Source organism: Alteromonas mediterranea DE (genome assembly GCF_000020585.3).
GTDB classification, from domain to species: domain Bacteria; phylum Pseudomonadota; class Gammaproteobacteria; order Enterobacterales; family Alteromonadaceae; genus Alteromonas; species Alteromonas mediterranea.
Map to the genome: position 1 here is coordinate 1,438,971 of NC_011138.3, position 57,671 is coordinate 1,496,641.

49 protein-coding genes, 2 tRNA genes and 4 pseudogenes (1 of these 55 only partly in view) are annotated in these 57,671 nt (G+C 44.8%); 33 read left to right on the forward strand and 22 right to left on the reverse strand.

Features of this window, described 5'->3' with window-relative positions; all coding sequences use genetic code 11:
- Nucleotides 1–146: 146 nt before the first annotated feature.
- From MADE_RS06525 to MADE_RS21180, 7 genes are all read left to right on the forward strand, one after another.
- Entirely contained in the window at nucleotides 147–2,216 is a 2,070-nt protein-coding gene (locus tag MADE_RS06525; protein WP_023559575.1) for a putative bifunctional diguanylate cyclase/phosphodiesterase, read from the forward strand.
- A 302-nt stretch (nucleotides 2,217–2,518) separates the two neighbouring features.
- Nucleotides 2,519–2,800, forward strand: a complete 282-nt coding sequence (locus MADE_RS06530; protein WP_023559576.1) for an EF-hand domain-containing protein — start codon at nucleotides 2,519–2,521, stop codon at nucleotides 2,798–2,800.
- A 50-nt stretch (nucleotides 2,801–2,850) separates the two neighbouring features.
- Nucleotides 2,851–4,260, forward strand: a complete 1,410-nt coding sequence (locus tag MADE_RS06535; RefSeq protein WP_020743184.1) for a sensor histidine kinase — start codon at nucleotides 2,851–2,853, stop codon at nucleotides 4,258–4,260.
- 2 nt (nucleotides 4,261–4,262) lie between these two features.
- On the forward strand, nucleotides 4,263–4,847 hold the full coding sequence (locus MADE_RS06540; RefSeq protein ID WP_015066679.1) for a hypothetical protein: 585 nt from the start codon (nucleotides 4,263–4,265) through the stop codon (nucleotides 4,845–4,847).
- Nucleotides 4,844–6,184 carry a sigma 54-interacting transcriptional regulator gene (locus tag MADE_RS06545; protein WP_020743186.1) on the forward strand — a complete coding sequence of 447 codons (1,341 nt, stop codon included), beginning with the start codon at nucleotides 4,844–4,846 and terminating at the stop codon, nucleotides 6,182–6,184. Before MADE_RS06540 ends, MADE_RS06545 begins: the two co-directional genes overlap by 4 nt.
- Nucleotides 6,185–6,345: 161 nt before the next feature.
- Entirely contained in the window at nucleotides 6,346–6,528 is a 183-nt protein-coding gene (locus MADE_RS21095) for a flagellin N-terminal helical domain-containing protein (RefSeq protein WP_015066681.1), read from the forward strand.
- A complete protein-coding gene (locus MADE_RS21180; protein WP_080652888.1) occupies nucleotides 6,513–6,701 on the forward strand; it encodes a flagellin in 189 nt (62 codons plus the stop codon). The genes MADE_RS21095 and MADE_RS21180 overlap by 16 nt, the downstream gene beginning before the upstream one ends.
- Nucleotides 6,702–6,712: 11 nt before the next feature.
- Here MADE_RS21180 and MADE_RS06555 read toward each other — a convergent pair whose 3' ends face one another.
- Complete coding sequence (locus MADE_RS06555; protein WP_041912761.1) at nucleotides 6,713–7,195, reverse strand: GAF domain-containing protein; 483 nt, start codon at nucleotides 7,193–7,195, stop codon at nucleotides 6,713–6,715.
- A 78-nt stretch (nucleotides 7,196–7,273) separates the two neighbouring features.
- Nucleotides 7,274–8,155, reverse strand: coding sequence for a DUF72 domain-containing protein (locus MADE_RS06560; protein ID WP_232363104.1), 882 nt, complete (start codon nucleotides 8,153–8,155; stop codon nucleotides 7,274–7,276).
- Nucleotides 8,156–8,355: 200 nt separating this feature from the next.
- Here MADE_RS06560 and aspS point away from each other — a divergent pair, with 200 nt between their 5' ends.
- The 15 genes and pseudogenes from aspS to MADE_RS06630 all read left to right on the forward strand — a co-directional run bounded on the left by aspS (nucleotide 8,356) and on the right by MADE_RS06630 (nucleotide 19,848).
- Nucleotides 8,356–10,116, forward strand: a complete 1,761-nt coding sequence (aspS, locus tag MADE_RS06565; RefSeq protein WP_023559580.1) for an aspartate--tRNA ligase — start codon at nucleotides 8,356–8,358, stop codon at nucleotides 10,114–10,116.
- Nucleotides 10,117–10,119: 3 nt separating this feature from the next.
- A complete protein-coding gene (gene nudB, locus MADE_RS06570) occupies nucleotides 10,120–10,560 on the forward strand; it encodes a dihydroneopterin triphosphate diphosphatase (protein WP_015066686.1) in 441 nt (146 codons plus the stop codon).
- Nucleotides 10,560–11,078 carry a crossover junction endodeoxyribonuclease RuvC gene (gene ruvC, locus MADE_RS06575; RefSeq protein WP_014948862.1) on the forward strand — a complete coding sequence of 173 codons (519 nt, stop codon included), beginning with the start codon at nucleotides 10,560–10,562 and terminating at the stop codon, nucleotides 11,076–11,078. The genes nudB and ruvC overlap by 1 nt, the downstream gene beginning before the upstream one ends.
- Before the next feature lie 36 nt (nucleotides 11,079–11,114).
- The gene (gene ruvA / locus MADE_RS06580) at nucleotides 11,115–11,735 is read left to right on the forward strand and encodes a Holliday junction branch migration protein RuvA (RefSeq protein ID WP_023559581.1); all 621 of its coding nucleotides are present in this window, start codon (nucleotides 11,115–11,117) and stop codon (nucleotides 11,733–11,735) included.
- 68 nt (nucleotides 11,736–11,803) lie between these two features.
- Complete coding sequence (ruvB, locus tag MADE_RS06585) at nucleotides 11,804–12,808, forward strand: Holliday junction branch migration DNA helicase RuvB (protein ID WP_020745632.1); 1,005 nt, start codon at nucleotides 11,804–11,806, stop codon at nucleotides 12,806–12,808.
- A gap of 519 nt (nucleotides 12,809–13,327) precedes the next feature.
- Entirely contained in the window at nucleotides 13,328–13,726 is a 399-nt protein-coding gene (gene ybgC, locus MADE_RS06590; RefSeq protein WP_023559585.1) for a tol-pal system-associated acyl-CoA thioesterase, read from the forward strand.
- The gene (gene tolQ, locus MADE_RS06595; protein WP_015066690.1) at nucleotides 13,716–14,405 is read left to right on the forward strand and encodes a protein TolQ; all 690 of its coding nucleotides are present in this window, start codon (nucleotides 13,716–13,718) and stop codon (nucleotides 14,403–14,405) included. The genes ybgC and tolQ overlap by 11 nt, the downstream gene beginning before the upstream one ends.
- Before the next feature lie 29 nt (nucleotides 14,406–14,434).
- Entirely contained in the window at nucleotides 14,435–14,854 is a 420-nt protein-coding gene (gene tolR, locus MADE_RS06600; protein ID WP_020743189.1) for a protein TolR, read from the forward strand.
- A 7-nt stretch (nucleotides 14,855–14,861) separates the two neighbouring features.
- On the forward strand, nucleotides 14,862–15,743 hold the full coding sequence (gene tolA / locus MADE_RS06605) for a cell envelope integrity protein TolA (RefSeq protein ID WP_023559587.1): 882 nt from the start codon (nucleotides 14,862–14,864) through the stop codon (nucleotides 15,741–15,743).
- Nucleotides 15,744–15,747: 4 nt separating this feature from the next.
- Nucleotides 15,748–17,103 (forward strand): Tol-Pal system beta propeller repeat protein TolB, encoded by a 1,356-nt coding sequence (gene tolB / locus MADE_RS06610; RefSeq protein WP_015066693.1) that lies wholly within the window; start codon nucleotides 15,748–15,750, stop codon nucleotides 17,101–17,103.
- 40 nt (nucleotides 17,104–17,143) lie between these two features.
- Nucleotides 17,144–17,709 (forward strand): annotated as a pseudogene (gene pal, locus MADE_RS06615) (peptidoglycan-associated lipoprotein Pal).
- Nucleotides 17,709–18,218, forward strand: a pseudogene (locus tag MADE_RS19980) (YbgF trimerization domain-containing protein); the annotation flags it as partial. The pseudogenes pal and MADE_RS19980, both read left to right, overlap by 1 nt.
- A gap of 44 nt (nucleotides 18,219–18,262) precedes the next feature.
- Nucleotides 18,263–18,338, forward strand: a tRNA-Lys gene (locus MADE_RS06620).
- 242 nt (nucleotides 18,339–18,580) lie between these two features.
- Complete coding sequence (gene nadA / locus MADE_RS06625; RefSeq protein ID WP_015066697.1) at nucleotides 18,581–19,636, forward strand: quinolinate synthase NadA; 1,056 nt, start codon at nucleotides 18,581–18,583, stop codon at nucleotides 19,634–19,636.
- 121 nt (nucleotides 19,637–19,757) lie between these two features.
- Nucleotides 19,758–19,848: transfer RNA gene (locus MADE_RS06630), tRNA-Ser, on the forward strand.
- A 110-nt stretch (nucleotides 19,849–19,958) separates the two neighbouring features.
- Here the strand turns inward: MADE_RS06630 and MADE_RS06635 are convergent.
- Together MADE_RS06635 and MADE_RS06640 are read right to left on the reverse strand one after the other, a co-directional pair.
- Entirely contained in the window at nucleotides 19,959–20,393 is a 435-nt protein-coding gene (locus tag MADE_RS06635) for a hypothetical protein (protein ID WP_015066702.1), read from the reverse strand.
- A 191-nt stretch (nucleotides 20,394–20,584) separates the two neighbouring features.
- The gene (locus MADE_RS06640; protein ID WP_023559588.1) at nucleotides 20,585–21,721 is read right to left on the reverse strand and encodes a patatin-like phospholipase family protein; all 1,137 of its coding nucleotides are present in this window, start codon (nucleotides 21,719–21,721) and stop codon (nucleotides 20,585–20,587) included.
- Between the two features lie 363 nt (nucleotides 21,722–22,084).
- Here MADE_RS06640 and MADE_RS06645 point away from each other — a divergent pair, with 363 nt between their 5' ends.
- Together MADE_RS06645 and MADE_RS06650 are read left to right on the forward strand one after the other, a co-directional pair.
- Nucleotides 22,085–23,104 carry a 2-dehydropantoate 2-reductase gene (locus MADE_RS06645; RefSeq protein ID WP_015066704.1) on the forward strand — a complete coding sequence of 340 codons (1,020 nt, stop codon included), beginning with the start codon at nucleotides 22,085–22,087 and terminating at the stop codon, nucleotides 23,102–23,104.
- 203 nt (nucleotides 23,105–23,307) lie between these two features.
- Nucleotides 23,308–24,438: an OprO/OprP family phosphate-selective porin gene (locus tag MADE_RS06650; protein WP_015066705.1), complete on the forward strand. Its 1,131-nt coding sequence runs from the start codon at nucleotides 23,308–23,310 to the stop codon at nucleotides 24,436–24,438.
- Nucleotides 24,439–24,447: 9 nt separating this feature from the next.
- Here the strand turns inward: MADE_RS06650 and MADE_RS06655 are convergent, their stop codons facing one another.
- Nucleotides 24,448–26,991 (reverse strand): ATP-binding protein, encoded by a 2,544-nt coding sequence (locus MADE_RS06655; RefSeq protein WP_023559589.1) that lies wholly within the window; start codon nucleotides 26,989–26,991, stop codon nucleotides 24,448–24,450.
- 100 nt (nucleotides 26,992–27,091) lie between these two features.
- On the opposite strand from MADE_RS06655, the gene MADE_RS06660 reads away from it, so the two are divergent.
- Nucleotides 27,092–27,451 (forward strand): VOC family protein, encoded by a 360-nt coding sequence (locus tag MADE_RS06660; RefSeq protein WP_015066707.1) that lies wholly within the window; start codon nucleotides 27,092–27,094, stop codon nucleotides 27,449–27,451.
- 135 nt (nucleotides 27,452–27,586) lie between these two features.
- Here the strand turns inward: MADE_RS06660 and asd are convergent, their stop codons facing one another.
- The gene (gene asd / locus MADE_RS06665; protein WP_020743195.1) at nucleotides 27,587–28,711 is read right to left on the reverse strand and encodes an aspartate-semialdehyde dehydrogenase; all 1,125 of its coding nucleotides are present in this window, start codon (nucleotides 28,709–28,711) and stop codon (nucleotides 27,587–27,589) included.
- Nucleotides 28,712–29,151: 440 nt separating this feature from the next.
- Between asd and MADE_RS06670 the strand changes: the two genes are divergently transcribed.
- Together MADE_RS06670 and MADE_RS06675 are read left to right on the forward strand one after the other, a co-directional pair.
- Nucleotides 29,152–29,343, forward strand: coding sequence for a Rossmann-fold NAD(P)-binding domain-containing protein (locus tag MADE_RS06670; RefSeq protein ID WP_015066709.1), 192 nt, complete (start codon nucleotides 29,152–29,154; stop codon nucleotides 29,341–29,343).
- A 352-nt stretch (nucleotides 29,344–29,695) separates the two neighbouring features.
- A complete protein-coding gene (locus MADE_RS06675; RefSeq protein WP_015066710.1) occupies nucleotides 29,696–30,262 on the forward strand; it encodes a cytochrome b in 567 nt (188 codons plus the stop codon).
- A 151-nt stretch (nucleotides 30,263–30,413) separates the two neighbouring features.
- On the opposite strand, the gene MADE_RS06680 is transcribed toward MADE_RS06675, so the two are convergent.
- The 4 genes and pseudogenes from MADE_RS06680 to MADE_RS06695 form a co-directional block, all read right to left on the reverse strand.
- Entirely contained in the window at nucleotides 30,414–32,009 is a 1,596-nt protein-coding gene (locus MADE_RS06680) for a sensor domain-containing diguanylate cyclase (protein ID WP_023559591.1), read from the reverse strand.
- Nucleotides 32,002–32,445, reverse strand: a complete 444-nt coding sequence (locus MADE_RS06685; protein WP_015066712.1) for a type 2 periplasmic-binding domain-containing protein — start codon at nucleotides 32,443–32,445, stop codon at nucleotides 32,002–32,004. Before MADE_RS06685 ends, MADE_RS06680 begins: the two co-directional genes overlap by 8 nt.
- A 9-nt stretch (nucleotides 32,446–32,454) precedes the next feature.
- Nucleotides 32,455–33,699, reverse strand: coding sequence for a hypothetical protein (locus tag MADE_RS06690; RefSeq protein WP_041912851.1), 1,245 nt, complete (start codon nucleotides 33,697–33,699; stop codon nucleotides 32,455–32,457).
- A 173-nt stretch (nucleotides 33,700–33,872) separates the two neighbouring features.
- Nucleotides 33,873–34,786: pseudogene (locus MADE_RS06695) on the reverse strand (LysR family transcriptional regulator).
- Nucleotides 34,787–34,929: 143 nt separating this feature from the next.
- Between MADE_RS06695 and MADE_RS06700 the strand changes: the two are divergent.
- Nucleotides 34,930–35,427, forward strand: coding sequence for a M48 metallopeptidase family protein (locus MADE_RS06700; protein ID WP_023559595.1), 498 nt, complete (start codon nucleotides 34,930–34,932; stop codon nucleotides 35,425–35,427).
- Nucleotides 35,428–35,557: 130 nt separating this feature from the next.
- Nucleotides 35,558–35,977 carry a CBS domain-containing protein gene (locus tag MADE_RS06705; protein WP_015066716.1) on the forward strand — a complete coding sequence of 140 codons (420 nt, stop codon included), beginning with the start codon at nucleotides 35,558–35,560 and terminating at the stop codon, nucleotides 35,975–35,977.
- 103 nt (nucleotides 35,978–36,080) lie between these two features.
- On the opposite strand, the gene MADE_RS06710 is transcribed toward MADE_RS06705, so the two are convergent.
- Both MADE_RS06710 and MADE_RS06715 read right to left on the reverse strand, forming a co-directional pair.
- Nucleotides 36,081–39,122 carry an efflux RND transporter permease subunit gene (locus MADE_RS06710; RefSeq protein WP_023559596.1) on the reverse strand — a complete coding sequence of 1,014 codons (3,042 nt, stop codon included), beginning with the start codon at nucleotides 39,120–39,122 and terminating at the stop codon, nucleotides 36,081–36,083.
- A gap of 3 nt (nucleotides 39,123–39,125) precedes the next feature.
- On the reverse strand, nucleotides 39,126–40,265 hold the full coding sequence (locus tag MADE_RS06715; RefSeq protein WP_023559597.1) for an efflux RND transporter periplasmic adaptor subunit: 1,140 nt from the start codon (nucleotides 40,263–40,265) through the stop codon (nucleotides 39,126–39,128).
- A 138-nt stretch (nucleotides 40,266–40,403) separates the two neighbouring features.
- Between MADE_RS06715 and MADE_RS06720 the strand changes: the two genes are divergently transcribed.
- Both MADE_RS06720 and MADE_RS06725 read left to right on the forward strand, forming a co-directional pair.
- Entirely contained in the window at nucleotides 40,404–41,018 is a 615-nt protein-coding gene (locus tag MADE_RS06720) for a TetR/AcrR family transcriptional regulator (RefSeq protein ID WP_023559598.1), read from the forward strand.
- 522 nt (nucleotides 41,019–41,540) lie between these two features.
- Nucleotides 41,541–43,622 (forward strand): TonB-dependent receptor, encoded by a 2,082-nt coding sequence (locus MADE_RS06725; protein ID WP_023559599.1) that lies wholly within the window; start codon nucleotides 41,541–41,543, stop codon nucleotides 43,620–43,622.
- Nucleotides 43,623–43,825: 203 nt separating this feature from the next.
- Here MADE_RS06725 and MADE_RS06730 read toward each other — a convergent pair whose 3' ends face one another.
- The 7 genes from MADE_RS06730 to MADE_RS06760 all read right to left on the reverse strand — a co-directional run bounded on the left by MADE_RS06730 (nucleotide 43,826) and on the right by MADE_RS06760 (nucleotide 53,568).
- The gene (locus MADE_RS06730; RefSeq protein ID WP_020743202.1) at nucleotides 43,826–44,314 is read right to left on the reverse strand and encodes a GNAT family N-acetyltransferase; all 489 of its coding nucleotides are present in this window, start codon (nucleotides 44,312–44,314) and stop codon (nucleotides 43,826–43,828) included.
- Between the two features lie 89 nt (nucleotides 44,315–44,403).
- Nucleotides 44,404–47,574, reverse strand: coding sequence for an efflux RND transporter permease subunit (locus tag MADE_RS06735; protein WP_020743203.1), 3,171 nt, complete (start codon nucleotides 47,572–47,574; stop codon nucleotides 44,404–44,406).
- A gap of 9 nt (nucleotides 47,575–47,583) precedes the next feature.
- Nucleotides 47,584–48,732 carry an efflux RND transporter periplasmic adaptor subunit gene (locus tag MADE_RS06740; protein WP_023559600.1) on the reverse strand — a complete coding sequence of 383 codons (1,149 nt, stop codon included), beginning with the start codon at nucleotides 48,730–48,732 and terminating at the stop codon, nucleotides 47,584–47,586.
- A gap of 153 nt (nucleotides 48,733–48,885) precedes the next feature.
- Nucleotides 48,886–49,986 carry a sensor domain-containing diguanylate cyclase gene (locus tag MADE_RS06745; RefSeq protein ID WP_023559601.1) on the reverse strand — a complete coding sequence of 367 codons (1,101 nt, stop codon included), beginning with the start codon at nucleotides 49,984–49,986 and terminating at the stop codon, nucleotides 48,886–48,888.
- 2 nt (nucleotides 49,987–49,988) lie between these two features.
- Nucleotides 49,989–50,600, reverse strand: coding sequence for a PqiC family protein (locus MADE_RS06750; protein ID WP_023559602.1), 612 nt, complete (start codon nucleotides 50,598–50,600; stop codon nucleotides 49,989–49,991).
- Between the two features lie 176 nt (nucleotides 50,601–50,776).
- On the reverse strand, nucleotides 50,777–52,429 hold the full coding sequence (pqiB, locus tag MADE_RS06755; RefSeq protein ID WP_023559603.1) for an intermembrane transport protein PqiB: 1,653 nt from the start codon (nucleotides 52,427–52,429) through the stop codon (nucleotides 50,777–50,779).
- Nucleotides 52,426–53,568 carry a paraquat-inducible protein A gene (locus MADE_RS06760; RefSeq protein ID WP_015066727.1) on the reverse strand — a complete coding sequence of 381 codons (1,143 nt, stop codon included), beginning with the start codon at nucleotides 53,566–53,568 and terminating at the stop codon, nucleotides 52,426–52,428. Before MADE_RS06760 ends, pqiB begins: the two co-directional genes overlap by 4 nt.
- Nucleotides 53,569–53,866: 298 nt before the next feature.
- Between MADE_RS06760 and MADE_RS06765 the strand changes: the two genes are divergently transcribed.
- Nucleotides 53,867–54,766 (forward strand): hypothetical protein, encoded by a 900-nt coding sequence (locus tag MADE_RS06765; protein WP_232363106.1) that lies wholly within the window; start codon nucleotides 53,867–53,869, stop codon nucleotides 54,764–54,766.
- 50 nt (nucleotides 54,767–54,816) lie between these two features.
- Here MADE_RS06765 and MADE_RS06770 read toward each other — a convergent pair whose 3' ends face one another.
- Nucleotides 54,817–55,188 carry a Rossmann-fold NAD(P)-binding domain-containing protein gene (locus MADE_RS06770; RefSeq protein ID WP_023559605.1) on the reverse strand — a complete coding sequence of 124 codons (372 nt, stop codon included), beginning with the start codon at nucleotides 55,186–55,188 and terminating at the stop codon, nucleotides 54,817–54,819.
- A gap of 129 nt (nucleotides 55,189–55,317) precedes the next feature.
- A complete protein-coding gene (gene asnS, locus MADE_RS06775; protein WP_020745650.1) occupies nucleotides 55,318–56,715 on the reverse strand; it encodes an asparagine--tRNA ligase in 1,398 nt (465 codons plus the stop codon).
- 334 nt (nucleotides 56,716–57,049) lie between these two features.
- Here asnS and MADE_RS06780 point away from each other — a divergent pair, with 334 nt between their 5' ends.
- Nucleotides 57,050–57,538 (forward strand): hypothetical protein, encoded by a 489-nt coding sequence (locus MADE_RS06780; protein WP_023559606.1) that lies wholly within the window; start codon nucleotides 57,050–57,052, stop codon nucleotides 57,536–57,538.
- Between the two features lie 125 nt (nucleotides 57,539–57,663).
- Here the strand turns inward: MADE_RS06780 and MADE_RS06785 are convergent.
- Nucleotides 57,664–57,671: pseudogene (locus MADE_RS06785) on the reverse strand (calcium/sodium antiporter); it runs 960 nt beyond the window's last position.

The window sequence follows — 57,671 nt, forward strand, 5'->3', positions numbered from 1 at the left end:
TTTAAAAATCCGTTTTATTTTCTTATCTCGTGCCGTACTATTGAGCGCATAATAATAATAACGAAATCGATACTGCGTAATGGTTCTTTTTACCTATTGCATATCGCCAGCTTGGCAAAGGCGAAGTAGTTCAGTAAGGCACAAACGTGTTTAAAACCTTAAAAATTTCTGTCGGGTTAGTCATATCCGTTTCTATGGCTATTTTGGCCACATCAATAGCTATTGTAAATAAGTTAGAACACAGTGAGTCAGTGATGACTGTTGTCGCGGATAATACGGCCGCGCTAAGTAACTCACTTGCGTTACAGCTTTCGATTTTAATGCAAAAAAATCCAGGTAATAATGCGTTACTTTCTTCTGTATTCCAACCTGTTAAAGAACACCCATATCTTCTTAGTGCAACCCTTTACGATAATGATTATAGGGTTATCTCGACAGTACAACCCAAGCAATCATTAAAATTTGACGATGAGGCAGTACCTACCTCTCCAGAGAATGTACCTTTTGGTATTGCACAGTATGAAGACGTGATCACCGCACATCAAATCATTGGCAGTAGCCTTTACCCAATGGGGCACCTGGTTATTTACGTTGATACCAATGAAGTTAAGGCTTCAAACTCAACTCGCCAACTTATTAAGCAAGTGCCATTTATTTTAGCATTCTGGCTATTGTGTACGGGAACATGTTTCTTTATTTTCTACCGTCTTCTCTCACCTTTAGCATCGTTGGGGAAATTTACCCAAGAGGTTTATGAATCAAAAGATTACGCGCTTAGAAACTCGATAGAGTCTTCTAACGAAGTCGGTCAGCTTGCCCGTAACATCAATAGCTTGCTGGATGCTATTGAAGTGGAGCTGCTGGTTAACTTTGAACAAAAGCAAACCTTGGTGGACCAGCAAGAGACCATGTCGAGGCTGGCTAATTTTGATAGCTTAACCGGATTGCCTAACCGACAGTTCGTACTTGATAACTTGCGTTTAGAGTTAGCAAGAGCGAAAAGAAATGACGAAGACTTATTGCTTCTATTTTTTGATTTAGATGGCTTTAAGGGGATCAATGACTCGTTAGGCCATGAAACTGGCGACCTTATTCTTATCGAAGTGGCAGATAGGGTGAAGTGTTTATTGCGTGATGGCGACCTGTTTGCTCGTTTAGGGGGCGATGAGTTTTTAGTGCTTCCTGATAGAGATGCTTCCACCGAACAAGCGCAACGTCTGGCTACCCGATTAATCACCGCTTTTGATGAGCCTTTTGAGCTTCGTGGGCTGTCATTGACCGTAGGTCTGAGCGTGGGTATAGCTACAGCGTCAGATGCAGGCTATGACCTAAGTGAGCTTATGAGCAATGCAGATTTGGCCATGTACCGGTCGAAGGCCAGGGGAAGAGGCAGTTACACGTTGTTTACGCCAGATATGGTCGAGTCTCATAAGCGTAAGCTTCATTTGGCAAACGGCATTGAACAAGGACTCTTAAACGATGAGTTTGTTGTTTACTACCAAGTTAAAGTGAGTAATGAAGGTGAGGTAGTTGGCGTTGAAGCATTAATCCGTTGGGAACACCCCGAGTTTGGGCTGGTTATGCCCAATGAGTTTATACCCATTGCAGAGCAAGGGGGCAAAATAACGGCCATAACCCGCTGGATCATCAAGCAAGTTTGTATTGATATGCCAGATTTAAAGCAATGGGCTTTAACACCATTCAGAGCGTCGATTAACTTATCGGGGCACGACCTGAGGAGTAATCAACTTTTTGACTATATCTACAATACTTTCAATTTATATGACATAAATCCAGAAAACGTTGAGTTTGAGGTTACCGAAAGCGCTTATCTTGAAAATTTTGCTTTATCCAATAAGTTTTTCAGACGAATATCGAATATGGGGTGTGCTATCGCCCTAGATGACTTTGGTACAGGGTATTCGTCGTTAAGTTACCTCACTCAAATTAATATCGATACATTGAAAGTAGACCGGCAATTCGTTACGGAACTTCAAACTTCCGAGCGCAGCCGACTGGTTACCGGTGCAATTATCGATCTTGCAAAGCGCCTTTCTCTTTCTGTTTGTGCTGAAGGTATAGAAAACCATGAACAGTGGGATTACCTCAGAGAACACGGGTGTGACAATGTTCAAGGCTTCCTGTTTAGCAAGCCTATCCCTCTTTCTGCGCTCGTGCGTTCTCCCTGCCGTTACGATGCCTCGGCGATGGCCTAGCACCGCCTACTGTGAACCTTTAACAGCTATTGTTATGGTTTCACAGTAGTGTTTCTTTATTGCAACACAATTTCTTTGTTCCTTTCATTGTGAATATCTAATTTTACAAAAGCCATTGATTTATAACCTATTTTAACTGTTGGTCTGAAAATGGCATAATAAAATTCAATGCAATTATGATAGTGGTTAATTGAAGACTAGTGATAGTATCTAGCAGCCTTTTTCTCTCTTCTTATTGTTAATGATTTGAAGCTAGTTAAGAGCGAAAGAGAAGGATTTTATAAGCATTTTGCGGAGGATTCATGATGAAACGTCTCGAAAAAGTTTTCATAGCACTTTGTGCTGTAGCTGCAGTACAAGCCATATCCGTAGCGGATGCGCACGCAAACCCCGCGCGCACGTTATTGCAGCAGTTAGACACAAACAAAGACGGTCTTATTTCTCTGAAAGAGTCAGTGCGCCATACTGGGCTGTTGCGTAATTTTGGGTTAATAGACGATAACGAAGATGGCAAGCTTTCTGAAGCCGAATTGGTGAAAAGTGAGTTAACGCCGGGTAATAAAAAGCTCACAGCAAGTGAGTAGATAAAACACGACAAACTAATGAGGGTAAGGTTCTGATAAACAAGGTTTCGTTGAGCGAGCGCTTAGTACAGCTGGGCTCGCTGAGGCAGTTAACGCTAGGTAGTTTTTTACTTGCCCTCATTCCCCTTATTGCCTTACTTTGGCAAAGTCAAAGCGACTTGGCTAAAGTAGGTAAAATGACAACATTAGAAACCCGTTTTGTGGTAGATGTTGTTAGCGATATGCAGCGCCTTGATAATGCCGTTGTTGACGTTGAAAGAAGCGTTCGCCAATTTGCCGTTTTGAGAAACGAACAAGTAGCATCTCTTTCCGACAACGCAATAGAGCAATTTGCCGTAGCCGCAGATAATCTTTGTCAGGCGTTGTCGATACCCACGACCTGCTCTCGACTTTCTGAGCAGCTATCCCAATTAGCTGAATACCGAACTATTGAAGATCAACTGCTGTTGAATGCCTATTTAGCGTCAGTTGGCGACAGCGTCGAACTACTACGTGACGATGTTGAAGCGACAATTAACGAACGGGTTAAGCTTCAACAAGACGACCTAAACGCAATGCAAGCGAAGCAAGCGTGGTCTACCGCCATGCTGGTCAGCGTATCGTTGCTTCTTATACTATTAGGTAGTCAACTTATTGTTAACCCTGTTAATAATCTCAAAAAAATTATAAGGATAATGGCGCGAAGTGATGGCCAGTTACCGCCGTTGTCGCGTCAGGCACCTAGAGAGTTGATTGATGTCGAAAAAGACTTACATTGGCTTTATGACAGACTTCAGCAGCTTGAACACATAAGAACAGCACTGTTACGGCACGCCGCCCACGAACTAAAAACCCCTTTAGCAAGCATAAAAGAAGGGTGCAGCTTACTTTCTGAAAACGTAGTAGGCGAGCTGAACAAAGGGCAGCGAGAGGTTCTCTCGCTACTTACAGCAAGTACCCAACGCTTAAACACGCTTGTTGAAAAGCTACTCGACTATAACCTTCTGTTACAGCAAGCGCAGCCTAAAATGGTAGTAAGCGATGCCAACAAGCTAGTTTCGGCATGTTTAGAAGACTATGCATTGGCTATTCAAGATAGAGAGGTTGATGTGAATATTACCTCACCCGAGGTTAAAATAGACGAGGAATTATTTAGAAGAGTTCTTGATAACTTGGTGTCTAATGCTGTTGCACATGGTGCAGTGGGTAGACCTATAAACATACATCTTTATAACGAAAATGATAATCTTGTACTAGACGTGGCTAATCGCGGTAAACGCATTGCTCCAGAGTCAGTACACACCTTATTTGAACCTTTCATTCGAGGAACGGAACCGAGAAACGATAATGTAATTGGGACTGGGTTAGGTTTATCTATTGTTGCTGATTGCGCTCGACTAATGCATGGTGATGTACGCGTGGTAGATGTAGACTATGCCGATGTTTGCTTTAGAGTGACCATTCCGCAGCAGGAAAAGTAAAAATGAGAATAAGTGGTTTAATTGTCGCCTTACTGGTACTGACAGGATGTCAGAGTTTAACCAGAAATAACGACAACACCAATGAGGCCGAAAAGGTCTCGCCGGTAGCAAAAGTAGAGCGCGGTTTTTGTTTGTTTGATGAACCGCCACAAACCTTTGAACACAATTGCGATGCAACTTATTGGTTAAACAAATGGATAGACGCAGCGAACCAACCTTGGCTTAAGCGCAAGCATACGTTGAAGTCACTCAGTGATTCGGCATATGACACTTTGCACGCTTATATTCTGACGCTACCGAACGACACGCCGTATCAAGACAGGCTAAGGGCTCAACTAGCGGTGAATAACATTGCGGGTGGGTTTACGCCGGCTGCGCAAGAGTTAATTAATGTTGTTGCGGGGGCGCAGAATAACCAAGTCATGCAGCTCGAATCAGCAATGGTAGTATTAGAGCAAGAAAATACATCTCGTGGCGAGCAGCTAGAAGCGCTAAACAAAGAAGCAATAAACTTGCGCAAAAAATTAGAAGAATTGTTGCAAATTGAAGCAACACTGATGGATAAAAACAGGAGTACACAACAGTGAGCGAAAAGGCGAGTAGTAACCCTAACTTATTGTTGGTTGATGATGATAAAAGCTTATTGCGCTTATTAACCATTCGCTTAGAAGGCGAAGGTTATGACGTCACGGCAGTCGAAGATGGCCAGTCTGCCCTACGCAAACTGCAAAATGACAGCTTTGATGTCGTGTTAAGCGACCTGCGCATGCCGGGTCTTGATGGGTTAAGCCTGTTTGAAGAAATAATGGGAATTAGGAAAGATATCCCCGTTATTCTAATGACAGCTCACGGCACCATTGCCGATGCAGTGGCGGCAACGCAGCGCGGCGTTTTTGGTTTCTTACCTAAGCCTGTGGATCACGACGAACTACGCACTTTACTTCAAAAAGCGTTAAGCCAGTCTCAAGCTGCGCAGCCGGGAGACTGGGCGAAAGATATCATTACTCGTTCTCCAGAAATGCTCAATGTGTTAGACCAAGCTTTTCGTATAGCTAAACGGGAAGTGTCAGTGCTCATAAGCGGAGCTAGCGGCACGGGAAAAGAGCTGTTAGCCAATGCTATCCATAAGGCTAGCAATAGAAGCGATAAACCATTTGTAGCCATTAACTGTGGCGCATTGCCAGAAAACCTTCTTGAATCAGAATTATTTGGTCACGCAAAAGGCGCGTTCACTGGAGCCGTTGCCGCTCATCCCGGGTTATTTAGGGAAGCCGACGGCGGCACTTTATTTTTAGACGAAATTGGCGATATGCCCATGACGCTTCAAGTGAAGTTGTTAAGAGCGCTCCAAGAACGTCAAATACGCCCAGTGGGCAGTAGTAAACATGTCGACATCGATGTGCGTATCATTTCAGCCACCCACAAAGACCTGCACAAGGAAATGGAAGAAAGCACGTTTAGAGAAGACTTGTATTACCGCTTAAACGTGGTGAATTTAAAACTTCCGTCTCTAAAATCTCGTAGCGAAGACATTCCGCTGTTGGCGCGTTCTTTATTACAGCAAAGTGCGCAGCGCCACGGTGTTAACGTTAGTCAGTTTTCTGATGACGCTATGCAGCAGCTGGTAACTTCATCTTGGCCGGGTAACGTACGTCAATTAGTCAACGTTGTAGAGCAGTGTGTAGCATTAACGCAAACGCCGGTGATCCCACTTCACCTTGTTGAGCAGGCACTGTCTGCTACCAAGCAAAGCTGGCCAACACTAACCGAAGCGAGAGATGCCTTCGAGCAGCAGTACCTACATAAGTTACTAAAAATGACTGACGGTAACGTAACGCGGGCCGCTGAACTGGCTGGTAGAAACCGCACAGATATGCATAAGCTTATGAAAAAACATGAGTTAGATGCGGCCGATTTCAGGTAGTTAACTTTTAATTCTTTAAAAACTAACGGCGCGCCAGATAGCTTAAATACCGCCGTTAGTTTTTCTTAATTGTTCTTTAGTATGTTTTTTGACCTGCCACGCTGATCGCCAGCCGTAATCGACTATCTTTATATAAGGTGTTATGTATATGGTGATCAACTATGTTTTTGCATACCAACGTGGCAGCGCAGCAGGCCACTAATACCTTATTTGGCGTCAATAAAGGGCTTAGTCGTTCTTTCGAGCAACTTACTTCAGGGCTTCGCATCAATAACGCTAGTGATGATGCCGCTGGCTTACAAATTTCAACGCGCCTTAGTAATCAAATATTAGGTCTAAATTAGGCCGTTCTAATACAAGCGTAAACGTTGAACGAGCGAACGCGCAAGTTACACAGTCGGACTATGCCAACGTTACGTCCGAAGAAACGCGGTTTTCAATAATGCAACAAGCCAATATAAGCGTGTTATCTATGGCTAATCAAATACCACAAAACGTATTGTTTTTATTGCGTTAACTAACACTAAACTATTGCAAATGCTCTGAAAAGATAATGTTTTCAGTAATACGTGCGTACTGTTTTAATGTGTCTATGTTGTCACTAGAAAACGCTTTAGGCTCGTCATAAAGTAAACAAAGCGTACCTAATTCATAGCCATCCTTGTTACGCAATATAAATCCGGCATACGCTCTAATGTAGGGCTCACCCGTAACTAAGGGGTTATTCGCAAATATTTTGTCGGCCTTGGCATCAGGGACTATCAAATACTCTTCTTCAGCAATCGCGTAAGTACAAAAAGAGATATTACGTGGCGTTTCTGTTGCATCCATACACTGTCGAGATTTAAACCATTGGCGGTCTTCTGCCACAAGGCTAACTAGACAGGTTTTACATTTAAATTCTGTTTGTACTTGTTTCGTTAATGCATCGAGCTGTTCGCTGGGGGACGTGTCTAAAATATCTAACGATTCAAGCGCGGCAAGACGCGCCTTTTCATACTCATGGTTTATTGAAAGTCTATCGCGGTAATCTAAATATGAAAAACTAGACCCACTAGTTTACAGTTTAATTAGAATAATACTATGCATTTAGAATAAAGGGTTTTGCTCAGGCTGGTGTTTTATCGAGAGGTTATTAAAAGCATGTGACGAAGCTTGATAGTTATATAAATCAATAAATTGCTGGGCAAGCCAAGGGGCGTCTTTGTTATCGGGGCGATGGCAAAAGAAATACACGTCTTTCCCGTCATTTAGCCACTGATGGACTTTCTTTACCCACGGCGTTAAGCAGCGAAGGTTATCATCGTCTACATCGTTTCCAACGAACCGAACTACAGGCGTACTGCCGGTGGCAATCACATTAACTGGCACCCTAGGCTTCTTGTCTCTTACCTCTTCAAGCAGCGCATTATTACAGGGGCCAGTAAAAAGCGCCCGAGTATCCATAATTATGCGGTTAGCGTTATGGCGAATTAAAACCTGATTTAGCGCTTTTTCTTCATCACCCTTGGCAAAAAACGCTAAATGGCGTACCTCGACCGCTACATTCAGTTCAGTGGGCAGGGCTGCGAGAAACTGTTCCAATACGCCCAGTTTATCTGGGCCAAACGATGCGGGCAATTGCAGCATCATCACGCCTAATTTGTCTTTAAGAGGGGTTAGCAGTGAAAGCTGTTGGGCAACTTCTTCCTCACAGTGCTGCAGTTGATGCACATGCGTTATATTTTGGTGAAATTTAAAGGTAAAGCGAAAGTCATCGTTCACCGAGTTAGCCCAGCGTATCACCGCGTCTTGGTGAGGTAGAGAGTAAAACGTGGTATTTCCTTCCACCGTATTACATTCTTGGGCATAAATCGAAAGGGCGTTATCTGACTTCGGATAATTCGCGAACCACGTATTGGGCCAGTGGCTGTGTTGCCACATTGGCAAACCAATGTAGAGATTTCCGCGGGATATGGCTGAATTGTGCATATTTGTCATTGGGCTTTAGCAAGCATTTGTTTATACTATGCGGCCTTTAAATCATTACATTATGCATGTAGCTGACGGGCCAACTCACTGGCCAGAGAGTTTACGCGAAATTAGTCAAACTAATAAGCCCAAAACTCTGTTTAAAATTACGTCGAATTTACTACGTGCCGAGCAAGAGAAATTATCAGGGGTCAACGACCATGCGCACAGATTACTGTGGGAATATCGATTCATCATACATTGGACAAGAAGTTACCCTTTGCGGGTGGGTTAACAAGCGTCGCGACTTAGGCGGTGTAATTTTCATCGACTTACGTGACCGTGAAGGTATCGTACAAGTGGTGTTCGACCCAGACCTACCAGAGGTGCTATCTGTTGCTAATACCCTGCGCAGCGAGTTCTGCGTTAAACTTACTGGTAAGGTGCGTGCGCGTCCTGAAGGACAAATCAATAAAGATATGCGCACAGGTGAAATTGAGATCCTTGGCACTGGCCTTGAAGTGATCAATAAAGCTGACGTATTGCCGTTAGATTGGAACCAAGAAAACTCAGAAGAGCAGCGCCTTCGCTATCGTTACCTTGATCTTCGTCGCCCGGTAATGAGCCAGCGTTTGCAGTTTCGTGCAAAAGTAACCGGCGCAGTACGTCGTTTCCTAGAAGAAGAAGGGTTTCTTGATATCGAAACACCTATTCTTACTAAGGCTACACCAGAAGGTGCCCGTGATTACCTAGTACCGAGCCGTACCCACAAAGGTGAATTTTTCGCTCTTCCGCAATCGCCCCAGCTATTTAAACAATTGCTTATGATGTCGGGTATGGACCGCTACTATCAAATCGTTAAGTGTTTCCGAGATGAGGACTTGCGTGCTGACCGTCAGCCAGAGTTCACCCAAATCGATATCGAGACCACGTTTTTAGACGCCGATGGCGTAATGTCTATTACAGAGCGTATGATCCGCGATTTATTCAACAAAATGCTAGATGTTGACCTTGGCGACTTCCCGCGCATGACCTATGCAGAAGCCATGAAGCGCTTTGGTAGCGATAAGCCAGACTTGCGTAACCCGTTAGAGCTAACAGACGTTGCAGACCTGCTTGCAAACGTTGACTTTAAAGTATTCAGTGGCCCAGCAAACGACCCGAAAGGTCGCGTTGCGGCTATCCGCGTACCTGGCGGCGCCTCACTATCGCGCAAGCAAATTGATGAGTACACCAAGTTTGTAGGTATTTACGGCGCGAAAGGTCTAGCTTGGATTAAAGTTAACGATGCTGGTGCAGGTCTTGAAGGTCTGCAGTCGCCCATCCTTAAATTCCTAACTGAAGACATCACTAACGCCATACTAGAGCGCACTGGCGCACAAAGTGGCGATATTCTATTGTTCGGTGCAGACAGCTACACTGTGGTTACCGAAGCGATGGGCGCACTTCGTCTTAAGCTGGGTGAAGACTTTGAGCTTCTTGAAGGCGAGTGGAAGCCACTTTGGGTTGTTGACTTCCCAATGTTCGAAGAATTTGACGGTCAGCTACATGCTATTCACCACCCGTTTACCGCACCGCGCGGCCTAACGCCTGATGAGCTTAAAGCCAACCCAGCTGAAGCCCTATCTGACGCCTACGACATGGTATTAAACGGTGTTGAATTAGGCGGTGGTTCTGTACGTATTCACAACGAAGATATGCAGTCTACTGTATTTAACATTCTTGGCATTGACGATGAAGAAGCGAAGAACAAGTTTGGCTTCCTGCTTGACGCGCTGCGCTTTGGTGCGCCGCCACACGCTGGTCTTGCGTTTGGTCTAGATCGCCTAGTAATGCTTATGACTGGCGCAACCTCTATTCGCGACGTAATGGCGTTCCCGAAAACGACCACAGCAGCTTGCCCATTAACGTCGGCACCTAGCCCTGCAAATCCTCAGCAGCTTGAAGAACTTGCTATCGCTACGGTGAAAAAGCAATCGTAATTTATGGCGTATAAGAAGCCTGAATCTGCACTGGTAGTGTTGTTTGATCAACACTACCAAGTGCTGCTTTTACAGCGACAAGACGACCCCACCTTTTGGCAGTCGGTAACCGGCGCGTTAGAAGAGGGTGAGCTACCCATCGAAACCGCTTATCGCGAGGTGTGTGAAGAAATTGGTATTGATGCCAAAGCACACGGGTTTGTCCTTAACGACCACAAAAAACAAAATCAATATGAAATTCGTAGCCGTTGGCTACATCGCTACCCGCCAGGTACTGTGCATAACACAGAACACGTATTTTCCCTCCAGATAAACAGTGAACTACCCTTAATTTTGACTGAGCATTTGCAATATGAATGGGTGTCGAAAGAAGAAGCGTTAGCGCGTTTATGGTCCCCCTCCAATAAAGAAGCGGTATCTTTGTTTGTACCGAGTGTGCCTTAATGGTTATACTGGGTATAGATCCAGGTTCTCGGATTACAGGCTACGGTTTAATTGCGCGTAAGCAAGGTAAACTCGTGTATGTGGCTAGCGGTTGTATTCGCGTTGGTACGGCAGATTTGCCTTCTCGCCTTGCAAATATTTTTACCGGTGTTGGCGATATTATTCGTCAATATAAACCCGACCAGTTTGCTATTGAGCAAGTATTTATGGCGAAAAACCCTGATTCAGCGCTAAAGCTTGGTCAGGCCAGAGGGGCCGCCATTGTGGCAGCCACGCAAGCGCAACTTCCTGTTGCTGAATACAGCGCAAGGCAAATAAAGCAGTCGGTAGTTGGAAAAGGTGGCGCAGATAAAACACAAGTTCAGCATATGGTAAAGCACCTGTTGAATTTAAGTGGCACCCCACAAGCCGATGCCGCAGATGCCTTGGCCGTTGCCTTGTGTCATGCACATACCGAACAGAGCCTGATAAACATGGCAGGGCAAGCCCGAAAAACCGTTCGCGGCCGCTTGCGTTAACGCTGCCTAAAGCTAACGCTTTTACAGAGATAATTCATGATAGGACGAATTCGCGGTACGTTGGCTGAAAAACAGCCACCAGAAATTCTTGTAGATGTGGCCGGTGTTGGCTACGAAATTCACATGCCTATGACGAGCTTTTATCAGCTTCCAGCAGTGGGTGAAGAAGTCGTGGTATACACGCACTTTGTGGTTCGCGAAGACGCCCAACTGCTGTTTGGCTTTGCCGACAAAATGGAGCGAGGTTTATTTCGCGAGCTAATCAAAGCAAACGGTGTTGGTCCAAAACTTGGTTTGGCTATTTTATCCGGCATGTCGGCAGGTCAGTTCTTGGCAAGCGTGCAAAACGAAGATGTATCTGCGCTGGCGAGTTTACCCGGCATAGGTAAGAAAACGGCCGAGCGTTTAGTGGTAGAACTTAAAGACCGATTAGCTAAGTTTGGCAAAGCGCAGAGTATTGCTGTCCCGCCTCCGAGTGGCGACTTGTTATCGCCAAACACTATTGTTGAAGTTAACGACGCGCGGGAGGAAGCGCAAAGCGCACTTATCGCGTTAGGTTATAAGCCCGCGCAGGCAAGTAAGTTAGTTGAAAGCGTTTATAGCGAGGGCATGGAAAGCGAAGCCCTTATTCGCGAAGCGCTAAAAGCGGCCATTTAATGGCGCACAGTGAAGGTGGCTATATCGAGAAAGGTCACTTTCGAATTACCGTTTAAAGTAGAACTATCATGATTGAAGCCGACAGACTGATTACGCCTGAAGCCAGTACCGAAGATGAAGTTATCGATCGCGCCATTCGCCCTAAGATGTTGGAAGACTACACGGGCCAGCCTCATGTTTGTGAGCAAATGGAAATATTTATTCAGGCTGCGCGCAATCGCGACGATGCCCTCGATCATTTGCTTATCTTTGGACCGCCGGGCCTAGGTAAAACCACGCTTGCTAACATTGTAGCTAATGAAATGGGCGTGAATATTAAAACCACTTCTGGCCCTGTGCTCGAAAAAGCGGGCGACCTTGCAGCGCTGCTTACCAACCTCGAACGTAACGATGTATTGTTTATTGATGAAATACACCGTTTAAGCCCGGTAGTAGAGGAAATACTCTATCCGGCTATGGAAGACTATCAGCTTGATATCATGATAGGCGAAGGACCGGCGGCCCGTTCTATTAAATTAGATTTGCCGCCTTTTACTTTGGTGGGGGCAACCACGCGCGCAGGCTCGTTAACGTCGCCATTGCGCGACCGTTTCGGTATTGTGCAACGCTTAGAGTTTTACAATGTTAAAGACCTCACCAGCATTGTTGCAAGAAGTGCAAGTTATCTAAACTTAGAAATGAACGAGGAGGGGGCGCAAGAAGTTGCTCGTCGTTCACGGGGTACCCCACGTATTGCCAACCGTTTACTGCGCCGTGTTCGCGACTATGCCGAAATAAAATCTGACGGTACCGTGGGCGCTGAAACTGCAGCAAAAGCCTTAGACATGCTTGATGTAGACAAAGAAGGATTTGATTACATGGACCGCAAATTGCTTAGTGCTATTATCGAGAAATTCGATGGGGGTCCAGTAGGCTTAGATAATTTAGCGGCAGCCATTGGTGAAGAAAAAGAAACGATTGAAGACGTGATAGAACCTTTCCTTATTCAGCAAGGGTTTCTTCAGCGCACACCGCGCGGTCGCATAGTGTCTCAGCGCGCCTATCTTCATTTTGGTTTCACACCGTCTGAATAGCTTCTAATCCCAGATTAAACGTGAAGACGTTCATCTTTTAAGCCTAGCTGGATTGCTGGGCTTTTTTTGGTATGGCCTTGCTCAGGTTGCGTTGTTTTTGAATGTTTACTGATGTGAATATCGAGAGTTAAGCGCAAGCGAAGTTCTCTTTAACGAATGCTGAGCAAAAAAAAGCCCGCTCAAGTGAGCGGGCTAAAACAACAAGTGTTGAAGGAAATAAATCCAGGGAACTCATGTCTAACAGGAGAAAAACTCTTGCATGACCGTGCTAAGCACCATCACGCTCTGTACGACTGATGCTGTGCATTATAGGGAGCACAGAAAAAAGCACAATTGAGTAAAATTGTTGTTTTTCATTAGAAAAACTAATGTGTTAATTGCGTGTTTAATATTGGTATACTTTTGATTAAGGGTAAGCTTTGATAGGGGTGTGGCTCTGTTTTGTTCTGCATTTTATCGCGCAAAATAGTTGGTTTACCCTCCGTTTGGATTATTTAATTTTAAGGTGAAGGAATAGTTATGCATTTACATCAGGTAAGAGTGTATTACGAAGATACCGACGCAGGCGGTATTGTGTATTATGCGAATTACCTTAAGTTTATGGAGCGAGCCCGAACTGAGTGGCTTCGCGGGCTCGGGTACGAGCAGGATACACTAATGGAACAATCCATCGCTTTCGTCGTCAAACACGTTGAAATGCATAACTATGCGCCAGCACGGTTTAATCAGCTGTTGAGTATTGAAACTCGCGTTGTAGAATTGAAAGGCGCTAGTATGACGTTTCAACAAATTATTAAAAATGAACAAGGCGTTACATTGGTATCTGGAGATATTAAGGTTGCCTGCGTCGATTTGGCTGTTATGAAGCCGAAAAGATTACCACGTACTTTGTTAGGGGAAATTTCGCGTGTCATCTGATCTCACTTTTATTGGCTTGTTTTTACAAGCGAGCTTTATTGTTCAATTGGTTATGCTTTTACTATTAAGCGTGTCTGTAGCCTCATGGACATTTATCTTTCAACGCAGCAAGGCGCTCTCAGCTGCACGTAACGAGATGCGTCAGTTTGAAGACAAGTTTTGGTCAGGCGCGGATCTCAACCGCCTTTATCAAGAATTATCAGCACGAAACAACCTAACTGGAATGGGGAGTATTTTCTGTTCTGGCTTTAAAGAGTTTGTTCGTCTTCGCAAATCAAATACTGCCACCAACGGTATTGTAGATGGAACATACCGTGCTATGCGTGTTTCTATGTCTCGTCAGGTTGAAGAACTAGAAAGCCGCCTCCCGTTTTTGGCTACTGCTGGTTCTATTAGTCCATATATCGGGTTGTTTGGAACGGTGTGGGGCATCATGAACGCGTTCATAGCGCTAGGTGAAGTACAACAAGCCACATTAGCTATGGTAGCACCAGGTATTGCAGAGGCATTGATTGCAACCGCAATAGGTTTATTTGCTGCGATTCCAGCGGTTATTGCTTACAACCGCTTTAGTCACCAAGTTGAAAAGCTAGAAAATAGCTATGGCAACTTTATGGAAGAGTTCTCAGCGATTCTTCACCGCCAAGCGGTTGCTGCGCAAGCACAACAACAAGCCTAAGCGTTTACATTCCAAACGGAGGACTTGTTATGTATGTAAGAAAACGCCGCAGACCGGTATCAGAGATAAATGTAGTACCTTACATCGACGTTATGTTGGTGCTGCTTATCATCTTTATGGTAACGGCGCCGCTTATTTCTCAAGGGGTAAAAGTTGATTTGCCTAAGGCGAGCGCTAACCCTATTGAACAGGAAGATAACCCACCTATTATTGCCTCGGTCGATGTGAAAGGTCGCTATTTCCTGAACGTGGGAGACGACCAAGAATCGCCCATAAGCCAAGATGAACTAGGTGCAATTGTTAAGGCTCAACTCACTAAAGAGCCGAACACGCCGGTGGTAGTGAAAGGCGATGGGCAAGTGGCGTACAACGAAGTAATACAGTTAATGGTATTGTTACAGCAAGCGGGCGTGCCTTCGGTAGGGTTAATGACCGATCCCGTTGAGTAATATAGATATGACCAAACCAGAAGTGTCGAACAGCACTGAGACTAAAAAGGCGTCTTCAAAAGATGACGGGAGCGCGGGGGTGAAACACAAAGGTAACAAAGCAAGTAAAATAACCCCTGAGCAACTTGGTTTGTATAAGTCGTTAGGACTGCATGCAATTATTGCTGCAGTGTTGCTTATTAGCGTCAGTTTCTCGCCGGAACCGCTCCCTAATGCGCCTTCTAATGCACCTGTTATAGAGGCTACCTTTATTGATGCGCAAGCGATAGCCGACCAGAAAAAGGCCCAAGCACAAGCCGAAGCGCAGGCGCGGGCCGAAGAGCGAGAGAAGCAAAGGAAAGCACAAGCGGCTGCTGAGAAGAAACGTCAACAACAGCTAGCAGCCAAGCGTGCTCGCGAAAAGCGAGAAGCTAAGGCCGCCGAAGCGAAGAGGCAAAAAGAGTTAGAGCGCCTTGCCGCGCAAAAGGAACAAGCGCGCAAAGAGCGGGAGGCTAAAGCCAAAGCTGAGGCTGAACGTAAGAAGAAAGAAGCGGCCGAACGTGCTGAAATGGAAAGGATCATGCAAGAGCAGCTAGCACAAGAGCAAGCGGCTCAGCAAGAACGCAGGCGAAAACAGGTACTGACTGAAGTAGAACGCTATACGGCGCTTATTCAGCAAACCATTAAACGCAATCTGTATTCTGACGACAGCTATAAAGGTAAAACCTGTCGCTTGAATATTCGGTTAGCGACAACGGGGTTTGTAACTAGCATTCGTGTGCTTGGCGGTAACGATGCGTTGTGCAGAGCGGCCGAAAGTGCCGTACGCCGTGCAGAAAAGCTACCTGTGTCAGATGCGCCAGACGTTTACGAGCAGTTAAAAGACATTACTTTAAAAGTGGAACTATAGTGGTATGAAAAAACTAGGTTTATGGATAGCGCTTATTACGATGGCATTTAGTGCCAACGTGTCTGCATCCTTAGAAATTGTGATAACCGAGGGCGTTGATAGTGCTCGCCCCATCGGTGTTGTGCCATTTAAATGGAAAGGGCAGGGCAGTATGCCCGGCGATATTTCAAAAGTGGTGATGGCCGATTTAATGCGAAGCGGGAAGTTTAACCCGGTATCTGTCGACAAGATGCCACAGTTTCCTGAAACCGCAGAGCAAGTGTCTTACACCGCGTGGGCGACACTAGGTGTAGATACAGTATTAGTAGGTAGTATCGAACCTCAGGGCGGCGATCGTTTCCTTGTATCTTACGAACTAATTGATGTGCTTAAAGGCCAAGTAGACAACGGCCAAGCCAAAGTGCTTAAAAACGGAAGCCTAGTATCAAGTAACAACCATGTTCTTGCTGCCCGCCAAGCCGTGATTAACGGTCGCGATTTTCGCCAGTATGCGCACCGAATTAGCGACATAGTGTACGAAAAGCTTACTGGCGTGCGTGGCGCGTTTCTTACCAAAATAGCGTACGTTATTGTTCGCGACCGCGATACGGTAGAAAAGCCGTATCAATTAGTGATTGCCGACTATGATGGTGAAAACGAAACCCGTCTGTTGTCTTCGCCTGAGCCGCTCATGTCGCCAGTGTGGTCGCCAGATGGTGAGAAGCTGGCCTACGTGAGCTTTGAGAACCGCAGACCGCAAATTTTCATCCAGGATATATACACCAGTGAACGTACGCGCATTACTGACTTTCCAGGAATAAACAGTAGCCCTACATTCTCGCCAGATGGCAAGCAACTTGCTATGGTTTTATCGAAAGATGGAAACCCTGAACTCTATGTGATGGACTTAGCGACGAAAAACCTTCGTCGAATTACACGCAATAGAGCGATTGACACGGAGCCTGCATGGCTACCCGATGGCAGCGGTTTAATATTTAGCTCGGAACGGGGTGGTAAACCCCAGATATATAGCGTAAATTTAAATTCTGGGAAAGTAAGGCGAGTTACCTTTGTCGGGGAACAGAACCTTGGCGGCACGCTATCCCCAGACGGTAAGCAAATGATTATGGTTAACCAAACTAATGGGAACTATCATATTGCTAAGCAGTCTTTGGATGGAGGTTCACCACAAGTACTGACACGGACGTACTTAGATGAATCGCCTAGCGTAGCGCCGAACGGAAGCATGATTATATACAGCACCCTTCATGAGGGCACCCAAGTGTTGTCGTTGGTTTCTCTTGATGGGCGTTTTAAAGCTAGGTTACCAGCAGCCAATGGGCAAGTTAAATCGCCAAGTTGGTCACCATTTTTGTTCTAACAATTTAACGACTAAACAATAAAATTTAAGGATTAGTAGGATGCAAATGAATAAAGTGATGAAGAGCTTCATTATCGCATTGCCAGTAGTGACAATGATGGCATGTTCTTCAGGCCCTAGCGAAGAAGAGTTGGCAGCAGAGCGTAATCGCCTAGCACAAGAACAGGCAGCAGCTGAAGCAGAAGCGCGCGAAGCAGAAGCGCAACGCGTTAAAGCAGAAGCGGCTCAGCGCATGCAGCGTCAAGAAGAAATGGTTCAGCAAGAAATGGAAGCGCTGAAAAACGAACAAACCGTTTACTTTGACTTTGACCGCGCAAGCATCAAGCCAGAGTTCCAGCGTATTCTAGACAAGCACGCGACGTTCTTGGTGAAAAACCCAAGCATGAAGGTAACCATTGAAGGTCATACTGACAGCCGTGGTACGCCAGAGTACAACATCGCGCTTGGCGAGCGTCGTGCACAGTCTGTTGAAACTTACCTACTTAATGCTGGCGTAAGCAGCAGCCAAGTAACAGTAGTTTCATACGGTGAAGAAAAACCAGCAGTGATGGGTTCTACTGAGTACGCATTGCTCAAAACCGTCGCGGAGTGGTTGTATACCGCTAATGACTTTTCTAGCGAATAAGACATTAAAAATGGGCGTCACGTTAAGTGCCGCCCTTGCTGTTTCTACCGCATTTGCGCAAGCACCTGTGGTAGACGCCAACGGCGGCAGTGAATTAGAGCAGCGCATTGTAGTGCTTGAGCGTATTGTAAAAAGCCGTACTGAAATGCAGCATCGACTGCAAAGTCAGCTCGACAACATGCAAATGGAAGTTGACCAGCTGCGTGGTGCGGTAGAAGTGAACACTAACGAGCTTCAAAAAGTTCTAGAGCGTCAGCGTGAGCTTTATCTGGAAATAGATAAGCGCGTAGAAGCACTCAAGCAAAGCGGGGCACTACAAGGTAGTGCAATGCCTAGCGCGGGGGTAGATTCGGGCTCTGTGAGCTCTCCAGCCGCACCTACGCCTACGCAAGCGCCTCAAGCGGGTGAAGATGAAGCCTATGAAAATGCGGTGAATCTGATCCTTAAGTCGCGTGAGTACGATAAAGCCATTCCTGCGTTTCAATCTTTCATNNATCATTTGAAATTGCTAAACTTATCTATGTGTCACTTGATGGGTCGTTAGCTCAGTTGGTAGAGCAGTTGACTTTTAATCAATTGGTCGCTGGTTCGAATCCAGCACGACCCACCATCAAGTCTCAAACAAGCACTCACAACACATCACTTATCAGTTTCTTTTCTATCTTTAAAGCTTTCTAATTAAGTACTGCAATTCATCTCATTGGTCTTTGATCTGGTTTACGCAACCCCATGTAGTAGAACAGGTAAGCACAAATATGACTATTTAATTACGCTAATGTTGATTAGGTAGTGTGTAATTTTTATGACAGTTGGGTATAATCCGCACCCTTGTCGCAACAGAGATGTAGGTTAATGTCAGTAGCATTTCGAGTGGATCAGGTAGAGTACCCGTTCCCAGCAAAACCACAGCCATTATCAGAAGCACGCAAAGCTGAGTTAAAGGCAGAGATTAAAGCCTTGCTAAAGGCCCGTAACGCTGTGCTTGTGGCGCACTATTACACCGATCATGAAATTCAAGCACTCGCTGAAGAGACTGGCGGCTGCGTAGCTGACTCGTTGGAAATGGCCCGCTTTGGTAGAGATGTAGAAGAGCAAACATTAATTGTTGCTGGCGTTCGCTTTATGGGCGAAACAGCAAAAATTCTTAGCCCTGAAAAAACCGTGCTAATGCCTACCCTTGAAGCGACCTGTTCCCTTGATATTGGTTGCCCGGTAAAAGAGTTCAGTGAGTTCTGTGATCAACACCCTGATCACACTGTTGTGGTTTACGCGAATACGTCGGCGGCGGTAAAAGCGCGCGCTGATTGGGTAGTAACGTCAAGCATAGCCTTGGAAATTGTTGAGCACTTAGACAGCCAGGGCAAGAAGATCATTTGGGGTCCTGACAGACACCTAGGCTCGTACATTGCAAAACAAACCGGTGCCGACATGTTAATGTGGCAGGGCGAGTGTATCGTTCACGATGAGTTCTCTGCGCAGAAGCTTGCTGATATGAAAGCCTTGTATCCAAACGCGGCCGTACTGGTTCACCCAGAATCACCAGCCAGCGTGGTAGATATGGCCGATGCGGTTGGCTCGACCAGTCAGTTGATTAAAGCGTCGCAAACCATGGATAACGATACCTTTATTGTTGCCACCGACAAGGGCATCTTTTATAAGATGCAACAACTGACCCCAGAGAAGACGTTTATAGAGGCTCCAACGGGTGGTAACGGCGCTACGTGTAAAAGCTGTGCTCACTGTCCTTGGATGGCAATGAACGGCTTAGAAGCGATTAAGGCGTCTTTAACGGGCGAAAGTGATGGCCATGAAATATTCGTCGATGATGCGTTGCGTAAAGGTGCATTGATTCCCCTTGATCGCATGCTTAACTTCTCGGCCGAGTTAAAAGCAAAAGGTGGCCTTTAGCGCACGTTTTATAAGCACTTGTTGAATAATTTCCAGCAAGTTCTTGATTAAGCGCGCGGCTTTACCTACTATACGCGCGCTCAAGGATTTTCGTAGTCGAAACTTTCTTGATACAAAATTTGGAGAGATGGCTGAGTGGCTGAAGGCGCACGCCTGGAAAGTGTGTATACGTTTATAGCGTATCGAGGGTTCGAATCCCTCTCTCTCCGCCAAATACAAAGAACCGGCTTTACGCCGGTTTTTTTGTGCCAGCTTCGCAGGGCAAAAAAAAGAAACTCACGTGAAGTGAGTTTCTTTTGGTAATAATAGCGCTGTAAATAAGTTACTTCGCAACTTGCTGATGTACTTTGATTAGGTCAGGAAGCTTTTTCGCGTAAATCGCTTTCTTTGTACCTGGGTGAAGTAGTTGGCTTACGAAAGTACGTAAGAAACCAAGTACGAAGGTTTGAACACGGTCAGCGTCTGCTTCGCTAGGGTTAGCGATAAGCGTTTCTGTTTCCGCTTGTACCTTATGAACAATCGGGTCCATCGTGTCTTTACCTGCAACAAGGTCGTTGCCTGTTACTACGCCTTTGCCAAGTAGGTCACGTACTGCGTCATAAAGGTCTGCTGAAACCGCGTTCGATTGGCCCCAATTCGCAATGTTGTACTCTTGTGAAATCTTATCTAGCTCAGCAGTTGGATCGCTAGATTTCAATAGACCTTCAATAAGTTTGTGCGCTTCAGTTTGTTTTACAGGTGTTGATAATTCTGACATTTTTTACTTGATGAAATAGTGAAAAGGCGTTTTATAAATACTTTTCTATTTGCTGTCAAGGTGGCTGATTTTTTTGCTTTAACTATCAATGCATTACGTTTTCGGCACTTAATGGTTTAACGCTTGATAGCCATTAAGTGCTTGTTGTATTTTTACAGCACTCTACTTACATTTAGCGGGTAGCTATTGTGCTAGGCAGACATTCTGCTTTCGTTTTTGTCTGCCTTTGCCTGAGCAGGTAGGGACAGTGTGAAAGCAGAGCGCTTCGCCTGAACGTTTTCACTTAGCGTATTGTTAAGCCTTGCTGCAATACGAATACTGTCCTCGTTTGCTTCTTTTGCTAGTTTTGCTTTTGTAAATGCCGCTACGCTTTCGTAATGCGTTTGTGCCTTACCCTCTGCTTCTAAGAAAGCCGCACCGGCGTACTGGCCAAGTTTATAGTCGTGGCGAAGCTGTGCATCACTGCTGCCAAGAAGTTTGCTTTGCAGTTTCTTAGGTGCAAAAATTTGAATGACTTCTACACCCTCTGGTGGATTTTCAATAAACGCCAACTCTTTTTGATAGGCGTGCTCATGCTGCAGAAGGTAATCAATGGTCTTCGGGCATGTCCCCGTTGCGCACATAACCGCGCTTATTTTTTGTAGCCATGGCGACTGTGCTTGAAACCCTTCATCTACCGTACGAATCACGACAATTTTAGTCGCCCCTCGTTGGTAGGCTTCGGTAACTGGCAAAGGTGCAGCTAGGCCGCCGTCTAAGTAAAAATCGGTGTTAGCTGCTTTCTTCGCTTCGATTTCGGTATGCAGCGGTACGCCTTGCTTATAAAGTAATGGTAAAGCACTTGACGCTTTGATTAGGTCAACCCAGTTATTTTGACTTTTCATCGGGTTCAAAAAGTAGGCTTTTCTATCTCGCGCATTAGTTGCTGTAAATAGAATTTCTCTGTTGGCCACATTACTTTTTGCCGTATCTAGGTCAAGCAAACGATTTGCTTCTTGGGTTTTTTGAAAGTACCAGTCTAAATCGACAATGTGCTTGCCCACTAAGCCGCGCCCCATCTGGAAAAACCGCTTGTGTCGCGTTAATCCTCGAATAAGTCGCTTGGCATAGCCCTTCTGACGGGCTACAAAGCTTGTTAAGTTTTGCGAACCTGCCGACGTGCCAATTAAAATATCGAAAGGGTCGTGGCCAGCGTCTAGCCATGCATCAAGTACCCCTGCCGTAAAAATTCCCCGTTGGCCGCCACCTTCCGCTACCAGGGCAACTTTGCCACTTGCAGTGTCTATAGCGTTACGAGTATAGGTAGATGCAGGTTGTTGACCGAACATGGTAAGCCTCTATTTGACCATATGTTAATTGACTACTCGGTCTAATTGTAGAGAGATCAACCTGACTATTAAAATTGAAAGAACGAATCGGTGTGATAGGAAATAACTGATTTGAATGCGTTTTTGTTATTTTTTTTGTGGCTTTTTTGTTTACATTATGATCAGCTTCGCGCTACGTTACGTGATAGCTAGCGCGAGGGCCTAAGACAACATGCTAATCCCATAAGCGTGATCTAAATTTATCAAAAGCTCGATGAGATGCGAGTGTCATCCAGGTATTAGCACTTAGTGAAATGCACTTAGGCATAGCGGGTTCAGTAAAGCGCGTATTATTTTGACAAAAGACGACTATAGGAAGTGAAGATGACAAAGGTAACTGTGTTAGGGGCAGGCAGTATTGGCTGTTATGTTGCTGGATGCCTGCTGTCGTCGGGCGCTGTACCTAGTTACGTCAATAGCATAACGCTTATCGGGCGTGAACGGTTACAGCAAGATATTGCCAAGAACGGAATTAAAGTGACTGACTGGCAAGGGCGCAAGCAAATTGTAAACCCTGAACACGTCACTTTCGCTTTGGATAATAAAAGCCTAGAAGACGCTGACTACATTTTACTGTGCGTAAAAAGCCAAGATACCGCCCATGCTGCAAAAATGATCAAGCAGTGGGCCAAACCAAGTGCGATTGTTATTAGCTTGCAAAACGGAGTTTCTAACCCAAGCCGGCTTCGAAAGTATCTATCGCAGGAGGTTATTGCAGGCATGGTTCCTTTCAATGTGTTCTACAAAGGGCAGGGGCACTTTCATTGCGGTACGGAAGGAAACTTGGCACTCGAAGATCCGCAAGGGCTGTGCAAACCGCTAATTAGTGGTTTAGAAAACGCATCGTTGCCGGTAACGGTTTATGAGGATATTGTCGCCGTGCAATATGGCAAGCTTATTATGAATTTGAATAACGCGGTGAATGCCTTATCGGGCGTCCCCTTGAAAAAACAATTAGGCGACAGGCAATACCGGCGGGTTATGGCACAGGTACTAAGTGAAGCGTTAGAGGTACTTAACGCTGAAGGCATTACCCCTGCAAGAACCGGAAAGGTCATCCCTCAACTAATGCCGACAATCATGAAACTGCCCAATTTTCTATTCAACATTGTAGCGGCATCGACGCTCAAGATAGACCCCGAAGCTCGCTCATCCATGTATGAGGATTTACTGCTAGGAAGACGAACTGAAGTGGATTATCTGAATGGTGAAATTGTGAGGCTAGGGGAGAAAACTAAGATTCCTACTCCTGTTAATCGCCATATAGTATCTTTGGTAAAACAGTCAGAGCACGCCAAATCGGGAAGCCCCCACTTAGCGGCTAACGCGCTTTTAGGCCAATAAACTAGCGGTTCAACATTAAATATTACATTTTTATGTCATTTTTGTGTCAGCGCTCTTGAATCTTATACTAAAATCTATATCCTGCGCGCAAATTTCCGTATTCTCAGTATGTTTTGCGTTTCAAATCTCAATTTTCATTATCTCTTTTTTTAGGGCTTTTCTTCACGTGGTGTCTACCGATTAAAGGTGTAGCCTCTGAAGAGTTGGCAATCTCAGATGTTGTACCTTCGGCGTATACAGGCAATGGCCTTAGCTATAAAAGTGACAACCAGCAGTTTTCTTTACGCGTTCGCGGGCGTATCCAGTTTCGCTACGCCAATCCAGGGGCTGGTCAACCTACGCAGCCCAGTGATTTCGACCACGTTGGTGGAAATCAATTCGGTGTTAACCGAGCGCGTATTAAGGTAGACGGCCATATCGGCAAACCTTGGTTCACTTACAGTATCGAATATGACGCCGCCGATCAAAGAACATTGAATGCCACAGTGGCGTTTGAAAAGTATGACTCGCTAAGCGCAAAGCTTGGTCAATGGAAAGTCGAATACTCAAGAGAACGAAGCGTAAGTAGCGGAGGTCAACAAATGATGGACCGCTCGATAATCAATAGGATATTCACGCTAGACAGACAAATGGGCGCTTCTATTTACGGTCATATCGATAACGGCGGTGCTGCTAATTTCAATTACTGGGCAGGTATGTTTAATGGTTCAGGTCGTGGTGACTATAGTAATCATGATGGTGAGGCCATGTATTCGGGTCGTCTGCAGTGGAATTTTTTAGGTAAAGAAGTCGGTTTTAAGAATAGTGACATTGCACGTTCATCTACTCCGAAAGCCGCGATAGCTATCGCAGGGGCTAAGTTTAAAAGTCAATTCACGCGTTTCTCTTCATCTGGAGCAGGTAATTTGACCAACTTTGATGAAGGTGAGGTTGAAGGGCAGTACGATATTCGACAATTTGTGATTGACGGCGCTTACTTTTACAAAGGCTTTAGTGCCCAAGCGGAATACCACGAGAAAAACATTGTTGATGTGGCTAATGATAATATCGAAACAACGTTGCGTGGATACTATATTCAAGCAGGCTACTTTTTAAATGCATCAATAAGCTGGTGGCCAAAGCCTTTAGAAATTGCAGCGCGCTTTGCTACCTATTCGCCTAATACCAGCGAAGAAGACCAAAGCTTCTATGAAAAAACCGTAGCGTTGAATTGGTTTTTTAACGGCCATAAAAATAAATTAACCGCACAGGCAAGTCGCGTCTCGCTTGAGCAACTTGGTAGTGAAGTTGGCGATAGCACTATTTATTCGTTGCAGTGGGACGTGAGCTTTTAGCCTCGTGTATTAGCCAGCGGTGAGGTATCGACGTAAAGTGTCTACTAAGTGGGCTTTGTCAACGGGCTTACCAACATGAGCATTCATGCCGGCGGCCAGACACTCGTCGATATCGTGCTGCATTGCATTTGCAGTTAACGCAATACTGGGAGTATGCATCTTTAGCGTTTGCCGGATATGCCGTGTTGCACTTAACCCATCGACTTCAGGCATTTGAACATCCATTAAGACTAAGTCGAATTGGTTATTGGCTACAGCATTTATTGCCTCCTGTCCGTTAGAGACATGATGCAAGTCTAGGCTGAATTCTTCTAACAAAGCTTTGATCACTTCTACGTTGATGTCGTTATCTTCTGCGAGCAAAACACGTTTCCCCGCCAGCGTGCATGGCAATTTGTCAGACGAGTCCGTTGAAGCGACATGCTCAACGTCAGAGGCAATAGCGAAGGTTATATCAAACGAAAACGTTGTTCCCTTATTTACTTCGCTTTCAACCGATAAAGAGGAGCCCATTAATTTAAGTAAGTTATTGGTAATATTAAGGCCTAACCCCGTTCCTCCGTATTTTCTAGCAATAGAACTTTCCGCCTGTGTAAAAGGCTTGAATAGCTTTGCTTGGTTCTCTTTAGAGATGCCTATGCCATTATCTTTTACCCAGCAATGAAGAGCATAGTGGCTATCACATACTTCAATTAAAGCGATTCCAATTTGTACGGAGCCTTCTTGAGAAAACTTAATAGCATTGCTAATTAAGTTAGCCATTATTTGCTTAAACCTAAGCTCATCGAACATCAATTCACTGCTAAGGTTTTCGTCAATATTGAGTTCGAGATGTAAACCTTTGCGCTGCGCTTGGTCTGAAAAAATATCTCTTAACGTGTGAATGCTCGATTTTATATCGTGAGGTCTAATGGCTAGGGTTAATTTACCGGCCTCTATTTTTGAAAAGTCTAGCAGGTCGTTGATAAGCTGCAGCAGCATTTCTGATGCGGTGACAATTTTTCGTGTAAGCGTTTTTGTTTGCAAATCAGAAGAGCGCTTATCTACCGTTTGTCCAAAGCCGATAATGGCGTTTAAAGGTGTACGGATTTCATGGCTGATATTAGAAATGAATTCCGACTTTAAACGGCTGTGTTGCTCGGCCTTTTCTTTGGCCGATAAGTAAAGCGCGTTTGCCTGTTTTGATTTTCTTAAAAGTATTAAAATGATGACAATGGTGACCATTGTCAAAGCAACTAAGATGGTCAAGAGTGTTGAAAAAAGTCTTTGAGTTCTCTGCGCTTCGTTTTTCAGGAGTAAGGCTTCTTCGAATGCCTTATTTTCATTTTCGAGTAAATTAGCCCGTTCTTTCTCTTGGGTAATTTGTTGAACCAGGTTAGCGCTTTCAATAAGTTCTAAATCCTCGTACTTCTTTGCTTGTAAATATGCTTCGTGAAATACCTCAAACTGTTCGAACGCTAATTTATAGTTGCCTCTCGCTGCGGTGATATAAGCGGCGGTTTTTTCTAACTGCGCGCGCCACGTGGTTTGTTCATCTTCCCTATTTTCATCGTAAAGCTGGCGTGCAAGTTCTAGCGATTGATGGGCCTCATCTAACTCACCTAAAGTGAGGTGGGCCTCGGCTTTTAAGCGATAGATTTCACTATTGTAAAAAGATGAAGAAAGGGGATGGGTAAGTACTTTTTCAGAAAGCGCTATCGCAGACTTTAAATCTCCAGCACGATAATATGTCGTTGCTATCCCATAGATGGCTAGAAATTCTGAGTAATTAATATCTATTTCTTTATCGTGTTCAACGGCGCGCTCGAGGTAGATAATGGCTTTGTCGTAGTTACCTAAATTTCGGTATAAAATACCAATAGCATAAAGATTGTCGCTTTCTAAAATACGCTGATTGGCCGCTTGTGCGCCTTTAAGGGATTTCTCATAAAAGTGCAAGGCAAGGTCGAAAGCGCTAACTGACTGATAGTAATCAGCCACGATAGAATCGTAGAGGGGCCTTAGGCGAGAAAGATCGTGGGTGATAAGCAAGTCATTGACGGCGTTAATAAGCTCTGCATTGGGAGCGAAAACCTGCCCTTCACTGTAAGTAAGAATCTGATAAATTAAGGTGTAGGCTTTAACGTCAGCAGGTATGGAGGGGGCAGAAATTATAGCGTCAAAACGGTTGTAAGCTTCGGTATAGTTTGCACTTATGCCATACATTCTCGCTATTCCTGCTGAGATTATGAGCCCGTCTCTGGAGTTATTTTCTAAACCTTGTAGTTCGCGTAAAACATTCTCATCCGGTCGCTGATGTATTAACAGTTGATAGCGAACATATAAGGCGGCGACCGCTCTTTTCTCGTCTACTTTTAACGTATCAGATAATAAAAGCGTTTCTAATTCATCAATTGCAGCGCCTATCGGCATAGGCGACGTTGTTTCTACTTGCAGCCTGATTTCGTTGACTCGGTCAGCTATTGATGCGTGAACATGAAATGCACCCAAACCTAATGCAAAAACGCATAAAAATGTCGTATGAAAAAACGGTTCAAAGTTAGGCGCCCCCATGCCAGAAGACTATCAATACTAAACGATTAAGATAGTTTATAACTTAATCAATAAGTCTAAACTACTTGAAGGTAAGAAATCACTTCAAGGAGAAGAGAAAATGAATGAGAGCACTAAACTTAACTACGTAGAGTTTGCTTCATTAAATTTAGCCGCATCTAAAACGTTTTTTACGTCCGCGTTCGGTTGGTGCTTTACCGATTATGGTCGTGATTACAGTGCGTTTAGCAATGCTGGTTTGGATGGTGGGATTTTTGCTGCTGAGCAAGTGACGCAAGCGGAAAGCGGGGCGCCTTTGCTCGTGCTGTATGCCCCTAATATTTCTGACGCACAGCATAATGTTGAAAATGCGGGCGGTACAATTACTAAGCCGCTGTTTGATTTCCCTGATGGTTGTCGCTTTCACTTTGTCGAGCCCGGCGGCAATGAGCTTGCTGTTTGGTCTGAGTCGGCGAAATAGACTCATCGACGTAGCTTAGTTTACAGGAATCTGTCTTACGCCACTAAAGGTCCAACGTCATCAACAAAAACGCCTTGCTTGTGTTCAATTCACGGCGCAAGGCGTTTTAATTTTTAATAAATAGAAAACTAGCGACTAGTTTTGCTCAAGCACAATGCGCAACATCCTGCGAAGTGGCTCAGCAGCGCCCCATAACAGCTGGTCGCCCACGGTGAACGCAGAAATATATTCTGGCCCCATGTTGAGCTTACGAATACGGCCTACTGGAATAGACAGGGTACCGGTAACTTTCGCTGGCGTAAGTTCCCGCATGGTAGCATCACGGTCATCAGGAATAACTTTTACCCAATCGTTGTGCTTTGCAAGAATGCTTTCAATCTCGCTAACGGGTAAGTCTTTCTTTAGCTTAAGCGTAATTGCCTGGCTGTGACAGCGCATAGCACCTACACGCACGCAAATACCATCAATAGGTACTTCACTGCCTTGGATACCTAAAATTTTATTGGCTTCTGCTTGGGCTTTCCATTCTTCACGGCTTTGGCCTGAAGGAAGCTGAGAATCGATATACGGAATTAAGCTTCCGGCAAGTGGTACACCGAACTGCTCGCTTGGGTATTCTGCGCTTCGAATAAATTCAGATACTTGTTGATCGATATCCAATATAGCGGTAGCCGGATCTTCCACTTTGTCTTTTACATTAGCGTGAATGGCCCCCATTTGACTAATTAATTCACGCATGTGTTTAGCACCAGAGCCCGACGCCGCTTGGTAGGTCATTGGCGATGCCCACTCAACCAAGTCTTGCTCAAATAAGCCGCCTAGTGCCAATAGCATAAGTGACACGGTACAGTTACCGCCTACATAAGTGCGAATGCCCTTTTCAATGCCACTATCAATTTCTTTGCGGTTCACTGGGTCTAGTACAATGACTGCATCGTCTTTCATGCGTAGTGCTGATGCAGCGTCAATCCAGTAGCCCTTCCAGCCTGATGCCCGCAAGTCGTCGTAAACCGCTTTGGTATAGTCGCCGCCTTGGCAAGTAATAATAATATCTTGTTTAGAGAGCGCCTCGATATCATGCGCATCTTCTAAAACACCTGCATCTTTGCCAGCAAAATTTGGTGCTGCAATACCCTTTTGAGAGGTAGTGAAAAAGGTGGGCTCAATGTGCGCGAAATCTTGCTCTTCTTGCATGCGCTGCATTAATACTGAGCCAACCATACCGCGCCAGCCCACTAAACCTACTTTTTGTTGTGACATTAAATTGAGAACCCTTGTTACTAAATTGAAAAGTACCTCATTGTTTGCGTGCTTATTAAGCCAGCTTCACCAGGTTAAGCATGGTAATGACTTTTAATTGCTCAGCACCCAAACAATGGCGAACGCCGCTACCAATAGAGGGCGTAATACCTGTCGTTTTTATTTTTGTCCCCGCAGTCTAAGTGTTATTTATCGCGCTGGCTAGATGGTTTTTTATAAATAATCTGTTGGCGATATAAGCATGTTGAAAACGGTGCAATTGAAAGTAAGTATTATATAGATTTGATTGAAGCTGCTTTAACTAAAGTCACTATTATCGCAGGGAAGCTTGATTGGTAACCTAATGAAAAGGCTGTTGATGTATATGAGCAACATGCCATGTTTCGAACACAGTATTAATAACGGGCGCGACAGATGGAATAGGGTTAGAAACCGTGAAGATGTTGGGTAAAGAAGGTCACAACATTATTCTTCACGGCAGGAGTAAAGCGAAGCTAGACAACATTAAAGGCGCGCTAGAAGCCCAATACCCAGGAAGTACATTTGCCGCTGTTCAAGCAGACCTTTCATTGTTTGATGACGTAAAGCAACTTGCTGTTGAGGTGAAAGCAAAATATAAACATTTATTCTGAACGCTTTGCTGAAGTTTCTGGTGAATATTTTGATAACGATCACAATACTTTTGCTCAGTTACAGTCTCTTCGCGAATGACCCCGCACACGTAACTAAGCTTATCGAAGAGATGGAGGCGATCATTTCTGCGCATTAATATCGGCTCTCATCAATTCTATTTTTGATAGAAAAGAATAAAATGTTGGATAGCCGTCTCATTTCTAGTATTTGCGAACTTTATTATATAAACGGCCTGAAAATTGCTTTTAACTTTTACCGTTTCCCTCACAATGTGTGGGGGAATCAGCACTTGTTGAGATACGCTTTACGGAAAACGTAGTTCTTAACAAATATTGTTAAAGTGAGGAAAGCATGCAGTACGATAGTCACACGAAATTTGCTACCACAACTGTATTTTTACATTGGTTAGTTGGACTAACCATTATTGGAATGCTCGCAACGGGCATTTATATGGCGGAAAACGGTGTATACACGCTTTATCCTTGGCATAAAGCCATAGGCTTCTTACTGTTGTTCGTAGCGTTAGCCCGCGTGGTTTGGCGTATGAAAAACGGCTGGCCATCCGCTGCGGCGAACTACAAACCCTTAGAGCACAAGCTTGCTACCGTCGTGCACTGGGTACTGATTTTATCAACGCTCCTAATGCCAATTTCGGGGCTAATGGCTTCTGTATTGGGTGGTCATGGTTTATCTGTTTTCGGTGTAGAGGTATTTGCTCCTAACTTTAGTGTTGATGACCCAGAAAAAACACTACCCATAAATTATGAGCTTTCAAAAGCGGGCGCAGCTATCCACTTTTACTTAGGTTATACCGTGATTGTCGCTTTATTGCTACACATTGCTGGCGCATTAAAGCACCATCTTGTTGATAAAGATGGTACGCTTAAACGTATGTTAGGTAAAACGATTAGCGAGTAGGCGCTATGTTGGTGTAACTTGGGTTGAAGCTTTGTAGCATCAAGACGATGGAACAGCTGTGGCCTATTAGACGCCAAGCACTCAATAACCTAAAATCCCAAAGCATTAATGCACATTTATGTATGCGCTAATACTGAGAGCCGAGTTGAATCTACTCGGCTTTTGGTTTTTCTGAATGAGCAAAGATAAGGTAGTCCTCTGGAGCCGCTATCTTATTTTGTTTCGCTTTATACATAGCAATATCCGCCAGTTTTATGAGCGCATGGGTGTTACTACTTGTTTGCGGGTAGAAAGCAACGCCCACGCTCATAGAAATTACGGTAGGCTTGGTATCATTATTAAAGTAGAAGGGCTGCTTTACCCCGTTGTTCACCTTTTCTATGACTTTTTGCACTGACGTCTCATCTTCCGCTTGAAGTAACAGAACAAACTCATCGCCACCCCATCGTATTGCTACGTCATTTTTGCGTATATTTTCTTTCAACTGTTCAGCAACGAAAATAAGTACTTCATCGCCTGCGTCGTGGCCGTAAATGTCATTAACCGCTTTAAACCCGTTTAAGTCTATAAGCGCTAACGCAAAGTGATGCTCTTTTCTCATCAACTTAGCAATAAGCTTTTCACCACCATTTCGGTTATAAATGCCAGTTAAAGCATCGAAGTCCGCTTGCAGCGCTAGTTTTTGAAGCTCTTGTTTTCGGCTTGAAATGTCATTTAACGTAAGCTGGTAGTAACGCTCGCCTTCGTCGGTCAGCAGCGGGCTTGCGATTAATTGCACCCACGTGACGTTATCGCTAACCGCAGATACGAGTTTATACTCGCCGGTAGCGAATTCATTTCGTGCAAAGGCCTCTTTGAGTGAGGCTTTCATCAACGTTGCGTTTTCAAATAACTCTTCGAGTAGTTCGCCATAGCCTTGCTTAATTCCAAGGCCAACCTTTTCTACCAAGTCATTGAATGCCTGGTTTCTAAGCTCGATAACCCCGTTTTCCGTCATTAAAACGGTTGCAGTTTTGGCATTTTCGAACAGCATCCTAAAGCGTTTTTCCAAAAATTCGATTTCTTCTCTTAGCTGCCGCTCTTGAGAGAACTGCTCCTCCACTTTGCTTAATAGCTGGTTGGTATCATCGACTAATACGCCTATCTCACTGCGGGCGTGATAATCTGGCACAGCAATGCGCTGTGTTGTGCCGGGGGTAATTTCGTGCAAGGAGCGGCTAACGCGGAGCATAGGTAAAATTATGATGTAGTAGGCGATAATTAACGCAACAATACCTACGACAAGTGCTTCCACGTATAGCGAATAGCTATTGTCGGTACTGATTGTCTCAGCTTGGCGGATAATATGATCAAAGTTTGGGTATATGTTTACTTCCGCTAATGTTTCTTCAGGTATAAACGGATGCCGTACTAAAAATACCCGAGGCTCAGAATTTAAGTTAATTGCCTCTGTTACGTTGAATTGATAATAAAGGGCGTCACTTTTAATAGAGGCCGCTAAAATTTTATCACTCTTAACTAAACCATTAATCGCCTCTTTAGCCAGGTCTTCATCTTCTAAGAAAGCCGCTATCGATGCGGTTGCACCAACAGTTCGGTAAAGCTCTTTGATATCTTGGTTCGCTTCACTAATTTCATGTTTGTAGGTGGCGCGATAAAAAAACTCTGCGGTGGTCAGCACCACTAGCATCGCAGCAATCACCAAAAAAAGTGCGAAACGAAAGCCTAAACCCTGAACATTAATCAAAACGATATACTACCTTCATTTTGTCGGTAACAGACGACTCATAAACATAGGCTAGGGCCGACTCATCAGCTTCAAGTCGCTGTCTAACATCATCTAGTGTCTGCTCAACTGCAGGAGGTTTCACTCGCCCGGAAAACTTTAATCTAGACCAATAGGCGTTAACACGGGCCAGCGGTAACCCAACTAATGCTTGGTAAAATTGAGCTTTTAGCTTTGCATCTAATTCAACATCAATGGGGGTTGCTTGCTTCCCGTTAGGAAACGCTGAATACTTGCCCATAAAAAGGTCAATTAAGCCTTTTTTATCTAATATCTGCACGTCATTCTTTTGATTAGTAACAACCACAATTGTGTCTGATACCTGTGCTGCACAAGAAAAGCTAGTAAATAAAAGCACTACTGTAACGATCAAGGGGGAGCGGCTAAAAAATTTCATGATGCCCCCTTAAAAGCTAAAGCTTAAAGCAAGGAAGAGGGTGTGCGCTATGCCTTCTTCATCATCAACAACGAGCCCATTTCTGGCTCTAAGACCCGTCCCCCGTGCATCTATATCCGTTCGTTCGACTTGGGCTTTGAACGCTAAATTCTCGCGTAAGTCCCAGCGCCAGCCAACCGATATGGTTTGTTGATTGTGAGCCAGTGAGCTTGCTACCTCTTCAACAAATATGGCTAGTTCAGCAGTAGCGGGGATGATAGGGAAATTAGGCTGCTCTTCGCTTAGGAAATAGGTGTCTGTTTTTGCGAATGAAAAGAGGCCGTAAAAGGTGTGCGCACCATAAAGATAACTAACATTTAGAAAGCCATTAAAAGAGGGCCTTAGCGCTATAGACTCCGAGTCAATATGAGACAGCTCGCCAGACACCTCCCAGTCACCCAAATAGTGATTGGCATAAAGTGAGGTATATTGGATGGTGGCGTTGCGTAACTGCACCGAATTTGCAAAATCGCTCGCGCCGCTCCAGAAGGGTTGTAATAATGCTACCGCTGACCTTACTTGTGCTATGTCAAAATTATCATTCTCAGCTTCAGTCCGCGTGTGTTTTAGCGCCACACTCCAATCAAATGCCGTTAACTCTATTCCAAGAGAGCGCAGATCTCTAAATACAATTGGCTCGAATGCATTGCTAGAAAAGTCGCTTTCTCCTTCACCCCAAAAACCTTTAACGGAGAGATTGAAATCGCGATAACGTCTTAAATAGCTAATATCAGCCCCATCAAAACTTCGCGCTGGAACAATACCGTAAACTTCAGTCGGGACTTTTACCCAAGGGTAGGCAATGGAAACGTCTCTGGTGTCACTGAAATGGAAGATATCCGCTGCTAGCCTTCCCGCTCTTACCTGCCAGGATGGGGTGATGCCGTAGCGTAAAAAAGCCATTTGGGTGATAGAGTCTATGTTCTGCTCATCTTGCTCTCGATAAACAAATTGCCCTACGAAATCTAGGTCATCTGAAACGCTGTAATCGAGCTGTACGCCGATTAAACTTAGTGGTTTAAACGCAAAGCCGTCTTTTTTTGCATATTCTGCTTGTGAACGGTCGTTGCGAAACTGGTAAATTCGGGTATCGGCAGTGGCAGATGCTAGGGTACCAAATCCGCTAACTTTCAGCTTTTCTTGATCTGCTAAAACGCATTGCGCTACCAGTATACTTACTGCGGCCGCAATGAAAGTGAACGGCTTATTTATCATCTTTTTTCCCAGTTTAATGGTTGTTCCTACTATCGCTAACAATTTTATCTTTGTAAGAATTTTAGCTATTTCAAGCATAGTAAAGAAACGCAAGAACACATTAAAAATTTCCTATTTTTGTTTTAAAAACCGACGAGATACATGAAATAACGCAATTAAAATGGTGGCGTGTTCTACGCTACAATTCCACTGAGTTTTTCATCCCAGTATGGTGTGCCACTAAAGCGTTCGGCCAGATAATCAATAAATGCGCGTACCTTTGGAGCAAGCAAACGGTTAGTGGGGTAAACAGCCCACAGGGCACAGTCGGTGGCAAGCGGGTAGTCATGTAATACTTGTACAAGCTCGCCATTTTCTAGATACGGGTAGCTGCACCAAGTGGCGGTTAGTGTTAAACCGCAGCCTTGAATACAGCGTCGCGTACGGCTTCTCCATTGTCCATTCGCAGGTGATTAGGTGTTTTAATTGAGATAGTGCCGTGGCTTCCTTTAAAGTCCCACACTTCTAAGCCGGTAAGATTTACGATTTTATGATTTTTAAGATCGGCCGGCGTTTGTGGCGCGCCGTTTTTTTCTATATAGCTTTTAGAAGCAACGATAATACGCTTGTCATCGGCGAGTTTCTTTGCATGTAAATTCGAGTCTTTTAGCTCTGCATCGCGAATCGTCACATCAAACCCGCCTTCTACCACATCTAAAATGCTATCGCTAAATCGGAAGTCGATGTTCAGTTTTGGGTATTGTTCCAAAAATTCGTTGATGGCAGGCACTAAATGCATACGACCAAACGACGCTGGCGCGGTTACCCGCAACGTACCTTGCAAGGTTTGCGCTCCGCTACCAACCGCCGCTTGGGCCGTTTCAATACTATCTAGCACTTCTTGTGCGTGGGGCAAAAATTGTTTGCCTTCGTCGGTAAGCGATACTTTTCGTGTCGTACGATGAATAAGCCGAACACCCAAGGTGTCTTCAAGTTTGCCAATGTGGGCACTTGCCACGGCAGGAGATATGTTGAGCTCTCGCCCTGCGAGGCTGATATTCGCAGTGCTAGCAATACGCACGAAAAGCTTAAGATGTTCTATATTCATCGCAATTATCAATAAAATCTAAAAACTGTTTGCTTTTATAACCCCATTTGAAAAGCGCCAGTTGAAAAGTGCCAGTTAAAACAGCGAGCCCTACCCATAACGACTAAATGCTTTATAATTCTCTGTGCAAAGGAGAAACAAATGTGAACGAATATGCGCGGTATTTTAATGGCTACCCTTCAAATATTGTTGAACAAGCGCTTAAGCTTATTGAGAACAGTCAGCTTAAACATTACCTATTAAAAAAGTACCCAGAAGCCCATGACGTAACCACAGACAAGTTGCTGTATCAGTATGCGACTGAATTAAAGAAGCAGTTTTTAAAAAATGCTCCGCCATTTGGGCGCGCCGCGTTTAAAAAGCAAGGGGATATGATAACTAACGCTTTAGGTACGCATACCTACCGTATGCAGGGTAAAACGCGCAAGCACGATTTAGCCATTAATAACGATTTACTCTATGCGCCGGAGCCTTTGCTGAAAGCGCTGGTAGTGCATGAATTAGCGCACTTTAAAGAAAAGGACCACAACAAAGCATTCTATAAACTCTGCTGTTACATGGAACCCTATTACCATCAGCTAGAATTGGATTTAAGGTTATTTTGCGTCGCTGTTTCATTGGGCGAAAACCCGTATACATAATGGCTTAAGATAAGTAAAGCGGTTATACTTGTACGTGGGTTAAAAATAAGATAGCGCTCACGAATGAGCTACCTGTAGTCATTGTGGAAGTCGCACCATATTATTGGTTTCAACTAAACAAGGAGTATCGATGGGCATAGCGAATATCATGTCTACACGGGTTGTCAGTGTTCACATGGATGATAGTTTACAGTCGCTAAGGGAGCTATTTGCTGCGACAGGTTTTCATCACCTTGTGGTAGTTCACGACAATAAACTACAGGGTATTATCTCTGATAGAGACCTGATGAAGTCGATTAGCCCTTTTGTCGATACGCTTAGCGAGCGCTTACTTGACCGAGCAACATTAGATAAACGGGCACATCAAATAATGACGCGGGAGGTGATAACGCTTAACCCAAGTGATTCCGTGTTTGCGGCCATTACGCTTTTTAACAATCATAAAATTTCCTGTATTCCCATCATCGATGGAGATAGTCACCCGGTAGGCATGGTGTCGTGGCGCGATGTGATGAAGTTTATGCAAAGTAGGGTAGAGGCTAAGCGCTAGGTAAGTACACGCCAATCAAATATAGGGAACGCCCTATAACGGTAGCAGCCTCCCTGCCGGAGTTTATGGAAATTCCAGCAGAGAGGCCCGTTCTGTGCAAACGCTAGCTTTTGCGATAACTTACTTTAAACAGCAAGCTGTAAAGCACGGGGACCGCGATAAGGGTAAGCACAGTAGCAAACGCTAAGCCGCCCATGATCGTCACCGCCATATCAGCAAAGAAGGCGTCGAAGAGTAGCGGCGCCATTCCTAAAATAGTCGTCACCGCCGCTAGTGAAACCGGGCGTACACGGCTTATCGTCGCTTCAACAATGGCTTGTCGTATCGCTAAGCCTTCTTCTATTTGAAGGTCAATTTCTTCAATTAGTACTATGGCGTTTTTGATCAACATACCAAATAAACTTAAGAAGCCTAACAGCGACATAAAGCCAAACGGCATATCGGTGGCTAGCAAACCGGTAACCACACCCACTATCGCCATAGGCACCACAAGCCAAATAATAAGCGGCTGACGGGCGTGTCCGAATAAGAGCACGGAAATAATAAACATGACTAAGAACCCTGCAGGTAGGCCAGCACCGAGGGCCTTTTGCGCATCGCTTGAGCTTTCAAATTCGCCGCCCCATTCAAGTGAATAGCCCTGCGGAAGGTCGATGTCTTCAATTACTGGACGAATGCGAGCCAGCGCTTTGGCTGCAGTTTCATCATCGCCAGGCTCTGCCTCAACAGTGATAGTGCGAACGCGGTCGCGGCGGTGAATGCGCATTTCTTCCGTCATCAGCTCTAAACCTTGCGAAACCTGTGTAAAAGGCACGTACTGGCGCTGTTGGGTGCTCCACACTTGCGATTCGCGGATAGACTGCAATTCGGTGTCTTCGGCCTTACCCATTTTCGCAACAATGCTATAGGCATAGTCGCCGTCTTGCACCGTACCTAGCTGAACGCCGCTACTTGCGTACTGAATGGTTTGGCTGAAGTCGCTATGGGAAACCCCAGCAATTCCTGCATTGTAGTTGTCGTATTGCGTATTAATGGCAAAGCCTTTTTCGCGCCAGTTATGGCGTATATCTTTAACCTGTCCATCTTCAAAAAGCCGGGCTTTTGTTTCTTCTGCAAGCTGTCGCAGAACGTCGGCATCCGGGCCAGAAAAACGGGCTTCTAATTTAGCGCCGGAACCCGGGCCAAACTGCATGCGTTCCATGTAAAAGCTTGCATCGAAATCTAGGTGGGTAAGTTTGTCTGCAAGCGCCGATTGAATAGCCGGAATATTTTCAAGTTCATTAGCCCGTACCATGAAAAATGCGTAGTTTTCATTAGCACTTTTAGGCGCATACGTTAGAGTAAAACGATCGGCACCTTGCCCAATGAAGGTGGTCACCGCCGTTACGTTTTCCATTTCCAATATGCGTTTCTCTGCTTCCTTAGCAACCTCTTCAGTGGCGCGAATATCACGGTCTTGAGGGCCCCAGTAATGGACAAAGAAGAGTGGCGCATTAGACGGCGGGAAGAACCCTTGCTTAACCATGCCAAAGCTGCCGTAGGCCACAATAGTAATGACAAACAACGCACCAATGGTTATCCAGCGTAGCCGCAGCGCACTTAACAACGTACCTTTGAACCATTTTTGCATGGCCGAGGGCTCATTGTTGTTTGTCTGATTGATGCCTTTACGGTAGAAGTATGAACCAAGTACAGGCACTAACGTCACCGCAAGTACCCAACTAATCATTAGGGATACCAGTACCACGGCGAACAAGGAATACAGAAATTCACCGGTAGCATCGTTAGAGAGACCAATGCCCGAAAACGCGGCAATACCAATTACCGTAGCGCCTAAAAGCGGCCATTGGGTTCGCTTGACAATAAAGCTAGCAGACTCTTTAGCTGTAGAGCCTGTGGCCATGCGAAGCATCATGCCTTCGGCTACTACAATAGCGTTGTCTACTAACATCCCCATAGCAATAACCATAGCGCCAAGGGATATGCGTTGTAGCTGAATATTCATTAGCCACATGATGAGAATAGTGCCAAGTACGGTAACCAGCAGCACGGCACCCACTACAACGCCAGAGCGCCAGCCCATAAATAAACACAAGGTAAGGGTAACAACCGCCACAGACATAACCAGGTTATTAATAAAACCTGTAACCGACTCGTCAACAACAGACGCTTGGTCGTAGATAGGGGTAAGCGTAATACCGACAGGTAACTCTTGCAGCAGCTTTTCTACTTTTGTGTTTACGCGCTCGCCTACATCAACAATGTTTACATCGGTAAGTGCGGACACGGATAAAGTCAGTGCCTCTTCACCGTTATAGCGCACGTGAACCGGTTGAATGTCGGCGGGCTCAAGTTTTAGTGTCGCAATGTCTGCAACGCGCAGCGAACGGTTTGTGCCCGGAACAACCACAGATAAATTCGATATTTCCTCAAGTCTGTCAGGGGCGCGCTCTACAATTAGCCGCACGTTTTTCTCGTCTACCTTAATACGACCGCCGTTAAAGGGGCGCAAGTTATCCTCGAAAAGCACGGCAAGATCAGGAAAAGAAATGCCTAAACCAGCGAGTTGGTAGGGGTTGATGTACGCCACAATTTGCTCTTTTTGAACGCCTGTCACATTAACCTTAGCTACGCCCTCTGTAGTAAGCAGGTCACGGCGTATAATGCGGGCAAACTCGCGAAGTTCTCGTGTGTCAAAATCCGGCGCACTTAGCGCGTAATAAAGGCCGTATACATCGCCAAAATCGTCGAACACTATGGGGTCTTGTGCACTGGCGGGCAGTGAGCTGGCGGTGTCTCGAAGACGCTTTCGTAATTCATCCCAAATTTGTGGCAGCAGGTTACTATCGTACGTGCTTTTCACTTCAACCGTAATTTCAGACAATCCCGGAGAAGAGACAGAAGTCACCTCCTTTAGCTGCGGCATTTGTTGAATAGCAATCTCTAAGCGCTCAGTCACTTCACGCTCTACTTTTTCTGCACTTGCCCCTGGGTAATTGGTATATACCTTTACTTGTTTAATAGTAAAGGCAGGGTCTTCTAAGCGGCCAATCTTGCTCATGGCTAATACGCCGCCTAATAAAAGTATGACGACCATTAACCAAACGTTAACCGGTTTGTCTATTGAATAGCGTGCGATATCCATAAACTACTTCTCTCCTTGATAAGGAAGCACTTTCATATTTGCACGCATTTGTGTGGCACCGGCGGCGACTACTTTTTGTCCTAGAGTCAGGTTGCTTTGGCCATTGCTTTCTATGATCGCTAGTTCGTCTTCAATGTGCTTAACTTCGACCGTTTGTTTGGTTACCGAGTTAGACGCTTCGTTGTATACCCAAACTGAGAAACCCGCATCGGCATTGCCCACAAGTGACCTTACCGGAACAACTAAGCCTTCAGGGTATAAGCTACCTTGTAAGCTTACTTTAACCACAGCACGGGCGCCGGGTGTAAGCGGCAGTTCTTCACGAGGCTCCATAGCAAATACCACTTCATAGGTTTGCGAAACGGGGTCGGGTTGCGTGGAGTGCTCTACGTAATTCACTGGATACCACTGACTGCGGTTAGTGGCTAACGTTGCGCTGGCTTGCTTGATACCACGACCAATATTTGCAGTAAGTAAGCGCTCAGGCACATTGATATTGAAGTAAATCTTTGACACATCTTGAAGGCGAGCAATAGGAGTGCCCGCAGCGACAAAGCTGTTGTTTTCAACAAGACGCTGCGATACTTTTGCATCGAAAGGCGCGTAAAGTTGCGTGTAGCTTAAATCTTGCTCAGCATTTTTTAAGTCGATAACGGCAAGCTCATAGGACGTCTTTGCCGAGTCTAACGAACTTTGTGCCACCAATTTTTGCGCGAACATTTTTTCAATTCGGTCGAGCTCACGTTTGGCTTGTTCCAGTCGCGTCTTTGACTCATCTACACGGCGTTCAAAAGGCTTTCGGTCGATTGTCGCCAGCAGCTTTCCTTTACTGATATCACTGCCTGTTACAAGGTCGGTTTGTATAAGCCTACCTGATACTTCAAAACTCAGATCGACGGTTTTTACCGCCGATACCACAGCGGGAAAGGTAAATTCATCGTAGTCAGGAATATTACTGACCGTGGCTAACTTAACATAGCGAGGAGAGGCCTGTGATTGCTCCTTTACTGGCTCTTCAGAAGAACAAGCCGTAAGGGCAGAAACCGACAATATGCTTAAAAATAATAGGTGAGTAAATCGCATTATAGGCATAAGTGCGTGTAATCCAATGTCAGGGTAAATAATGTATAGACGTGTGTACATTAAGTCTTCGTTACTTCACAAAGGCAGAAATGGACGAATTTAACTTAAAGTAAACTGGTGAGTGCATTTTAGTGCGGTTACATTGAAAAGTAAACTGTACGGTGTAGAATGGAAGCATATTAATATGAGAACAATGTTATGACGGGCAACACACGTACGCGAAGTGATGCAAAGCGCGAAGCTATTATCCAAGCTGCAACTCAGGCGTTTCAGGAATACGGGGTTAACGGCACCAGTATGGATAAGCTAGCTGAATTGGCTAACGTATCTAAGCGCACGGTATACAACCATTTTGCTACGAAAGAAGACTTGGTAATGCATTTGGTGACTAAGCAATTTGAGGACGCCAAGCTAAGCGTAACGGTAGTGTACGACCCAGCCCGTGATTTATCCGAACAGCTGTGTGAGCTAATTTTTCAAGATATTGAGTTTACTGTTACCGAAGAGCACCTTGATATTGCACGGGTTGCCATTGGGCATTTCTTCTACGAACCTGAAAAACTTAAAGATGAAGTGGCGCAATTAAAAGCGCAAGAGACAGCATTGCATCGCTGGTTAAAAGCAGCAAAAGCAGATAATAAGATTGATTTCGATGACTTAAGCCGTGTTGTTGATGAAATTGACAGCCTAGTGAAGGGCCAGTGCTTTTGGCCCCAGCTTTTCAAAATAGGAGATGTACTTAGCAATCAAGATAAGCACAACGTAGCTAAAAATACCGTTGCCCTAATATTAGGGCGTTACGCGGTAACCTAAGATCTTTTCTGCGAACAACTAGCCCCTTAGGGTGAAATCTTGCGATTTCAGGTTTAAAGCATATGTCTTAAATATCCTGTACGTGTGCGTGCCCAGCCAGTACCTGCGGCGGCAGACGCGACCAAGCTACTACATTTTATACACCCACCTATTGTTTATTTTAAACCGTTCGCTGCCGCTTATTTATTCCGAACCCGCATTTTCCTAAGTTAGCCTTCTTCCGTTAAAAAAATATCAGTGCGCGTTTTATCGCCAAAAAGCTTTTACTAGCGTGTTCTTTGCGCGTTTTTTTGACATGTCGTGTCAATACTTTTCCACAATATTAAGAAAATTTATAAAGAGTTTTAAAATTTTGCTTGTTAAGGGCTCGTCATAACAGAAATTTTTCTATATTATCCAGACCACAAATAACAACTATTATTATTTGCAATTGCAAAGCGCTGCTAAAAGCGTTGTCAAAATAATAGGTTTAACGGTTATTAAGAAACACACAACACTTTGAAGAACACTTGGAGAGCAATTGTGAAATTTAGACTTACGAGTATTGCTACTGCGATAATTTTAAGCCCTGCTGCGTTCGCTGCTGATATGGAAGATATTGAAAGACTAACGGTTGAAGGTAAATACCTTTCAGTAAATCAGTCAAATTCAATTAAAAGCCCAACGCCAATCATAGATGTGCCGCAAAGCTTGTCGATAATGACGGCTGAAGAAATTACAGCTCGTGGTATTACCAGCGTTGGTCAAATTATCGATTACACGCCAGGTGTTAATACCTCTCAAGGTGAAGGTCACCGCGATTCTGTGGTATTTCGTGGTGTGCGTTCAACGGCCGACTTCTACTTAGACGGTAACCGCGACGATGTGCAGTATTACCGTGCGCTCTACAACATAGAACAAGTTGAAATTCTTCGCGGGCCAAATGCGCTATTATTCGGGCGTGGCGGTACAGGTGGTATTTTAAACCGCGTATCTAAAAAGGCTAAAACCGGTGAGCAATTCGTTAACTACAATGTATCTGCAAACACGTTTGGTGCGTATAATCTTCAGTTAGATACCAACGTTGATACAGGCGACAAGTCAGCGCTTCGCATTAACGCCATGTACGAGAGTCTAGATAACCATCGCGACTTTTTCTATGGCGATCGCTACGGTTTCAACCCAACGGCACGCTTTGAAGTGAGCGACGACACCATCGTAGACCTGTCTTATGAATACATCGATCACGAGCGTTTTATTGACCGGGGTGTCCCGACTGCCAACGGAGAGCCAGTTGAAGCGTTTGAAGACATTGTATTTGGTGACCCTGAAAACAATTATCAAACCTTAGGTGCAGACGTGTTCCGTGCTAACGTTGAACATACGTTCTCTGACAACCTAAAAGGTAACTTTAACGCGTTTTACGGTGACTACGACAAAGTTTACTCAAACTTTTATGCAGCAGGCTACAATGCTGATGCTAACCAAGTAACGTTGGATGGCTACATAGATAATACCCAACGCGAGAACCTAATTTTATCTTCGAACTTAGTCGGTGAGTTTACAACGGGTAGTATTGAGCACACGGTTATTTTTGGCGGTGAGGTGATTAATACTAAATCGAATCAAGACCGCTTTAACACTGTATTTGACTCTACTGGCGGTGATAGAGAAACATTTAACATTTCACGCCCGTTAAGTTTCCGTGGATTAACTGGTACAAATGTTGATGGCGTGACAGTAACTGCAGACTTTTCTGATTTAAACGATGATACGCGCGTAGATCTAGATGTTTACTCATTCTACGTACAAGACGAAATTGCGTTATCAAAGAACCTTGATCTTGTGGTAGGTGCGCGTTTCGACAGTTTTGATATTGAGGTCTTTAACGCGGACCCTGACGTACTTGAGACGCGGAGTAGAAAAGACGAACAGGTGTCTCCACGTGCAGGTATTGTGTACAAGCCTCAAGAAAATATCTCAATTTATGCGAGCTACAGTGAGTCATTCCTGCCGCGCAGTGGCGAACAGTATGCAAATATTAATGGCGATGCAGATGCGCTTGACCCAGACACGTTCACTAACCAAGAAATTGGTATCAAGTGGGACTTCAATGACAGCATGAGCTTTACCGCGGCTATCTTTGAAAACGAACAGACGTCACTCGACAACGACCCGAACGACGTCGAACGCTTTATAGAAGTGGATTCAGATATTTCAGGTTTTGAAATCCAACTACAGGGATATATCACTGACAAGTGGCATATTACTGCGAACTACAGCAACCTTGATGGCGAAAATGCCAGTGGTGTTGCGCTTCGAGAGCTTCCTGAAAATACGATGTCGGTATGGACAACTTATGAAGTCAATGACGTATTTGGCTTTGGTATTGGTGCAACATATCAAGACGAAAGTTTTGTTGTAACAGGCGAAGACTCACCTGTACTACCTAGCTATACTCGCGTTGATGCATCAGCATATTACACGCTTAGCGACAAGACGCGTCTTCAGTTAAACGTGGAAAACTTAACCGATACGCTCTACTTCCCTAATGCGCAATCTACGCACCAGGCAACGGTTGGTGCGCCAATTAATGCTCGCTTGTCGTTGATTGGTTCTTTCTAAATAAAGCACCAACAATTGATATATTTATAGAAAGCCATTCCTGTGTGCGAATGGCTTTCTCATTTTAGGGTATTGTAATAAGTATCGATAACGAGCTTAAAAAACGTGCAGCAATTGTTGATTGTCCTTCACGCTATGCAAGTCAGCAAGTCAGCAAGTCAGCAAGTCAGCAAGTCAGTAAGTTAATTATTGTATTGGCAATGTTAACCTTGTTTGGCAAAGTCAATAAGTGTCTGTCCATCCATGCGATAGCCTAGCCACTCACTTTTGGGTTTCGCGCCAAGCGACTCATAGAAATCAATGGCAGGCTTGTTCCAATCTAAAACGCTCCACTCAAATCGACCGCAGTCGTTTTCCACTGCTATTTTAGCCAAATGCTGAAGCAGTAATTTTCCCGCGCCGAGGCCTCGAGAGGTAGGCGATACGTACAAGTCTTCAAGATAAAGCCCGTTTCGCCCTTGCCATGTAGAGTAGTTAAAGAAATAAACGGCGAAGCCAATAGGGGCATCATTGTTTTCACAAATAACGCAGTGAGCGGTGGCACCTTCACCGAATAATGTCTTTAGCAGCGCTTCTTCCGAGGCTTCTACTTCGTGTTCGGCTTTTTCATAAATAGCGAGTTCTAGAATAAACTGGCGAATTTGCGATATGTCGTTGGGCGATGCAGGTCTTATAGAAATGGAATTGCTCATTGTATTTTCCTTTCAATACATGAAAAAAATGAGCCTTCAAAGGCTCATTTTTACGTAACAGTACTCGTTTATATCATCAGCCAAAAAGGCTAGTCAATTAAACTACTTGGCTGAGGAGGGGGGGAGACAGTATTGTCGCTGCCATCAGACTTCCTCTTGCGCACAATTTTGCTTTTAATAAACGTATATGGAACATGTAAATCTAGCAGAATCAGGTATAAGCAAGGCACCAAAATTAGCGTAACCAACGTGGCATACAGAACGGCAAAACCCAATGCCGCGGCCATGGGTACAACGAATGCTGCCTGTAAGCTGGTTTCGAACATTATTGGCAATACGCCTACAAACGTAGTGATAGAGGTGAGAGTGATTGCTCTAAAGCGGGCAGTACCTGCTTCGGTAACCGCTTCTTTAATGCTGTACCCTTGAGCGCGGCGCTGATTTACAAAATCAGTCATTACCAGCGAGTCGTTTATCACAACACCCGCAGCAGCAATAAGGCCAAAGTTCGACATCATAGATAAGTCTAGCCCTAGTACAAAGTGGCCAAACACTGCTCCCGTAAAGCTAAATGGGATCACCGACATAATAATTAACGGCTGCCCATAACTTTTGAGCGGCACGGCGAGTAGGATATACACCATGATCATCGCGGCTAAGAAAAACAGAATTTGCTCGTTTTGCTGGGCTTGCTGCTCTTCAATATCCCCACCTAACTCGGTCATTACCGATGGGAATAACTCTTTAAGCTGAGGCAGAAGTTTATCCTGAATTTCAGTCACCACTTCATTCGGCTCAACTTTTTCCTCATCAATGTTGCCCCAAATGTATACGCTGCGGTAGCCACCTTCGCGGCGAATGTAGCTAATGCCGGGTTTTTCTTCTAGGGCTACCACGTCACCTAGCATAACTTCTTGTCCGCTTGGCGTAGTGATAAGTGAGTATTTTAAGTCTGCAAAACGCTCACGAGTAAGTTCAGGGTAGCGCACCATTACTTTCACTTCTTCGCCATTACGGATGACGCGCTGTGCTTCGCCACCGTAGAAGCCTGCACCCACTTGAGATGCGATATTCGAAAGCGTGAGGCCTAAGTCGTAAGCCACCGGAAGTAATGTCATCTGCACTTCTTTGCTTGGCGGGTCGATAGTAGAGCTTACATCGAACAGGCCTTCTTGCTGCTGAAGCATTTCAATAAACTTAAGACCTGCGGCGTTAAGGGTGTCGATATCAGGGCCGAAAAGTAGATAGCCAAACTCACCATCATCACCATCGCCGTTCACATCGTCAATCACGGTAAAAGACTTCATGCCGGTGATTTCAGGAATGGCTTCGCGCCAGCGACGCGCTAGTTCGAAGGTGTCAATAGGGCGGTCTTCTTCATTAACTAGCGGCGTTAATATACGCCCTTCGGTTCTGTCTTCATTAAACGCAAGGCGGTCTCGAATCATACCTTGGCCAAACTCATCAATAATTTGTTCTTCTACGTCTAAAATGGTCTGCTCAACTATTTTAAGCGCGTTGATGGTAGTCATGTCTGAAACGTTTTCATTCATCTCTATTTTTACGCTGGGGAAGTCGTGAGGCACTTTGGGATTTGGCACCATACGTACATAGTTTGCGCCTATAAGCCCGAGGCTTAGCATAAACATTGCTACAAACATCATCAGCACTGCCCAGCGCCACTCAATGGCTTTGGTCACGGTGCGTTTATAAGGGCCGTTTACAAATGCAAAGAAGCGTTTATTAAAGCGAGCACGCCAGCTGTCTTGCTTTACCGGAGAAAATTTAGTGTGAGCGAGGTGAGCGGGCAGAATAAGCTTCGACTCAATTAAACTAAATACCAAGCACAAGATAACTACCACTGCGATGTTATAGAAAAAAGCACCTTCTGGCCCGCTGCTTAACGTAAATGGGGCGAATACAGCAATGGTGGTTAATACCCCAAATGTAGCAGGAGTCGCTACGCGCTTAGCACCGCGAACAACGTTATCCACACCACCGCCTTTGCTTTCAATTTCAGTATAAGCACTTTCGCCAATCACGATAGCGTCGTCTACTACAATACCCAGCACCATAATGAACGCAAAGAGCGATAGAATGTTAATGCTGACGCCGAAGACGGGCATTAGCATCATTGCACCTAGGAAGCAGACTGGGAGGCCGACCATTACCCATACTGCCAATCTGAATCGCAAAAACAGAGTTAGCATAAGTGCCACCAAAATTGACCCCTGAATGAGGTTTGACAGCATCATGTCTAGGCGCGCATTTAGGTAGTAGGTCATATCGACCAGTACCTGTAAACTTATACCCTGAGGCAAGGTTTCGTTTTTCTGATCAATATAGGCTTTTACCGTCTCTGCTACGGGAATGGTATTTTGCGTTTTTGTGGCTTTCACTGCGATGTAAATAGCGTTCATGCCATTGTATTTGAAGTAGCGCTCACCCTCTTCAAAACCATCATTGATGTAGGCTACATCGCCTAACGTTACCTTTGCACCGCCAGCACCAATTTTAATTGGAATTTGCTTAAACTCATCACCGCTGTAGTATTGGTTTTCTACACGAACAGAGACGATGCCCGAGTTTGTTCTTAATTGACCCGCCGAGATATTCGCCGAGTAGCTGTTAATGGCTTGGGTAATATCACCAATCGTTAGCCCGTACTTTCTAAGCGTATCGGGTTTAACTTCAACAGCAATCTCATCATCTGGCGTATTAGCCTCAACAAGGGAAATAGAGCCTAACTGTAAAAGTTCATCTTCAACTTCTTTTGCGAGAACTTTTAACTCGGAAAGCGGTAAGTCGCCCACTAGGGGCATTTCAATAACTTGCTGTTGAAATTCAACTTGCGATACGTTTACTGGCTCCATGCCAGCGGGGAAAGTGGCAATGCTGTCTACGCGAAGCTTTACCTTATCTAGCACGTCAGTAAGCTCGGCTTTGGTGTCGATTTCTAACGTTACAGCGCCGCCACCTCTAAATGCACGAGAGACTGTGCGCTTTATTTCAGTAATATCTTTAACCGCTTCCTCTACTTTAATGAAAATACTTTCTTCAATTTCTTGTGGCGAGGCGCCCGGGTACGTTGCTTCTATAGTGATATAGTTTATTTCGATGTTGGGGAACATCTGGCGCTGAATAGTGAAGTAGCTCGCTATACCCATGATAATGATAAAGAACATGAGAAGGTTCGCCGCTACAGAATTTCGAGCAAACCAAGCAATGATGCCGCTTTGCGTGTTGTTTTGGTTATTCATGACAGCTCCTTAGTTAGCGCTTGCTGTCACAAGGTCGGTAGTGGTCTCAATTACCTTCACGGGCATCCCGTTTTGCGGGTACTCTGGAAGGCTCATCACAACCTTATTCGCGTTAAAGTCTCCCTGAATTAAAAAGTCGCCATTTTCTTCACGAACCACGGTAACTTTTTGTGACGTTAACCTATCTTCGTCATCCAGTGTCCATAAAAGACGATTGGTAATTAGCTCTTGAGGTACGCGGTACACGTCACTTAACGTTTTACCTTCAAACGCAATGGTGCTGTAAGAACCAAACTTTATAATTGGCTTAGATGAGTTGATGGCATAAGGGTCTTCAATTCGCGCGACGAAATAGCTCATACGCGTATTGTTGTCTATAACCCCTGTATCTCTGTGAATAGTGCCTTTAACCGTAGCACCTTGAATGTCATCAACTTCAATAGCGATTTCACTGCCAATGGTGTTGTCAGCAAGAAAGACGCGGTCAAAGCCAGCCACGGGGAAGGTTACTTCTGCGTACTCAATGTTATTAATTACGGCAACGGGCGTACCTTGAGTAACATAGTCACCGGTACTAATCCCCCTTGAAACAACTAACGCGTCATAAGGGGCTTTAACTTTGCAGTTTTCAAAATCCCGTTTCGCTATTTTAAGCTGGGCTTGTGCCGACTTTAGCGCTGCTTTCGCACTCATTACTTGAGGTTTACGAAGGTATAGGTCAGTGACGCGAGCATTGGGCATGGTTTTCGCTTCTCGCGCCGCAACGTCGGCCTGTGCTTGCTCTTGAATAAGCTGCGCTTCAGCGCTGGCAAGGTTTGCCTCGGCCATTAATAGCGCGGCTTCATAAGCATCGGCTTCTATTTCAAAAAGTGTTTCCCCCCTTCTCACTAAACCACCGCTGACAAATTTGGGGTTCCACTGTTGAACTTCTCCTGATACCTGCGCCGCGAGGTTAGTGGTTTCTAAAGGCGTGATTTCACCGTAAGAGGTTAACTGCACCCGAACATCTTCAGGGGCTAACGCCTCAATAGTTACTGTGGGGCGCGTGTCAACTTCTTCGGTTATTACTGAGTCAGAGGCTGAGGCTTCGATTCCTTTCATCCCAACGTAGCCTACTATTAAAACACCAATAGGTAGTGCAAACTTCATCCATTTCATAGCCAAATCTACTTTAATATCAAAAACTGCTTATAGTGTAGCGCTAAAGTGTTTCAGTAATACAGCGCAAATGTAACCAAACGTGAGTCAATTTTGTGTAAATTACATTTTCTTGTAGAGTTAAAATTAATCGTGTTGATAACTAATAAAGATTTAGCGACAAGGAAGTGTAGAGGCGGCGCAAACAAGGTTTCGGCCGTGCTCTTTCGCGTGATATAACGCTTTGTCGGCGAGGCGGATAGCGCTTGATGTATCAATGTCCGGCGTTACTTCGCATACACCAAAGCTGCTTGTAATATAGATTTCATTGCCATTGATATTGAGAGGGGCGTTATTTAAGGTCGCTCTTATTTGTTCTAATGCTTTTACCGCGCCAGCTTCATCCGTATCGTTAAAGATGAACATAAACTCTTCACCGCCCCAGCGGGCCAAGACGTCTTGACCCCGCGAGCGGGTTTTGAAAATGTTAGATATTTGCCTTAATACCTCATCACCTTGCTCGTGTCCGAGGGAGTCATTAATACTCTTAAATCTGTCTATATCAGCAATGGCTATAGAAAAATGACGCTTATTACGTTGCATTCTGGCATATTCGCGTTCAAGACACTGCTGTGCTCCACGGCGATTTAAAAGTTGAGTAAGGTGGTCGTGTTTGGCTTGGCGTTCAAACTGCTCACTTAAGTAAAGCGCGGTGTCGTAACTTTTTTGTCTGCTGTATTCGTAAAACGCTGACAGGAACGTAACTGTAGCAAATGAATAGAGTAGGCGCGTTTTAAACGCATAGCTATAGTTGGCCACAAAATCGGCCTCGTTGAACCCAAATAGCACGATTGTGCACGCGATAGTATAGGCGACAAGCGCGAGCAACCCTCGAATAAAACCGGCAAAAAACATAGTGACAGGGGGGACAAGGTATATCCAAAGCGGGCCCGTATTATCTTTGCCCCCAGTTATCACTAGTAGAAGCGTGAGAGCCATCAGGCAAAAAATTAATAGCGTAATAGACCAGGTGCGCGCCTTTGCAGTAGCAACGCGCACCTGTAAACGCTGCGAGAGAGCAAATATTACACTGGCACTAAAAAGAATAGTCGATAAGAAGTACTCGCCATCAATAAAAGCACGAGAGCCAAGCAAAAACGTAATAGACATCCCCACCGCTGCAAACAGGTTAACAACCATAATGCGGCGGTTGGTTTCATCTTTGTAGCGGCGGTTTACACCACTTAATACGTATTGCTTTATTGGCCCAAGCATAATTAACCGGCGGAGACAGATGCTTTTGATATATCAACAGCGAGCTTTTCAATAGCATCTCGCATTGCTTTAACGCTTGAAGAAAAGCCGTCGTTAGCTAAAGGGGAGGTAAACACGAACGAATGTGGCGCATTTTCACCTGATGCGCTCGTTATGACAAACTGCCCCGAAAATACAACTTCACCTTCATAGGTGCTAACAAAGTCGTCTATGTGCAGCGTCATATGAACAGACTCTTCGCTGGCGTAATGATCGGGGCGAACAAGCGAAACACGTTTTACTGCCAGTGCACCTGTTAGCGACTTGGTCAAGCCTTCGTCGACAGGCTCCGCCCATAAGTGGCTGGTAGATATGTGGAGGTTAGTGTCACTAGTTTGGTATACCAACCCTCTGTGCTTCAAATATTCGGGGAGGGTTATCTTGTCTAAAACGATAGTCTGTTTAGCATCCCCCTGTATATACGACACATCACCAGTTGCGTGAAGAAGGTAGTACGTTAACCCCGTTGGTGCGCTGCTACACGCGGATAAAAAACAAAATAAGAAAGCTAAGGTGCTGATGTAGATGGTTTTACGTTTTGTAAAAGAAGAAGTAGCCTTAAACTGCATCATCATAACATTCGATCCTTTCATCCCTGTTCGTGGATGTTCCAATAATAATACTTCGCAGCGTGGTGGGATTTTCTCAAAACTAAAATATAGCGTATATACTCAATTAGTAGAAAAAAGCTATTCATTATTCACGCCAACCTAAACAAGTAATATTTAGGTTGGCGGGCAGTACCTGGCGTTTAATTCTTAGCTTTGGGTTGAATTTCTGACTCGCTGCCCTGTGAAAAAATTAAACTATTAGGCGACTGATTTAATTTCAAGAGTAACGGCTGCATGTTGCGCATGGTTTCTTGCAGTGCATCTACGGTCTCTTTTATTTCTGACTGATTAAAGCCACCTTCGCTGTAATTTTTGAGTAAACCATCAAGGCTTACCAATACCTGATTAAGGTTGCTATTTAATGCTTTAGCGTCAATGTCACCAATCAGCACGTCAAAATCGTCACTTGCCGTTTCTACCGATTCAGCCGCAAGGCGCATGTCATCAACGGCTAGTTGCACGTTCTCTACCATTTCTTTAAGTGGTAGCTGGTTTATTTTATCTAGAATGGCGTCGGCTTTTTGCGTTAGCTGGGTAAACTCATTACTTACGGTTGGAATAACTTCATAACCATTAATGACTTCAATTTTGCCACTGCCGTCGGCGTCGGGTACGTGTTGTAAATCAACATACAAACCACCAGTTAGAATATTACCCATGCGTAACGAGGCCCTAAGATCTCGGTGAAGCCAGTTTCTTATGGTTTGTTTTATTGCGCTTAGCCCTTCATCCGTATCCGGTTGTCGCGCTTTACCCGGGTAGATGTTAATATGGACTGGAATAGGGTAGTCGCGCTCAAGAATATTTCCTTCAACGGCGGGAAAGGAATTAATTGCCGTTACATTACCAATTTCAATTCCTCTATACTCTACAGGCGCGCCAACCGTAAGGCCGCGAACACTTTCGTCAATTAGCAGCAAGTATTCCGCCGCCACCTTATATCGTGCGTCAGACGCGGAAGTGCTGTCGCCATAAATAGTAAAAAACGCATTATCGAGCACTTGCTCGCCTTTCGGAACGCCTTCGGGAATGCCAAAGGTAATGCCATTGGCTAATAAGGTTTCTAAGCTGCCTGTTTCAACACTGACACCGTTAGACTCAAGCAGCAGTTTGACGCCACTGACATCCCAAAAGCGCGTCGTGTTAGTAATGAGCTTGTGATAAGGGGCTTCAATAAATGCGTCGTAATACACCACGCGCTCTTCAATGTTGAAGGTCGCGTCTTCAAATTCGCCTACCTTAAAGCCTTTATAAATAATGGGGTCGCCGGGTTTATAGGCAAACTCGTCGTCACTTTTTAGCATAACGTGTAGACCGGGTGTCCCAGGCGGTGTTACAGGCGGGCGCTCAAGGGCGGTAAAGTGCAGTTGCTCCTTTCCCTTATCGTTCGCTGACATCGCAATATAGCTACCCGATAACAGCGTATTGAGCCCTGAGACTTCCGAGAAGCTAATTCGCGGAGCGACGACCCAAAATTTCGCATTTTCGTTAAGCAAATGGGCTGCGCTGGCATCAATTCTGGCGGTAACAAGTACTCCGTCTAAATCAGGCTTAAGGGTAATTTTTTTAACTTGCCCCACATCCAAGTCTCGCACTTTTATCGGCGTTTTATTGATTTCTATGCCCGCAGCGGAGTGAAGTTCAATGGTGATAAGGGGGCCTTGATTTTTCCACTGGTAATACACCATCCAACCACCAATTACGATAACAAGGATGGGGGTAATCCATATGCGGGAAATAGATGAAGTTGGTTTGACCTTCGCTTCGTTTACATTGGGGTCATTTGCGGTCATGGTAATTGCTTCCACTGCTGCCAAATTAGCCTCGAATCAAATGTCATCGCGGCTATCATTGTTACAAATACAACGGCACAAAAGGCAAGTGCCGCTTGGCCTGGATAAATAGACATGGTGTTACCCATCTGAATTAGTGAAACAAGCACGGCAACGACGAAAACGTCAATCATTGACCAGCGCCCAATTGCCTCTGTAATTCGGTAGTAACGTATACGCAATTGCTTGGATGTGGTTTTTTCTCTTTGAACAGAAAAGTTAAGCCAAGCGAGAATTATGATTTTTGCCACCGGTACAATAACACTAGCCACGAGAATAATAATTGCCACTGGGTATGAGCCGGACTCCCACAGCGAGATAACACCACCGATAATCGTATTCGGTGTTTCTCGACCAAAAAATTCAGTATACATTATGGGAAGTAGGTTAGCAGGGATATATAAGATACAGGCCGTGATAAGCAGTGCCCACGTACGCTGTATGCTCACTTTTGCCTGTACTTCGCTTAAGGGTTTAGGTTGTGGTGGCGCACCTTGGCTTAACCACATTGCATAGCGCGTGGGGTCAAATTGGGATATACACAAAGCGGTGAATGCAGAAAAGCCAATAAAGGCATAAAAAGACAGACCAATAGAAACATCGGCTAACTCTGTGATTTTGATGAGACTAACTAATGTGCCTACCAGAAAGATTTCGGCCATGCTCCATGGTAGAAGCGCTTTTACCAGTGTAAACAATCTAGGAAGGTAAAAAGGCCGGCGTCCTTGCAATTGAGCTAAACATAAAAGCACTAAACCAGCCAATACCATGCCGGGCAATAAAAGCGTAGCTAGGCTAGTTATTATCGCAAGCGATAGGTAGTCGTGTTCAATCAGTACTGTGATGCCAGTAGGTAAGTCGATACTATGTTTTTGCCCACTTGCTTTAAAGGTAAGGAAATTAAAAGGCAGTGAAAGAAGTAAAAAAATTAATGCGCTGAATGACAATGCCAATAGCTTTTCACTGGCGCCGTCGCGGTGAGATATGAGCGTATGGTTACATACAGGGCAAACAGCCCGTTGCCTGTGCGCTAGGGCAGGTATGTTCACCTTGGTATGGCATTGCTCACAAACTATAGATAACGTATTAGATTCAGCCATAAGGTTTTGCGCGCTACTTTTAGTTTGCTAAAAAGCAGCCAATAGATATAACCTGTTGATTTTTTAGAATCAACAGAATAGCGCATTGCGAGCACGTCGGGAAGTAAAGCCAGTCGTATTTAGAAATATAACAATAATTATTGACGATGAAATGATGCAAGTAACTAACGAGATTCGCAGTGTGTATGAAAAGATAAAGAAACCCGCAAGGCGCTTACTTCAGAAAAGACGTATTGGTTTTTTGCGCTTTTGGCTGAGCATCACGTTCGCCCAGCGTTGCTATTTTTTGGCAACCAGCATGCTTGTGTTACAACTATTTTTGACTATCGAAAGTAGCCTGTTTGAAGCGATTATGTTTGGTTTTGCCCTTGCAGGCATTATCAGCGAAGTCTGGCCAAAGTTTATGACGCTATGGAACAGTTTACCCGGTAAAGCGGTGATCTTGTTCATCTATGCAATTATCGCGAACTTTGCGCTTGCCTCTGCTAGCGGCTTAGTAAATAGTATCACCGGTGTTTCTGCAAGCGCCTTACCCTATAGCCACAATTTCGCGCTTATACTCATGGTGCCCAGTTGGTTCTTTGTTACCACGTTGATGGCGCTCGTTGGCGGGATGCTGTTAATTTTTGCTTACTTGTTTTTCTTATTGCTGCTAAAGCCCTTCGGCGTGCAGCGGCTGTGGCATCAACAGGACTACCGATATGTATTATCCACCGCCGTAGCGCGCTTTGTATGGACACTGGGCGTGTCGCTGCAACTTGGCGTATTGGCAGGGCAGGTGGGGCTACTTTCTGAATTTAGCAGTGACAGCGCCAACGCGTTAATAACTATAGAAGAAGCCGAAACAGTTAACCTTAATGAAGGCGAAGCACAACAACCTAATAAGGAAACGGAAGAGGTTTCTGAGTTAGAAAAAGATTTAACAACGATTTTAACCAACGCAAAGCAAAAAAGTATCAGCTACAAAGCCACACAACGCCAGGCGTTAGCCAGCTTTATCTATGAGTATGAAGCAGACTCACGTTCACGTTGCACGCACCCTGCGGGGACGCGTGTGATTGAGTTAAATGACTATGAAATTTTGCAAATTGAAAAAACATCAGATAACGATGAGGGCTTTGTTTACTCGGTTGAGCCGTGCCGCTCCGCTGCGTTTGGTTTAAGCAATACGTCTTCCGTAGTTCCAAATGGATATTGATAATTTAAGGTGCACCACCCAATACGCTTTTATGCCTGCCGCCGTTGTATTTAAAGCTGCCATGAAAATTCTTTTGCTTCTTCTGACACGGCCCAAAGCTTTGTCAGTACTTTTTTGTCTACGGCGAAATCCTCTAATCTGCATTCTCCTACTGGGCCGCCGAAGTTCATCAGTCCTGTTGGTCCATAGTAGGCAAGCTGCTTAAGGTTTTCTCCCGTCGCACAAATGACTTCGGGGTATGCGCCTTGTTCAGCAGACTGGGCTAAGCCAATTTTCACCATAAAGGTCCACGATATACGGGTTAAGAAGCTAGCACTTTCTCGTTTAAGGGTGGTGTTAGACGCTCCGGGGTAACACACAAACACCTTTACTTGCTTGTTATGTGCTTTTACTTTGTCTTGAAGCTCGTATGCAAACATCATCTTTGCTAACTTACTTTGGTTATATACCGTATGAGTTTCTGAATTAAAGCACATAAGCGATAGAGAAATAAAAAAGCTCGCGACAGTAGACTGTAGCGAGCTTTCATTTCATTAGTACAGCAACACTGCTTAGAAGCTAGCGTTACCTGGTGTACGTGGGAATGGGATCACGTCACGTACGTTTTGCATGCCGGTTACGTATGCAACAAGACGTTCGAAACCTAGACCGAAACCTGAGTGAGGCACAGTGCCGTAGCGGCGTAGGTCGCGATACCATGCGTAGTCTTCTTTCGATAGTCCCATTTCATCAAGACGAGCGTCGAATACATCTAAACGTTCTTCACGCTGTGAACCACCGATAATTTCGCCGATACCTGGCGCTAGCACGTCCATTGCTGCAACGGTTTTGCCGTCGTCGTTAATGCGCATGTAGAAGGCTTTAATATCTTTTGGATAGTTCTGCATGATGATTGGTGCGCCAACATGCTCTTCGGCAAGGTAACGCTCATGTTCAGAAGATAAATCAATACCCCATTCAACAGGGAACTCGAACTTTTTGCCGCAATTTTGAAGAATTTCAATAGCGTCAGTGTAATCCATGCGAACAAAGTCAGAGCTAACGAGCTTTTCTAAACGTTCAACCGCATCTTTCTTGATGCGCTGGGCGAAGAATGCCATATCATCAGGTAACTCTTCTAGCACCGCTTTACACACATACTTCAACATGTCTTCAGCAAGCTGCGCTACGTCTTTAAGTTCAGCAAAAGCCACTTCAGGTTCGATCATCCAGAATTCTGCAAGGTGGCGAGACGTATTTGAGTTTTCAGCGCGAAACGTTGGCCCAAAGGTATAAACCTTAGACATAGCCGTACAGTATGTTTCAACATTAAGCTGACCCGATACCGTTAGGTAGGTTTCTTTACCGAAGAAATCTTCTGAGTAATCAACGTTGCCTTTGTCGTCTAGCGGAAGGTTCATCATATCAAGTGTTGATACGCGGAACATTTCACCTGCGCCTTCTGTATCGCTAGCCGTTAAAATTGGGGTAGAGATCCAGTAGTAGCCTTTTTCATGGAAAAAGCGGTGAATGGCCTGTGATAAACAGTTACGCACTCGTGTAACCGCACCGATAACATTAGTGCGAGGGCGCAAATGTGCGTATTCACGTAGATATTCTATGCTGTGGCGCTTTGCCGCCATTGGGTAGGTATCAGGATTTTCAACCAAACCTACAATTTCTACCTCGGTAGCATCAATTTCTAGTGCTTGCCCTTGGCCTTGCGATTCTTTTACTGTACCGGTTACCGATAATGAACAACCTGCAGTAAGGCGCTGGATATCGGCATAATTTGACAGAGAATTTAGTGCAATAACTTGTACAGGATCGAAGCAACTACCATCGTGTAGTGCAATAAATGATAACCCCGCTTTAGAGTCGCGGCGTGTTCTTACCCAACCCTTTACGGTTACCGATTCGCCTACGGCGTACTTACCTTTAAGTACGTCAACTACGGGCGCATGCGTCATGTTAATTTCTCCGTCTTACTGATCTTATGTTGTCGCTCGTTTAACATCGAGTTCAACCACACAGTGCATTAAACTATGATTGAAAATGTGCACTTGAATTTGCTTTATGGTCAATGTTTTGGATTGTTATGCCGATAAGTATTTACAATCGGTAAGCCGCTTGTTGAAGTTTATAAAAAACGCTTCAAGCGAATTACATGTCGCCAGCTATGTGAATGAAAGGATTTACCGATCGCTACCTGCTATGGCGATGTAATAATAAACAATAAAATACAATCCAATAGCACGCTAGTATACCCAACCTTATGCGGGATGCCAGAGAACAGAGTGACAAATGGGAAATAAAAATGATTTGGGCACGTCAGTGGACAGCCAGCAGCAAACTCAGAGCACTGCGCAACGCGCTTCGCCTTCCTCTGACAGTAGCAATACCGAGAGGCGCGCTATGACTTACGAGCAACTAGCAGAGCGTCGTTCAACGCCGCGTTCTAAAACGCCTTTCTACAAGGTCATGCTGGGCCTTAATATCTTTGGTTGGGTTGGCATGGTTGTGGTGCTAATACTGTTTCATTACGCGAGGCCAGACTTTATTAGTGGCGTTCAGCAGTACTGGGGAATTGAGGGGGATGCATCTTGGTCTCAAAGCCATTTGTCGGCCATGACCATTATGTTGCAGGTATGCTTAATAGTTAGCTTAATCAGTATTGTCATGCGCGCAAGAAGAAACCGCCGACGCACTGATAGCTTTGGCGCTAATCTCATTATCTTGTTTGCCATTGCCGCGATAAGTTTAATTACTTTGGCCACAACATTAGGGCTATAGCTTCAAACTGTGTAAAGCATGCGTGGTGTGTGAGTTTGATAATCGAGGCTTGGCGGGTAAGGCAAGCCTCGACAGGCATTTCTTAAATACTGGGCTAACACGTGTCTTTGATAAAACGAATACGCCTAAATGA

Excerpts from the sequence above, each read along its gene's own strand:
- MADE_RS06530 (WP_023559576.1), top strand. The coding sequence starts at position 2,519 with ATGATGAAACGTCTCGAAAAAGTTTTCATAGCACTTTGTGCTGTAGCT.
- MADE_RS06540 (WP_015066679.1), top strand. The coding sequence starts at position 4,263 with ATGAGAATAAGTGGTTTAATTGTCGCCTTACTGGTACTGACAGGATGT.
- MADE_RS21095 (WP_015066681.1), top strand. The coding sequence starts at position 6,346 with ATGTTTTTGCATACCAACGTGGCAGCGCAGCAGGCCACTAATACCTTA.
- MADE_RS06560 (WP_232363104.1), bottom strand. The coding sequence starts at position 8,155 with ATGCACAATTCAGCCATATCCCGCGGAAATCTCTACATTGGTTTGCCA.
- aspS (WP_023559580.1), top strand. The coding sequence starts at position 8,356 with ATGCGCACAGATTACTGTGGGAATATCGATTCATCATACATTGGACAA.
- nudB (WP_015066686.1), top strand. The coding sequence starts at position 10,120 with ATGGCGTATAAGAAGCCTGAATCTGCACTGGTAGTGTTGTTTGATCAA.
- ruvC (WP_014948862.1), top strand. The coding sequence starts at position 10,560 with ATGGTTATACTGGGTATAGATCCAGGTTCTCGGATTACAGGCTACGGT.
- ruvA (WP_023559581.1), top strand. The coding sequence starts at position 11,115 with ATGATAGGACGAATTCGCGGTACGTTGGCTGAAAAACAGCCACCAGAA.
- ruvB (WP_020745632.1), top strand. The coding sequence starts at position 11,804 with ATGATTGAAGCCGACAGACTGATTACGCCTGAAGCCAGTACCGAAGAT.
- ybgC (WP_023559585.1), top strand. The coding sequence starts at position 13,328 with ATGCATTTACATCAGGTAAGAGTGTATTACGAAGATACCGACGCAGGC.
- tolR (WP_020743189.1), top strand. The coding sequence starts at position 14,435 with ATGTATGTAAGAAAACGCCGCAGACCGGTATCAGAGATAAATGTAGTA.
- tolA (WP_023559587.1), top strand. The coding sequence starts at position 14,862 with ATGACCAAACCAGAAGTGTCGAACAGCACTGAGACTAAAAAGGCGTCT.
- tolB (WP_015066693.1), top strand. The coding sequence starts at position 15,748 with ATGAAAAAACTAGGTTTATGGATAGCGCTTATTACGATGGCATTTAGT.
- nadA (WP_015066697.1), top strand. The coding sequence starts at position 18,581 with ATGTCAGTAGCATTTCGAGTGGATCAGGTAGAGTACCCGTTCCCAGCA.
- MADE_RS06635 (WP_015066702.1), bottom strand. The coding sequence starts at position 20,393 with ATGTCAGAATTATCAACACCTGTAAAACAAACTGAAGCGCACAAACTT.
- MADE_RS06640 (WP_023559588.1), bottom strand. The coding sequence starts at position 21,721 with ATGTTCGGTCAACAACCTGCATCTACCTATACTCGTAACGCTATAGAC.
- MADE_RS06645 (WP_015066704.1), top strand. The coding sequence starts at position 22,085 with ATGACAAAGGTAACTGTGTTAGGGGCAGGCAGTATTGGCTGTTATGTT.
- MADE_RS06655 (WP_023559589.1), bottom strand. The coding sequence starts at position 26,991 with ATGGGGGCGCCTAACTTTGAACCGTTTTTTCATACGACATTTTTATGC.
- MADE_RS06660 (WP_015066707.1), top strand. The coding sequence starts at position 27,092 with ATGAATGAGAGCACTAAACTTAACTACGTAGAGTTTGCTTCATTAAAT.
- asd (WP_020743195.1), bottom strand. The coding sequence starts at position 28,711 with ATGTCACAACAAAAAGTAGGTTTAGTGGGCTGGCGCGGTATGGTTGGC.
- MADE_RS06670 (WP_015066709.1), top strand. The coding sequence starts at position 29,152 with ATGTTGGGTAAAGAAGGTCACAACATTATTCTTCACGGCAGGAGTAAA.
- MADE_RS06675 (WP_015066710.1), top strand. The coding sequence starts at position 29,696 with ATGCAGTACGATAGTCACACGAAATTTGCTACCACAACTGTATTTTTA.
- MADE_RS06685 (WP_015066712.1), bottom strand. The coding sequence starts at position 32,445 with ATGAAATTTTTTAGCCGCTCCCCCTTGATCGTTACAGTAGTGCTTTTA.
- MADE_RS06690 (WP_041912851.1), bottom strand. The coding sequence starts at position 33,699 with ATGATAAATAAGCCGTTCACTTTCATTGCGGCCGCAGTAAGTATACTG.
- MADE_RS06705 (WP_015066716.1), top strand. The coding sequence starts at position 35,558 with ATGGGCATAGCGAATATCATGTCTACACGGGTTGTCAGTGTTCACATG.
- MADE_RS06710 (WP_023559596.1), bottom strand. The coding sequence starts at position 39,122 with ATGGATATCGCACGCTATTCAATAGACAAACCGGTTAACGTTTGGTTA.
- MADE_RS06715 (WP_023559597.1), bottom strand. The coding sequence starts at position 40,265 with ATGTACACACGTCTATACATTATTTACCCTGACATTGGATTACACGCA.
- MADE_RS06720 (WP_023559598.1), top strand. The coding sequence starts at position 40,404 with ATGACGGGCAACACACGTACGCGAAGTGATGCAAAGCGCGAAGCTATT.
- MADE_RS06730 (WP_020743202.1), bottom strand. The coding sequence starts at position 44,314 with ATGAGCAATTCCATTTCTATAAGACCTGCATCGCCCAACGACATATCG.
- MADE_RS06735 (WP_020743203.1), bottom strand. The coding sequence starts at position 47,574 with ATGAATAACCAAAACAACACGCAAAGCGGCATCATTGCTTGGTTTGCT.
- MADE_RS06740 (WP_023559600.1), bottom strand. The coding sequence starts at position 48,732 with ATGAAATGGATGAAGTTTGCACTACCTATTGGTGTTTTAATAGTAGGC.
- MADE_RS06745 (WP_023559601.1), bottom strand. The coding sequence starts at position 49,986 with ATGCTTGGGCCAATAAAGCAATACGTATTAAGTGGTGTAAACCGCCGC.
- MADE_RS06750 (WP_023559602.1), bottom strand. The coding sequence starts at position 50,600 with ATGATGATGCAGTTTAAGGCTACTTCTTCTTTTACAAAACGTAAAACC.
- pqiB (WP_023559603.1), bottom strand. The coding sequence starts at position 52,429 with ATGACCGCAAATGACCCCAATGTAAACGAAGCGAAGGTCAAACCAACT.
- MADE_RS06760 (WP_015066727.1), bottom strand. The coding sequence starts at position 53,568 with ATGGCTGAATCTAATACGTTATCTATAGTTTGTGAGCAATGCCATACC.
- MADE_RS06765 (WP_232363106.1), top strand. The coding sequence starts at position 53,867 with ATGCTTGTGTTACAACTATTTTTGACTATCGAAAGTAGCCTGTTTGAA.
- MADE_RS06770 (WP_023559605.1), bottom strand. The coding sequence starts at position 55,188 with ATGATGTTTGCATACGAGCTTCAAGACAAAGTAAAAGCACATAACAAG.
- asnS (WP_020745650.1), bottom strand. The coding sequence starts at position 56,715 with ATGACGCATGCGCCCGTAGTTGACGTACTTAAAGGTAAGTACGCCGTA.
- MADE_RS06780 (WP_023559606.1), top strand. The coding sequence starts at position 57,050 with ATGGGAAATAAAAATGATTTGGGCACGTCAGTGGACAGCCAGCAGCAA.